We start from the raw sequence: 57,671 nt of genomic DNA, 5'->3' as shown, positions 1-57,671 counted from the left end.
CCCTCCGCGCTCGGCTTCTACCGCGCGCAGGGATTCACCGCCTATGCGCGCGCGGTGGAGACCTTTGCCGATCCCCGGCTGACCGGGCACCTACCCGAAAGCGCCGCTCCGCACGTGCCCCTGATCCGCTAGCTGCCAATAGGCGGCGACCGAGAGGAGCAGCAGCACGAGGTAGATGCCGGAGAAGACGGCCGCACAGATGAAGGCGGACAGGAAGAGTTCCAGCCCGTTCACGTTCATCAGCGCCGCGAACACGCCGACCACCGTGCTGACGGCGAGCAGGAAGATGGTGCCGCCGACCACCACAATCGCCGTCACCGCGAAGATTCGCCAGCCATTGCCGCGGGTGATCTCGAAGCTGCGCGCGAGCACGCGCAGCGGGTTGGTCAGGCGCTCGGCGACGAGCGCCGGTTCGACCACGAACAGGCGTCCGACCAGATACAGCCCCGGAATAACGAACAGCAGCAGACCGCCATATTGCGCGAGTCCGGCGAGCATGCCGGCAAGATAGAACCATAGGAACAGCTGCGCGGCACCGCCGAGCGCCTCGCGAACCGATGGCCGGCTGCGATCAAGGATAAGGATCAGGATCGCCAGCCGCCCGAACGATCCGCACACCGCCACCAGCAACAGCCAGAGCGAATTGTGTTCGGTCCACCGATTCCACCCGGCGACCGCCCCGGCGGACGATTCGGCGTCCAGCACCGGCCAGCGCAGCATCAGCAGGATGAGCATCGGCAGCAGCAGGAAGAAGCCGGCGACCGTCAGCAGGATTTCGCGCTGCCCCTTCAGCAGCGCCATCGCATCCGTCCAGGCCTGGCCGCCGTCGAGCCGTTTATCGTGTCGCTGCATCGGCGCGCTTATAGCGGCGGTTGCGCGCGAAGCGAGCGTCCGCGATAGGCGTCGCGATGATCGACGGCGTCGAATTGCAGGTCGCGCCCGGCCTCACCGATTATGAAGCGGCGGTCGCCGCTATGGAAGCGCGGGCGGCGGCGATCCGGGCGGGCGAGGGCGCCGAGCGTATCTGGCTGGTCGAGCACCCGCCGCTCTACACCGCCGGCACCAGCGCCGATCCGGCCGAATTGCTCGACCGGCGCTTTCCGGTTCATCACAGCGGGCGCGGCGGCCGCTATACCTATCACGGGCCCGGTCAGCGGGTCGGCTATGTCCAGCTCGACCTCGACAAACGGGGCCGCGACGTGCGCTGCTTCGTCCACGAGCTTGAGCAATGGCTGATCGCGGCGCTCGCCGAACTGGGCCTCGCCGCCCGGGCCATCGACGGCCGGATCGGCATCTGGGTGGACACGCCCAGAGGTGAAGCGAAGATCGGGGCGATCGGCGTCCGCGTACGGCGCTGGGTGACGCTGCATGGCTTTTCTTTGAACGTCGATCCTAACCTGGATCATTTCGGCGGAATAATTCCCTGCGGTATCAGCGAATTCCCGGTCGCCAGCCTCGCTTCGATCGGGAACAATGCGTCGTTCCAAGCGCTGGACCACGCGCTTTGCTTCACCGCGCCCGCGTTTTTGGCGCGGCTTAACAAGGGCTGAAAGAACAACTCTTGAGAGGTGAAGCTTTTGTGTCTAAACACGGGCCTGATTTGGCTAACGGAGGGCCACCGAGCCGGCCAAATCGACAATATAAGGGAGTTTCGAATGCGTGACCTTCTCGCGAAAGTTCTGACCGGCTCGATGATCGCCGGCGCCGCCCTCGTCGTTTCGGCGTGCGGCAGCAAGGAAGAGGCGAACACCACGGAGACCACCAACGTCACCGAGATGAACGCCACCGACATGAACACCACCGGCGACAACATGACCGCGGTCGATGCGGCCAACGGCACCGGCACCATGGCGAACGACATGAACGCCATGAACGGCACCGACGCCAATGCCATGGGTGGCAACACCACCGGCAACATGGCCGGCAACGCCACGGGCAACAGCTCGAACGGCATGTAATCGGTCCGATCAATCGGATTTGGAAGGGCCGTCCGGGCGACCGGGCGGCCCTTCTTCTTTGGCGACGGGCCGCGCCATCTTTACGATGACTTGAATCCTGCTAACGGTTTGTTCGACAGGGGAAAACGTCTAGTCTGTGGCTTCGGCCGGAGTTTCGTTTCGATGCCTTCACGACTTTATCGCCTGATTTCTGCCGGCACCGCGCTCCTTTCCTTCTCCGGTGCCGCATCCGCCGCATTGTTCTGGAAGGCACCCGATCTGCGCGGCATGCCGGTGACGGGGATCGAGCCGGGCGCGATCACTGGTCCGTTGACCGGCGCCACCCCGGCCGAACTGCGCGCCGCCCTGCTCTGGAACCTGCGCGCCGGGCTCAACGTGGCGGCGCTGCAATGTCAGTTCGAACCGACCCTGCTCACCCGCAACCAGTATAATGCGATGCTCGACAACCATCGTGCCGAGCTCGCCCAGGCTTATCAGACGCTCAGCGGCTATTTCACCCGCAGCGACAAGAAAAAGGGTCAGGCCAAGCTCGATCAGTACGGCACCCGCACCTATTCGAGTTTCTCGACCGTGCTGGGCCAGCTGACCTTCTGCGAAACGGCAGGCGCCATTGGCCGCGAGGCGATCTTCGCGCCCAAGGGCCAGCTCTACCAGGTGGCGGAACGCCGCATGGCGGAACTGCGCAAGAGCCTTGCCCTCGGCGGCGAACAGCAGTTCAACTTCTGGATCCCACCCTATACCCCGCTGCTGCCCCCGCTCGAGAACCAATGCTGGGACAAAAGGCGCAACACCCTGAACGGCCGCTGCGGCTGGACGCGGGGCTAGCCGCTCCGCGCCCGGATCAACGATCGCCGATCAAGTGGAACCGCGTCTGCCGGCCATCGAGGTAGTGCACGCTGCGGCCGTCGAAGAAGGCGTCTTCCTCCGTCCGGAACTGCACCACCTGCCCGCCCCATTCCGGCACCGCCTGGGTCTGTGACAGTTCGATCGACCAGGCGGTGTTCGGCCGCAGCTTGTGCGTGCCGCGCTCACTCGCATTCTGATCGTCCCAAAAGCCGATCGCCGCGCCCGCGCCGTGGCCATGATAGCCGATCGGGTGCGAATAGATGTTCGGGTTCAGGCCCTGCGCCAGCGCCTTTGCGCGCGCATCGGCGAGGATCTGGTTGCCGCTGAGCCCGGTCGAGAAGGACGAGGTGACGGCGTCCTGGACGCGATTGGCTGCCGCCAGACCGGCCTTCAGCCCGGCGGGCGCGTCCGTCTCTCCCGGCTTCAGCACATAGGCGAGATGCTGCGTGTCGGTCGCCAGCCCGAGGTGCATGATGCCGAAATCGACCCACAGCATGTCGCCCGCGCGGATCACCTCATCGCCGCCGAGTTCCTGCGCAACGCCCTGACGGAAGATGGCGACCGATGGGTGAAACCATGTCGCAAGCTTCAGCTCGGCGATGCGCTCGCGAAACCACCAGGCCAGGTCCTGCGCCGTCGTTGCGCCCGGCTTGACGACGCGGTTCGAGAAGCCCTCGCCGATGATCGCATGGGCGGTGCGCACGATCTCGGGATAACGGCTCATTTCCGCCGGCGTGCGGGTTTCCAGCCAGCCGACCGCCAGATCTTCGCCCGGCACGATCCGCGACCGCAGCTCGGGAGAGAGAGCAGCCGTGAACGCCTGATACTGGCTCTGTGTCAGGCCGTCGCCGAACGCCGTCGCGGCCGACACATTCACCGCGATCTTGCTCGGATTTCGTTCGGCGATGAGTTCGGCAAGGCGCCGCCACTGGTCGGGCTGCGTTTCCGGCACCCAGGCGGGTTGAAACAGGTTGCCGACGCCATAACGGCTGACAGTCAGCCGCTCGACCGGGCGTCCGCCGCCGGGATCGTGGAAGACGAGGATGGTGCGGCGCCGCGCCCGCAGGCTGCGCGCGTCGAGCATGGTCGCGAGCACCGGATCCTCGAGATATTCCCGCGCGATCAGCACCCACATGTCGATGCCCTGCTCGCGCATCAGCGCCGGCACAATCGTGTCGAGCCGCTCGGCCGTCCAACGATCCCGCACCGACGCCTGCTCGCGCAGCGACAGCATCGGCGGCAGCGTCGGCGCAAGCTGCTCGGGCTGCGCCAGCGCCGGCGCCGCCGCGAGCATGACGGACGCGAGCAGAATTCCTCGCATCGCCTAGCTCACCAGCGCCAGCTTCGGCAGCTCGGCCGCCTTCAGCGATACGGAGGCGATGCCCGGCAGCCGCTCGATCCGCGCCGCCAGCTCGGCGTCGAGGCGCAGGTCCCGGCTGAGGCGCACATCGGCACTCCCCGCATCCGTCTGGGCCTTCAACCGCAGTTCGCCGCGGCCGCCGCGCAGGTCGCGCACTAGGTCCGCGATCAGCTGGATCGCGGCCGGGTCCTCCACCGCGACATGCAGTTCCAGCCTCGTGCTCGCCGACAGGCTCTCGAACGGTCGTATGGACCGGATGGTCACGCGCGGCGTCTCCTCGCCGGGCCGCTTGTCGAGCTCGACCGACAACAGCCCGCAGCCGCCCACCCGCGCCGCTTCTTCCAGGTCCTTGCCCGCCGTCTCGTCGAAACAGCTGGCGACGAACTGGCCGGTCGCGTCCGAACAGGTCGCAAGCAGATACCGCCGACCCTTGGCCGAGGTGCGCCAGCGCACATCCTCGACCAGCCCCGCCATGGTCGATGCGACACGCTCCTCGCCGATATTCGCGGTGCAGAGCGCGCCATAGCTGCGCGCGCCATGCGCTTCGGCCAGATGGCGGTAGCGGTCGATCGGGTGGGCGGAGAAATAGAAGCCGAACGCCTCTTTCTCCTGCGCCATGCGCTCGGCTAGCGACCAGCTGGCATCCTTGGGCAGCTTGATTGCCGCCATGCTCGTGTCCGGGCCGCCGAAAAGCCCACCCTGCCCGCTGGTCCGACTCTGTTCGGCGCTTGCGGCCACCGCAAGGATCGTCTCCGCCGTCCCGAACACCGCCGCCCGCTCGGGTGCGATGGCGTCGAACGCTCCTGCCCCCGCCAGACTTTCCATCTGCCGGCGATTGAGCAGCTTCGCATCGACGCGGTTGGCGAAATCGTCGAGGTTCCGGAAGGCCCCGTTCGTTCGCCGCTCTTCGACCAGCTGCGCCATCGCCCGCTCGCCGACATTCTTGAGCGCGCCGAGCGCATAGCGTACGGCCAGTCCCTCGCGCTCCTCCACCACGAACTCCGCCTCCGACGCATTCACGTCCGGCGGCAGCACGGCGACGTCCAGGCGCCGCATATCGTCCACGAAGACGCAGAGCTTGTCCGTCTGCGCCATGTCGTAGCACATCGACGCGGCGTAGAATTCGTGCGGATGATGCGCCTTCAGCCACGCGGTCTGGTAGGCGAGCAGCGCGTAGGCCGCCGCGTGCGACTTGTTGAAGCCGTAGCCCGCGAACTTGTCGATCAAGTCGAACAGCTCATTGGCCTTGTCGGCCGGAATGCCATTCGTCTTCGCGCAGCCCTCGACGAAGATCGCCCGCTGCGCATCCATCTCGGCCTTGATCTTCTTGCCCATGGCACGGCGCAGCAGGTCGGCGCCGCCGAGACTATAGCCGGCGAGGATCTGCGCCGCCTGCATCACCTGTTCCTGATAGACGAAGATGCCATAGGTCTCCGCCAGGATCCCTTCGAGCAGCGGATGCGGATAGGCGACTTGGGCGCGGCCGTTCTTGCGGTCGCCGAACAGCGGGATATTGTCCATCGGTCCCGGCCGATAGAGCGAGACCAGCGCGATGATGTCGCCGAAGTTGGTCGGCTTCACCGCCGCCAGCGTCCGTCGCATGCCTTCCGATTCAAGCTGGAACACGCCGACCGTATCGCCGCGCTGGAGCAGCTTGTAGACCTGCTCGTCATCCCAGCTGAGCGCGTCCAGATCGACCGTCAGCCCACGCTTGGCGAGCATCTCGACGGCCTTCTGCAGCACCGATAGGGTCTTGAGCCCAAGAAAGTCGAACTTCACCAGCCCCGCGCCTTCGACATATTTCATGTCGAACTGGGTGACCGGCATATCGGACCGCGGATCGCGGTACATGGGGATCAACTCGGCCAGCGGCCGGTCGCCGATCACGACGCCCGCCGCGTGGGTCGAGCTGTGGCGTGGAAAGCCCTCCAGCTTCATCGCCAGGTCGAGCAGCCGCTTCACCTGCGCGTCGTTCTTATACTCGGCCGCAAGCTCCGACACGCCGTTCAGCGATCGCTCCAGCGTCCAGGGGTCGGTCGGGTGGTTGGGGATCAGCTTGGCGAGCCGGTCGACCTGGCCATAGCTCATCTGCAGCACGCGGCCGGTGTCCTTCAGCACCGCTCGCGCCTTCAGCCGCCCGAAGGTGATGATCTGCGCGACCTTGTCCGTGCCGTAGCGCTGCTGGACGTAGCGGATCACTTCTTCCCGCCGCGTTTCGCAAAAGTCGATGTCGAAGTCCGGCATCGAGACGCGCTCGGGATTGAGGAAGCGTTCGAACAGCAGGCCGAGCTTGATCGGATCGAGATCGGTGATGGTCAGCGCCCAGGCGACCACCGAACCCGCACCCGAACCGCGCCCCGGCCCCACCGAAATGCCGTTCGCCTTCGCCCATTTGATGAAGTCGGCGACGATCAGGAAATAGCCCGGAAACCCCATCTGGATGATGACATCCAGCTCGAATTCAAGCCGGTTGAAATAGTCGGGGTATGCCTCCTCCATGTTCCCCTGCGAAAGCAGGGGCTCAGAGTCGCCGGCTGCTGAACCCTGTAGCTCATGGACCCCCGCTTCCGCAGGGGAGCGATATCGTGCCAGCCGCGCACGCAGCCCCGCCCGCGCGTCCTCGCGCAGTTTCTCCGCCTCGGCGTCGCGGTCGCCGGCAAGGCTCGGCAGGATCGGCTTGCGCTTGGGCGCGGCCACCGCGCAGCGCTGCGCCACGACCAGCGTGTTCGCGAGCGCTTCCGGCAGGTCCTCGAACAGCCTCTGCATCTCGGGCAACGGCTTCATCCAGGCGTCGGGCGAGCTTTTCTGCCGGTCCTCGCTGTCAATGTACGAAGAGCTCGCAATGCACAGCATCGCATCGTGCGCGGCGTGGAAATGCTCGTCGCCGAAGCAGCAGGGATTGGTCGCGACCAGCGGCAGCTCATGCGCATAGGCCAAGTCGATCAGATGCTTCTCGGCACGCGCCTCGACTTCGTTCATCCGGCGCGACAGCTCGATGTACAAGCGGCCGGGGAAGAGCAGTTCCAGCCGGTCGACATAGTCGATCGCCGCCGCCGCCTGCTCCTCCGCGAACAGCCGCGCGAGCGCACCCTCGGCGCCCGCCGTGAGGCAGATCAGCCCGTCCGTCTTCCCCTTGAGCGCCGTCAGCGGCACGTGCGGGTCCTGCTCCAGCGGCCGGTCCAGATGGGCGGCGGAGACCAATTCGCACAGGTTGCGATAACCGGTCTCGTCCTGCGCATAGAGCGCGAGCCAGTCCAGCACCGGTGCACCGTCCTCGCGCGGCCGGGCGACGCCCAGCATCGTGCCGATGATCGGCTGCACCCCCGCCTTCATCGCCGCCTCGGAAAATGCCATGGCGGCATAGAGCCCGTTGCGGTCGGTCAGCGCAGCGGCGGGGAAACCGTGGCGCTTCGCATATTTGACGATGTCCTTTGGATCGAGCGCCCCTTCCAGCATCGTGAATGACGAGAAGATGCGTAAAGGGACGAACGGCGCGTGGGACATGCCGCTTCTATGGGGCCCGGTGCCGGATTCGGAAAGGGAAGCGGCGACTTATCCCCGCATTCCCCTCACGCTATCTCGGTCCGGCGCCGTTCCTTGTGCCGGGCGAGTGCATCCTCGAACTTGGGCAACAGCTGCCCGTGCCGAGAGCCGAGCGGCACATAGGTCGGCCGCTTCGCCCGCCAGCCCAGTTCCTCCGGACGTGCGGCGCGGACCAACCGCGGATCGAGATCCAGCGTCTCGGCGACGCGCCTGCCGAAATCGAACCAGCTGACCGGCTCCTGATTGGTCAGGTGCCAGACGCCCTGTTCCTCGTCGATCAGCAGGTCGAGGCTGGCATGGACCAGATCGGGCACGAAGGTCGGGGTGACCACGAAGCCCTCGGCCGCATGCACCGGCCGACCCTCGCGCAACTCCCGCTCCACCCAGATCGCGAAGTTATAGGCGTCGAAGGGCGAGAAGAATGCCGCGGTGCGGATCACCAGCGCTTCCGGCAGCGCCTTCAGCACCCGCTCCTCGGCTGCCGCCTTGGAGGCGCCATAGACATTGAGGGGCTTGGGTGCGTCGTCCTCCAGATAGGCGTCGTTCTTCGCGCCATCGAACACCAGGTCCGAGGAAAAGACCGTGTATTTGAGCCCGCGTTCTGCACAGGCCTGCGCCATCAGCGCGGCACCGTCGGCATTGGCACGGAAGCAGGCGTCGCGTTCGCCTTCGGCATCGTCCACCCGCACCCAGCCCGCCGCGTTGATGACCGCCCAGGGCTCATGGCTGTCGAGCGCCTGTGCGATCGAGCGCGGATCGTCGATGGCGCACGCCCGTCGATCGGTCAGCACATAGTCGAGCCCGCGCAGCTCGCAGGCGCGGGCGAGTGCCTGGCCGAGCGTACCGCTGGCGCCGGTGATCAGGATCGGCGGCCCTGCCCGTTCTTCCATCGGCGCAGTCTTCTTCTCGGTCCAAACATAGGGGGCGTGCTCCAGCCTGATGTCGCGCCGCCACCAGCCCGGCCGGCCCATCGCCGGATGCTTGTCGAGCCAAGCGCCTGCCTCGGCATCACCGCCGAATGCCTTCAGCACCCGCGTCAGGGCGGTCGCGCGCGGCGAACCGGCCCGCACGTCGAACGGGCCACCCTCATAGTGATTGGCCTCGACGGTCAGCAGGCTGCACCAGTCATAATTGCCGAGCAGGGCCCAGGCCGTCAGGGCGCGGATGTCGACGCCTTCGTTCTTAAGCTTCAGGCACGTATTCCAGCCCTCGGCCAGCCAGCGCATCTGCTCTTCGCGCGTGCAGCCGAGATGGCTCTCAGTCACGGCGAGCGGGATGCCGTAGCGTTCCCAGGCCTGGCGGAGAACCGATTCGAGGCCCGGCGGCGGTGGGTCCATCACTCGGGTTGCAGTAAAGTCGTGAAAGCCGATCTCAGGCTTCACGAGGTCGGGATAGCGGCTCAGCCGGTGATCGACGAAGCGATCGCTCGTCACATAATGGTTCACGCCGATGATGTCCGGCGGACACGGGTCGGCACAGATCGCCTTCACGCGGTCAGCCAGGTCGGCCTTTTCGATCCAACGCCAGTAATAGTGGTTTTCGTCCACCTGCCCGACCAGCAGGTCCCAACCCAGCCAGCGGCGTGCGTTATAATGATTGACCAGCCGCTTCATGCGCGGCGTGCCGTAATTGTCGCCTAGGTCATCGGTCTGGATCAGGCGCGCATGCGGATTGACGCTGCGCACCGCCTTCATCGCGGCAGCCGTCGCCTCGATCTCGGTGACGAGACAGGTGAGGAAGCTGGTTTCGTCCCGGCCGTGCGGGAACCAATGTCCATAGAGCCCGGCAAAGCGCGCGGTGGTCAGCGGCTCGTTGACGGGCGTCCAGTCCTCGACATGCGGATAGCGCTCGGCGACGGCACGGGCATAGTCGCCGAACAGGCGCGGCATGTCAGGATCGACAAGGCTGGTGAAAGACGGCCCGCTGCCATGGTGGAGCAGGCCTAGAATCGGCCTGATGCCCAGCCGCTGCAGCTCGGCGAGGCGGGCGTCGCTCCAGCTAAAGTCGTATTCGCCTGGGCGATCGGGCCCGACGCGCTCCCACAGCACTGGATAGCGAAGCGCCTTCACGCCCAGCGACGCGAAGCGCTCCAGATCATCGACGCGGCCTTCGTGTCCGGTCAGCCGGTTCTGGTCGCAGAAGCGGTCTTCGACCCGGTTGACCGTGCATTCATGCCCGCCCCAGAGTTCCACGCGTGCACCTCAAGTCCGTCAATCCCGCGCTCATAACGCGGCGGAACCGGAATCGACGCACCACAAAAGCACCGGCTAACCTAGAGTAATGATTCAATATCCTTTTCTATATCCTCGGGCTTGGTCGTCGGGGCGTAGCGGCGGACCACGTTGCCGTTTCGATCAACGAGGAACTTGGTGAAGTTCCACTTGACCGAGGTCAGACCCATCAGGCCGGGCGCGTCCTTCTTCAACTGCTCCCAGAGCGGATCGGCCCTGGGTCCATTCACCTCGATCTTGGCGAACACCGGGAAGGTGACGTCGTAGGTCAGCGAGCAGAAGTTCGCGATCTCCTGCGCGTCGCCCGGCTCCTGCGCGCCGAACTGGTTACACGGAAAGCCGAGCACTTCGAACCCGCGCTCCTTGTATTTGCGATAGAGCGCCTCCAGCCCGGCATATTGCGGCGTGAAGCCGCATTTGCTGGCGACGTTGACGATGAGCAGCACCTTGCCGGCATGCTCGCGGAGCGGCTCCGTGCCGCCCGTCGCCGCTTTCACTTCATGGTTCAGGATCGTCGCCATCTTACCCCCAAGGTTACGGCGTTGGCTCTAGCACGAAAATTTCGCCGTCGAAGTCGACGATGTACAGGTTGCTTCGACGGTCGGTCCCGAAGCTCACGATGTTGGTGTAGGTGCCGGCATTGGGCGCAAAGCTCTGCAGCCGGTCGACAAAGCTCGTGCTCGGCAGCGTCTGGCCGGCGACGAGCATGCTCCGGGGCACCGACCATAGGCGCGGGTTGATGAAGTCGGCGAAGATATAGCTGCCTTGCAGGCTGGCGATCGGACCCCGGTAGACGACGCCGCCCGTGACCGTGTTGCCGTTGAGCGGCCCCGATCCGTGCGTGTATTCGGTCACCGGCGGCGTCAGCCCCGCGGCGCTGCCGGCTCGAAAGGCGCGCGTGCCCTCCAGGATGGGCCAGCCGAAGTTCGTCGCGGCACCGGCGTCAACCGGCAGGATGTCCACTTCTTCGACCGCGTTCTGGCCGACATCCCCGATCAACAGCGCCCCGTTGTCGAAGCTCGCTCGGAATGGATTGCGCAAGCCATAGGCGAACACCTCGCGCGCGCCGCCGCCGCCGGCAAACGGATTGGCGGCGGGGATGGCATAGTCGCGGTTCGGATCGGCGGGGAAGTCGTCGCCGCGCGGATCGATACGCAGGATCTTGCCGAGCAGGCTGTTGCGGTTCTGCGCATTGTCGTTCGGGTCGCCGCCGCCCCCGCCATCCCCGGTCGCAATGTAGAGCAGGCCGTCCGGACCCAGCCCGATCCAGCCGCCATAATGATTGGAAAAGCCCGGATGCGGGATGGTGAGGATGACGTCGGCGGTGGATGCGTCCGCGAGATCGGGATTGCCGGCGCTGCGGCGATAGCGCCGGACTTCGATACTGCCCTGCTGGTTGGTCAGAAAGACGTAGAATGTGCCGCTCGCCGGATAGTCGTCGGCGGTGGCCAGTCCAAGCAGCCCGCGTTCGCCGTCAGTCGAAATCTGCGCCGACACGTCAAGGAAAGGCGTTGCGGCGGTCGTGCCGGTGGCGGGATCGAGGATGCGGATCACTCCGCCCCGCTCCACCACAAACACCCGGTCGCTGTTCGGAACCTGCGTCAGGAACACGGGCTGGTTGAACCCGGTCGCCACCCGCCGCACACGAAAGCCGCTCGCGGTCGGCACGACGGTCAGCGCAAGGTCGAGCGTCGCGGCCGCTTGCCCGTCCGACACCCGCAGCTGCACCAGATAGACATTGTTGCGGTCCTGGTCCGTCGGCGTTCCGACATCGGGCGGCGTGCGGAAGGACAGCGCGCCGGCGCCACTGACCTGGAAGAGCGCCTGATCGGCGCCGCCCGAAATGGAATAGGTCAGCGGATCATTGTTCGGATCGCTCGCCTGCGCCATGTAGATGGTGCCGCTGGCGCCGGTGGTGACGTTGGCCGTGGCCGCGGAGGTAAAGGTCGGCGGCGCATTGGTGGGCGTCGGCGTCGGTGACGGCGCGGGCCCGCCGCCATCTCCTCCGCAGGAACCCAGCAACGATGCTAGCACCAGCATCGAACACGCACGGCGGACCATAAGCCACTCTCCCGCTCCCTGCCGCGTCCATGGAACGCTGCTCCGTGCGGCGCGTCAAGTCACTCGGACATGATCCGGTCGATCTCGTCCATGCGATCCTCATAAGCGCGCGCGACGCAGCCCGGTCCGCCGCACCGCTCCCGCCGGGCGAGGAAGCGATCGCGCGTCTCACGCAGGATCGCGCGGGTCTCCGGATCGGCGGCCGCGACCGCGCTGTAATATTGCGACGCCATTTCCCGGTCGCGCGCGGCCAAGCGTTCGTCGCCGCACACCATCTGCTCGGTCCGGGTCCGCGCATTGCGGCAGTTAAAGCTCGGGCGCGCGAGCGCCGGACGGGGCCGCTCCTCCTCGACGATCTCGCGTTGCGGCGGTCGTTGCTCCGGCGTCGCACGGGCGGACGGCCGAGGCGCCGGTGCCGGTGGCGGCGCGATCACGGGCGGCGAAGGCGGCCGGGCCTCGGCGACCTGCGTTTCGGGTGTTCCCGAAGGAGTCGGCATCGGCGCGCCACCCTTCATGTCGATCGCGGCGAGCCGGTAGATGATCGGCTCCGCGCCATCGAGCTGATAGACCATGCCGCTGCCATCAGCCGCGGTCTGCGCCGCGAACTCGACATCGGCGACCAGCCGTCGCTCGCCGTTGAACGCGTCTTCGGCGCCGGGCGGCAGATCGATGATCATCCGGCCCCGGCACACCGTGACGTTCAGCGCGTCGTCGCGGCTTTTGACGACCGGGTCTTCCATGCGCACCACCGTCGCCGCGCGGAGCTTGTCGAGCATTGCGGTGCGGCCGGCGCGCACTTCCTCCGCCTTTTCGAAGGCCAGCGCCTTCAGTCGCTCATAGCTCGATTGGGAAGCGCAGGCCTCCCGGACCCGCCGTTCGTCGGCCGCCTTGCTCTCGGCCTTTGCGTCCTTGACGGTGTTGGTTTCGAGCTTCTTGCAGCCGCCCGTGGCAAGCGCGGCGACGAGGATCAGGGAAAGGGCACGCATGGCGCGGCAACGCGCGCGCGCGCGGAACTTTCCCTAGGCGAGCCGGCCCTCGTGCAGCCGCAGCACCCGGTCCATGCGCAAGGCGAGCCGCTCGTTGTGAGTGGCCACCAGCGCCGCCGAGCCTTCTTCGCGCACCAGCCGCAGGAATTGATCGAACACCACGTCCGCCGTCGCCTCGTCGAGATTGCCGGTCGGCTCGTCCGCCAGCACCAGCGCGGGCCGGTTGGCAAGCGCACGCGCCACCGCCACGCGCTGCTGCTCGCCGCCCGAAAGCTGGCTTGGCCGATGCGTCAGCCGATGTCCCAGGCCCAGCGCGCCGAGCAGCAGTTCGGCCCGCGACCTTGCCTGTTCGGGCGACGCGTCGCGGATCAGCTGGGGCAGGATAACGTTTTCCGCGGCGCTGAAGTCGGGCAGCAGATGATGGAATTGGTAGACGAAGCCGATCCGGTCGCGCCGCACCTGCGTGCGCCCGTCCCCGTCGAGCTGCGAGACTTCTTCACCCGCAATCCGGATCGAACCGCCAAAGCCGCCTTCGAGCAGCCCCACCGCCTGCAGCAAGGTCGACTTGCCCGACCCGCTCGGCCCGAGCAGCGCCACGATCTCCCCCGGCGCAACGCCAAGATCGACCCCGCGCAGCACATGGATCGTCTCGCCGCCCTGCTGAAAATCGCGGGTGAGGCCGGTGGTGGAGAGAACGGGCTGGGTCAACGCTCCACTCCGTCATCCCGAACTTGTTTCGGGACAAGGCTTCCGGCTCGGGCGGTCCGAGGGTTCGCCGAGCATCCGTCGCTACGAACCTTGTCCTGAAACAAGTTCAGGATGACGATCTCGCCATCACTCATAACGCAGCACCTGCACCGGATCGGTGCTGGCCGCCTTGAACGCCGGGTAGAGCGTCGCGAGGAAGCTCAGGCCCAGCGCCATCAGCACGATCGCGGTAACCTCGACCGGATCGGTCTTGGCCGGCAGCTCGGTCAGGAAGCGGATCGACGGGTCCCAGAGATTCTGTCCCGTCACCAGCTGGACGAAGTTCACGACCGACTGGCGGTAGAAGAGGAACACCGCGCCCAGGATCAGTCCGGCGACGATGCCGACCGCCCCGATCAGCGTGCCGATCGTAACGAAGATCTTGATCAGCCCGCCGCGCGTCGCCCCCATCGTCCGCAGGATCGCGATATCGCGCGTCTTCGCCCGCACCAGCATGATCAGCGACGACAGGATGTTGAACACGGCGACGAGCACGATGATCGACAGCACGACGAACATCGCGACCCGCTCGACCTGCAGCGCCTCGAAGATCGTCGCGTTCATCTGCCGCCAGTCGGTCAGCAGGCCCTTGTTCGCGACCACCGGCAGCAGCGGCCGCAAAATCTCGCCGACATGATCGGCATCGGTCGTCTGCAGGGTGATCATTGCCACGTCGTCGCCCAGCATCAGCAAAGTCTGCGCATCTTCGAGCGGCATGATCACGAACGCCTTGTCGTAATCATAGACGCCGACCTCGAAGATCGCCGCGACGCGGTAGCTGACGATGCGCGGCACCGTGCCGAACACGGTCGTTTGCCCCTGCGGGCTGATCAGGCTGATCGAGCTGCCGACCCGCGCGCCGAGCATATCGGCCAGCCGCGCGCCGATCGCGACATTGCCGCTGCCGGGCGTCAGCGCCTTCAGCTCGCCGTCGAGCACCTTGCCGCGCAGCACCGCGTTGGCGCGGATGTCTTCCACCCGCATCCCCCGGGCGAGCACGCCTTCGACCCTGCCTTCATAGCTCGCCATCAGCGGCTGCTCGATGAGCGGCAGCGCTTCCGTGACGCCGTGCGTCTTCTGCGCCTGAGCGAGGATCTCGCGCCAATTGGGCAGGCGCCCGCCATAGCCCTGCACCACGGCATGGCCGTTCAGGCCCACCACCTTGTCGAACAGCTCGGCGCGAAAGCCGTTCATCACGCTCATCACGATGACGAGCGCGGCGACGCCGAGCATCACCGCGACGAGGCTGATCGAGGCGACGAGGGCGATGAACGCCTCGCCCTTGCCCGGCCACAGATAGCGCCGGGCGATCATCCGCTCATATCGGGACAGGATCATTTTTTTGGGAACCGGAGTGGATAGGCGGGGTCCGTCTAAGGGGCGGCCGAAGGTGGCGCAAGCCATGCTGTTGCGCGGTTGCCACAGGTTCGCGCAATTAACATGAACGCCGGATAAACGCAGATGACTCTTCCGGAATGCTACCGTAGTTTTCCGGTCGTTCGAAGCTCAGGCTAGTAAACGGCCGTGGTTCGGGGAGAGCAGTCGCTCCATCGGGTCTCTTGAAGGGGAGCTGACCCAGATGTCGAGCGACAGCTTTCAAGGGGGCTGACGATTGATCGTCACGCGGGTGCCCGGGTCGGAAACGACTCGGGCATTCGGCTTTCAGGAGAAGATGCACCGCATGATCATCGTCCATGGCCACGCCCGTCTCGCCGCCGGCGAGTTGCAGCGCCTCGCAACCGAACTGCGCGCGCAGGTCGAAGCCACGCGCGCCGAAACCGGCTGCCTTCATTACAGCTTCGCCATCGATGCACTCGATCCCGACGTGATGCGGATCAGCGAGATCTGGGCCGACTGGCCGGCGCTCGAAGCACATTTCCAGGCGCCCCATATGGCGACGTTCAACGCTGCTCTTCGGGCCGCTCAGGTGCTGGAGATCAAGGTGGACGCCTATGACGCCGAGCACCGCCGCACGCTGATCGGCGGCTAAAGCTTGCGTTTAGGAAGCGGCCGCCATAAGGCCGCGCGCCTGGGCTCGTGGACCTCTCCGGTCGATGAGGCTCTCTGGTCGGGGCGTAGCGCAGCCTGGTAGCGCATCACACTGGGGGTGTGGGGGTCGCAGGTTCGAATCCTGTCGCCCCGACCAAATTCCTCTCCGCACAAGCCCGGCCCGAAGCTAAGCTGAAGGTTAACATCGATACCGTAAGGATTCGTAATCCGGGACGGCAAAAAGCTTACAGGGCAGCAACCGACCGCTCGATAATTACCCGCTCCTATTGTCAGGAGAGGCTGATGTTCGTCAACAAACTCAAATCGTTCTTCAGCGGCGAGTTGGCTGCCAATGACGAGGGGACCGTTCCCGAACTCTCGACTCCGGAGGTGTTGGACAAGCGCGCAACGCCGCGCAGCCGCGTCTTGCTGAAAGCGACAGCCTTCGTGGTCGAAGGACGCGCCGACGCCACCGTCCGCAACGTCTCACGGTCCGGTATCATGGTGGAGACCGAAGCGAAGCTGGTGCCGTCCCAGCTGGTCGGCCTGAGCATGGACGGCAAATCCGCTGGAATTGGCTGAAAATAGCCAAAGTTCGCACTTCATTTTAAGCATTTTGAGCGCCATACCGCGCCGAGTGGGGCGATGATCAGCCCCCCTTCCCTGCACCCTTCAAGATGGAAATGAAGTGTAGCGCCTTGAATCTCGGCCGAACGAGCGACCTCACGAATGTCAGGAGTTGGCCGATACCAGAAGGTCCGATTGGACTGATCGGAGTGACAGCAGACGTTCATCTGGCCTGGGTGGGCATGACGGGTTCCGCGTCGTGACTGAGAACGGGGCTTTGGAGACGTCACATCAGTGCTCTGGCACGAGCGAGTTGGCTGCACCCGGACCGGGACCCGCTGAACTCATGGCCTATTTGATCCTTGCTCATTCTGGGGCGAACTCACCGCGTTCCCCGTAGCTGATCGTAATCCCATAGCCGGCACCCTATGGGCTTGGCATAGACGCTATCAGCGCTCATCTGCAGCGCATGGCTGAACCAACGCCGAGCTCGCCATTATCAATCCCCGTCTTCCGCGCCGTTTGGATAGCCAGCATCGCCTCCAATTTCGGCGGCTTGATCCAGTCCGTCGGCGCCTCGTGGCTAGTCTAATGACGCCGCTCACTCCCTCGCCGCAGATGGTTGCGCTTGTCCAGGCCTCCACCGCGCTCCCCATCCTCCTCTTGTCGCTCTGGTCAGGGGCGGTCGCCGACGATCGCGACCGCAGGCGCGTGATGCTCGCCGCACAGGGCTTCATGCTTCTGGTGTCGATTAGCCTAGCGCGGGACTACAACGACCGCAGTATTGCACGGCTACGCTGCTGCAGGGGCCGTCCACGCCATCACGTCAATCGCATTCAGAACGCCTCGGACGGTGCTCGTTCGGTTAATTTAAGCGTCCAGAAATCCTCCAGCGCGAACCGAGTTGCGAAGGCGCGGCGCTAGAGCGCGCTGCCGCCTAGTCAAAGAAAAAGGAGCGATGGCCTCCCACCGCTCCTCCTGTAGTTTCGCTTAGCCGTTAGAACCTGCCGCGCACCGTGACGCCGTAGGTGCGGGGCTCTGCGAGGAAGCTTGAGAACAGCTGATTGGCGACGGTGCCGAACGCCTGCGTCTGGGCGATGCTGCCCGCACCCTGGAACGGCGTGTTGAACGCCACCTGCTGATAGTTCACGTCGAAGATGTTCTGGCCCCACAGCTCGACGGCCCAGCGCTGATCCGGCCCACGAATGCCGACACGGGCATTGACGAGCGTGAATGCCTCTTGGCTCTTTTCAGGGAACAGGTCAGATCCGGTGTTGAAGTCGGATGTGTTGCGGCCGTCAATGTAGAGCAGCCCGCTAAGCCCGCTCGCGCCCAAGTCCGGCGTGTAGGTGAAGGACGCAGTCACGACGCTCTTGGGCGCGTTCGACAACTGACTACCGGGCAACAGGAACAGTGCGGGGCTCAGCGCCTCGCCCTGTGAGCTGCCAACCAGGTTCTTGCGATAGCTGGTGTCCGTATAGGTGTATCCGGCCGTGAATGCCACGTTGCGCGCCGGGTAGACGGCCGCCTCGATCTCGACGCCTTGCGAACGCACACCCGGCTTCGTCTTGCCGGTGCAGGCACCCGTCGCAAGGCTGGCATCCCGGTCGGCCCCACCGAGATCATCGCTGCACGAGGCGATGTTCTGGACGATGAAGATCGATCCGTTGAAGGTGTTCAGCTGGAACGTCTTGAAGTCCTGCCGAAACGCCGCGACGTTCAAGTTGAACTGACGCGTGCTGTACTTCAGGCCGATCTCATAGGCATCGACCTTTTCCGGCTCGAATTGCAGGCCGGCCGCATCCGCATTGCTGCGTGGACCGAACACGCCGTTGGGCCCGCCCAGATCGGAACGATCCAGGTTGAAGCCGCCGGCCTTATAGCCCTTCGAATAGCTGGCATAGGTGAGCAGGCGCGGGCTCGGCTTCCACGACAGCACCGCGGTGCCGGTCACTTCGTCTTCCTCGCGGCTGCTGGTCGGGTTCAGCGTATTGAGCTGCGAGCTCGAGTTGCCGGTGCAGGTCAGCGTCACGATGCCGCCGACTAGTGCGCCGAGCGCCGGGTTAGCAAGCAACGGACCAAGGGCGGCCTGCTGAACCGGGCAGATGGTGTTGTTGTTATTGAAGGACGCGCTGAAATCCTTTTTCTCGTGCGTGTAGCGCGCGCCGAGCGTCAGACTGAGCGTATCGGTGATATTGAAGATGTTGTGCGTGAAGGCAGCGAAGTTCTCACTGTCCTGCCGGTAGATCGCCAGCTGGTCGCCTACATTGTTGACCGTGCTGAGGCGATCGATGCCGGCCACGACCAGCGGGGTCGCGGCGCCGAAAGCGGGGGTTCCGCCCGGCAGCTGGCCCAGCAGTGTCGCGCGGCCGCCCGCACTCAAACAGCCCGGATTGGCTGCGTTCTGCAACGCGGCATTCGGGTTGATCGTTGCGACGATCCGGCAGGCGGCAAAGGCGCCATATTGCGAGCCGAACTTGATGTTGTCGTGAACGCGCAGCTTTTCGTTCGTGTAGAAGCCGCCGATCAGCCAGTCGAGCTTGTCCTCGAACAGCGAACCCTGCAGCCGCAGCTCCTGGGTGAAAGTCTTGAACTGACGAAACGAATTGCCGTCGTCGGCGCGATAGGTAAGGTCCACCGCCGAATAATCGACGTCGCCTGCGCCGCCGGCCTTGTATTGGCGATAGGCCGTGATCGAGGTCAGGGTCGCGCCGCCAAAGTCCCAATTGACCTCCGCCGAGCCGCCATAATCTTCGGTTTCGTTGCGGAACGTCCGGCCCGGCGAAATCTCGACCTGCCGACGATACGGGTTCTGCGGCGGATAGGTAACCTGTCCTCCGGCGCGGCGAAGGATATCGACGATGCGATTGGTGGGGCTGAGCGTGACGTTGCCGTCGGGATTCGTGTTCGCCGCTTCCCCCGTGCGGGTCGCGTCGAACGTTTCCTTGGTCGCGACATATACGGCGCCGCAGCAGCTTTCATCCCGCTTGGTATAATCCCCGATCAGGCGGACGCTGAGATCGTCGTTGGGCTCGAACAGGAGCTGGCCGCGCAGGAAGTAGCGGTCGCGGTCGTTGACCCTCGCTTCGCTACCGCCTGCCTGGGTGACATTGCGGTAAAAGCCGTCGCGCTTCACATAAACGCCGTCCAGGCGGAAGGCGAGCGCTTCGGTGATCGGGCCGGTGACGCCGAAGGCACCGCGGATAAAATCATAGTTGCCGTAGGTCAGCTCTCCGGTCGCGCCGAAGTCGAACGACGGCTTCTTCGTGACGATATTGATCAGGCCGGCAGAGGCGTTGCGGCCGAACAGGGTGCCCTGCGGACCGCGCAACACTTCGACGCGCTCGACTTCGCCGAGCTCGTTGAGGCCGACGCCCGTCCGGCTGCGATAGACACCGTCGATGAATACGGCGACCGAGCTTTCGAGGCCCGGATTGTCGCCGACGGTGCCGATGCCGCGGATACGGGCAGAGCCGTTGGCTTCGCTACCGGTGGACGAGACCAGCAACGACGGCGCAAGCTGGTTCAGCGAGCGGATGTCGGTGCCGCCGGAGTTCTGCAGCGTTTCGGCAGTGACAGCGCTGACCGCGATCGGCACGTCGGAGAGCGGGCTCGCCCGGCGGGTCGCGGTGACCACGATGTCGCCAGCATTCATGGCGCTATCGGCAGCAGCGGCCGCGGTATCGGTCGCAGCGATGCTCGTCGCTTCCTGGGCGAAAGCAGGCGAGGTGATCGCGCAAAGGGCTACCGACAGCAGCCAGGCTGACTGTTTCATTATCATCTTCTCCCAAAACTTCTCTGTTGCTTGGCCTTTAGAGTCAGCGTCGCTCAACATCTACAGTGTGCGTTTAAATCCGCGGCATTTTCCCTTGGGAATGTCGTGTTTTTGCAACAGTATCTGTACGCTTTGACATTGACGCTACGGCAGCGGGGAGATGAAAAATGGGTGTCGAAGCAATTGGTGGGCTGTTATTCCCGGCGAAGGACCCTGATGCGCTCTCCGCGTGATATAAGAAGAAGCTCGGGATCGGCGCCGGCTGCGACCCGACGGGCCCGGGAGCCCAATGAATGGATTTGGAAAACGGTGGGCGGGGCGATGGTGTTCGGACAATTCCCTCAGTTGCCCGAGCATTTCGCAGCCAATTTGAGCGAAGCATGATCCTGCCCCGCCTTTGGAACGCGAGTCGAGCTCATCAGACCGAGTCCGCCTTTTGGCGACTGACACGAGGTTACTGCGCGCCGAAGCAGGTTTGGGCATCGTATTCCCGAACCTGCCGACGCTGATCGACCGCCCCCGGAGAGTGAAGCCTAGCAGCAGCAGATCAAATGCACGCAACTGTTCCTCGAGGCTTTGCCAGCTCCCCCGGGCAAAAGCGGGTCACTAACAAGTCGGCGGCGCTATGGTGAGGCTCGCGCCTGCGGACCGGAATTCTTGCTGAACAGCGACCAGATCTTCCCGTCGTCTGGGCGACCGCATATAGCAATGAGATTGCACAATCCGGTAGCGATGGACGCCCTGTTGTCCTCAAGCCTTATCCGGTGGAATGACTTGCGAGGGCACTTAGAGCGGGATGACGCTTTAGTGAATCGAAAGTGGATTCCCTTGGGCGCGGAAGTCTGATTCATATGTGGACGCCCCCTTTGGCAAGGGCTTTTGTCGGGGTGTGTTGATCGGTTGCTTTCATATGTCCGGCCTGTTGGTGCGGTCGGGTGATTGACCGCTGGCCCTGATGGAAATCCGCTGGCGAGGTCCCTGGACAGGCTGACGCGCTGGTGAGGCGCATTGAATCAGACGGGTTTGCCGCGCCATTGGCTCGATCGTTACACATCATCGACTGCCGCTACCAATTCGAATAGGGGGCTTTCCTTCAGGCGACGGCCGCTTGTGGGCGATAGACTTCACCACGGGTCAGCACGACCCAAGCGATCCTTGCCAGCTTGTTGGCGAGCGCGACCGAGGCAAGCCGGAACGGCTTCTTCTCGAGCAGCTTCCTAATCCAGTTGGCCATCGGCGTCGTCTTGTCCTTGTTGTGGCGCATGACGGCGGTCGCGCCGACGACGAGCAGCCTGCGCAGGTAGCGATCCCCCTGTTTTGAGATGCCGCCGAGCCGTGTCCTGCCGCCGGTCGAATGCTGTCGCGGGGTGAGCCCGAGCCAGGCGGCGAACTGCCGGCCTGATGTGAACTGCTCGGGATCGGTCACCGTGGCGGCAACGGCGGTCGCGGTGACGATGCCGACGCCGGGGATGGCCGCGAGCCGGCGGCTGGCCTCGCTCGCCATGTGCCATTCCATGAGCTGCCGATCGAGGGCGCCGATCTCTTCGGTCAACGCCATGATCTGGCGCACCATGATCGACAGCGCAGCGCGGGCATAGGGCGGCAGCGCCGTCTCGTCGGCCAGCGCCTGCTCGGCAAGCTTGGCAAGGTTGGCGACGCCGGGGTTCGCGACCAGCCCGAGCTCGGCCAAATGCGCCCGCAGCGCGTTTGCGCCATCAGAATGCCTTGCTGCTCGACGGTCTTGACGGGCACGAAGCGCATCGTCGGCCGGCCGACGGCCTCGCAGATCGCCTCGGCATCGAGCGCGTCGCTCTTGCCGCGCTTGACATAGCCCTTCACGTAGGACGGCGGCATCAGCCGGACCTCATGGCCCATCGCGGCGAGCGTGCGAGCCCAGTGATGCGCCGTCGCACACGCCTCCACCCCGATCAGGCAAGGCGACAGCTTCGAGAAGAACGGCAGCATCTGCTTGCGGTGCAGGCGCTTCGTCAAAACCGTCGCGCCCGTCTCGTCGGCGCCATGCGCCTGAAACACGCTTTTCGCCAGATCGAGCCCTATCGTCGTGATCCTCATCGTAAACTCCTCTCCTGCGGGTGACCGAACCACAATACAGCCGCGGCTCAGTGCGGGGGCGTCCACATCATCAAGCTGCGGGCTGGGTTGGAAGCCGGCAGCGATGACCCGACCTTATTCGATGGATTTGCGTGAGCGGGCCGTGGTGCGGGTGTTTGCCGGCGAGAGCGTGCGTTCGGTGGCGGCGAGGTTGAGCATCAGCGCGGCGAGCGTGGTGCGCTGGTCGCAGCGGCATCGCCGGACGGGCAGCGCCGCGCCTGGCAAGATCGGCGGGCACCGGCCATCGGTTCTTGCGGGTGGGCACCGCGACTGGCTGCTCGAGCGAGCGCGGAGCGACTTCACTTTGCGCGGTCTGGTCGCCGAGCTCGCGACACGCGGGGTTAAGGTCGACTATGTGCAGGTCTGGCGCTTCGTCCACCCCGAGGGGCTGAGCTTCAAAAAAAAGCGTTCTACCCGCCGAGCAGCTTCGTCCAAAGGTCGCCGGGCGACGCGCGCAGTGGCGAAAATATCAGGGCCGGCTTGATCCCGCGCGCCTCGTCTTCGTCGACGAGACTTGGGCTAAGACCAACATGGCGCCGTTGCGCGGCTGGGCGCCGCGGGGCCAGCGGCTGCGGGCGAAGGTCCCTTATGGCCATTGGCGCACGATGACCTTCCTCGCCGCCCTGCGCCACGATCGCATCGACGCGCCGTGCGTGCTCGACCAGCCGATCAACGGCACGAGCTTCTTGACATGGGTCGAGCAGTTCCTCGCGCCCACCCTCGCGCCAGGCGACATCGTCATCCTCGACAATCTCTCCAGCCACAAACGCCCTGCCGTCCGCCAGGCGATCCGCGCGGCCGGCGCAAGGCTGCTCTTCCTCCCGCCCTACTCGCCCGACCTCAATCCGATCGAGCAGGTCTTCGCCAAGCTCAAGCACCTGCTGCGCGCCGCCGCCGAACGAACCAAGGACGCCACCTGGCAGCGCATCGGCAGCCTCCTCGACCGCTTCCCGCCTGCCGAGTGCGCCAACTACCTGACCAACTCAGGCTACGGTGCAGCCTGATGTCATCCCGCTCTAGTAACGACGTGTGTCAACGCGTTCACGTTCATGCATGCTATTTATGCGGCGCCTTGCAAGACTGACGGTGTTGCCGGCCGGTGGCCGTTTACAACTGTCTCGCGCGAGCATTGTTCTGGAGCAGACGACCGTGTCCCGAACCGGCGTTCAGGAGCCTCTGGAAAAGCCTGAGTAGGCCAGATTCCTGATAACCGGGTTCTCAAATGCCGGAACCTTGCCCGTCTCCGCCATGCGAGTCATCATCGCTCTCGCCGTTTCATAGACTTCCCCTCTCGTAGCCGCCATCGCACTGAGCAGCACGATCTCCGCAAAACGGAACAGATATTCTGCGTCCTCTACCCTGCTAGTGGCCCAGTCCATGATCAGGCCATATTCCATGTTTGCCATGTTTCGCGTCAGATGTTCAACGTCGACCCAGTTTTGAAGCTGCCCCACGTCGCGGAGATCTTCCAGCCACTCCCTGGTGTTGCCAACAGCCATTTCCTGCAAGATCTGGCGCAAGTCCGCACCGGTTCCCGGGGCAAAGTAGATCGTCGCCACCGCCTTGGCATAATTGCGGGCTTTGAGATTGCCCCGGTTCAGCATCATGGCGCGATCGAGCAGGCCCGGCAGCGTTCTGTCGGACGTCTTGAACTTCACGTTCTGACGAACCGCATCGTACACTTCGCGAATAGCCACGCCGATCAAACGGTCGCGGTCGCCATAGGCGTTATAGAGCGTCTTCGGAGCTACATTTGCCCGCCTGCTCAGCTCGCGTATGCTGAACCCTTCCAGCCCCTCTTCATTGATGAGCTTGCGGGTTTCGTGAAGGATCCGCCGGCGACGCTCGGCCATCCCGGGACTGTCGTAAGTCTTCTGGATTTTCAACGGATCACCCTATCCGAGCCGGCACGTTCGCACCGGCGACCACGCGGTTCTGGCCGCATAATGATCAACGTGCCGTTTACGCTCTCTCGAGGATGGCGACCGCAGACAGGCCAGGTGCGCCATACACTTGGGAATAGGCCAGCCTGGCCCCTTCCACCTGCCGATTGTCCGCCTTCCCCCGGAGCTGGAGGACATTTTCATAGACTTGCCGCAAGCCGGAGGCACCGATGGGCTCGCCACACGCGATGCACCCGCCATCGGTGTTGATCGGCAACTGCCCGCCAATCGCGGTGTATCCGTCGGCAATCCACTGTTCCTGCTCCCCATCGCGGCAAAAGCCGTTCTCGGCCATGTGCATGATCTCCGCGCCGCTTTCGGTATCCTGTATCTGAGCGACGTCGATATCTTCAGGGTCGACGCCGGCATTCTCGTATGCAGCCCGGGCCGCCAGCACGGTGGACGTTTCGCCGCGTTCGACCGAGAGCGAGGGGGAAAATACCTCGAAACTATTTTCCGGCCGGGTCCTGATTGCGGCCGCCCGGAGCTTGACATGCGTGCGCCCCAGCTCGCGCGCCTTCTTCTCCGACGCCAGGATCAGCGCTACGCCCCCTTCCGAAGGGCTGCAGAACATATATTGCGTCAGCGGATCGCTGATCATGCGCGAATTCAGCACGGCATCGGCATCCATAGGGGTGCGACGCCATGCATGGGGGGTGCGCGCGCCGTTCTCGAACGCCTTAGCCGCGACCCGCGCCAGCGTCCGGGCGGAAATGCCGTGATCGTGCATGTAGCGCTGGATCTTCATGGCGAAGAACTGGGTGGTTAGCATCATACCGATTTGGCCATACCATTGCGGCAGACCGTACCTGTCAGGATCGGGATTGAACGATCCGCGCGGATGCTTGTCAAACCCGACCGCCAGGGCCGTGTCGAATTCCCCGGCCTTGATCGCCCAGTACGCAGACAGGACGGACGATCCGCCGGTGGCACAACCATTAGAGACATTGATGAACTGAATTCCGGTCAGGCCCATGCGGGGCAGCACCGCATCTGCATTGCCGGACGCCGACGAGCCGCCAAAGGCAGCCTGAACGTCGTTCCATTCGATCCCCCCGTCCTCGAGCGCCAGTCTGGTAGCATCGACCCCGAGATCGAGGCCCGTCTTGCCATCGTGCCGGCCGAAGGGATGTGCGCCGACACCGATCACATAGACATCATTCATGACTTGCTGCTCCCGTTGGCCGGTACGAAGGCGTAAATCGTCATTTCCGCCCCATCCTTGGTGGGGAACGACATCGGCACACAGTCCATCGACATTCCGATCTGGAGAGCTTCAGCATGGCCCGCGATCCGGCCCTCTATCATAATCTCGTCCCCGAGGCGGACATAGCCGACCGCGAAAGGCTGATACCCCTCCGGGCTGTTTATGCCCTCGAAAGGCGGATCCTTCGGCGGGATGCGCTGGATTGTATAGGTCCACAAGGTTCCGCTCGACGGCAGCTCGACCGGTTCGTGGTCCGCCGCTCCCGCTCCTTGAGGCATGGGAAAGACAATCTTGCCGGTGTCACGGTTCCTGAACGCGACGATGTGGACCTTGCCGCCCTGATCGCCAACGAAAATCTGGTTGCGCATCTGCATGCCGCCCTCCTGTGCCGGTCCTCAAGTGATCCGCGCGATCAGCGCACCGACCTCATATTCGGTATCCGGTTCGCCGATGATCTCAACCTGCCCGTCCGCCGGCGCTTCAACCTCGGTCGTCGTTTTGTCGGTCTCCACCGAATACAGCGGCGCGCCCTTGGTGACCTGATCGCCGTTCTTGACGTGCCATTCGGAGACCGTGGCGGTTTCCATGCTCATCCCGAGCTTGGGGATGCGAACTTCTACGCTCATCGATCTGCTTTCTTTTCGGTGGTGTCGCGCGCCGCCTGGACGATGTCCGCGACGCTGTAAAGGAAGGCGGTCTCCAGCGATTTCGCAAACGGAACGGGAGAAGCGTAGGAAGCAACCCGCCGGACGGGGCCCGCCAGATCGCCAAAAAGTTCTTCGTGGATGCGCGCAGAGATCTCAGCCCCCGCACCGAACGGGCGGACCGCTTCGTGAACGATCACCGCGCGCCTGGTTCTGGCGACTGAGGAAAGGACGGCCTCCTGATCCCACGGGGATACGGTGCGAAGATCGATCACTTCGGCGTCGATGCCGTCCTCTGCAAGTTGGCCGGCAGCCTTGAGGCAATCGCCGACGCCGCGGCCATAAGTGACGAGCGTGATGTCATCGCCCCGCCGCACGATCGCCGCCTTGCCCAAGGGTACGCGGTACCCCGGCTCGGCGGGGGGTCCGGTCATCCCGTAATGCGTGATGTTCTCGATTAGGATAGTCGGATCTTCGTCCTCGATCGCCGATCGCAGCAGGCCGTAGGCATCGGCCGGATTCGACGCGGTGGCAATCTTGATCCCGGGAACATGGGCGAACCAGGCTTCCAGCATATCCGAATGCTGGCCCCCAAACCCCACGCCCGCGCCGGTCGTCGTGCGCACCACTAGTGGCACGCTGGTCTGGCCGCCGGACATGAAACGCAGTTTGGCAGCGTGGTTGACCAGTTGATCCATGGCGACCGTAATGAAGTTCATCAGCATGATTTCGGCCACTGGGCGCATGCCGGTGATCGCCGCGCCGACCGCCGCGCCAATGATGGCCTGTTCCGAGATGGGAGTGGAGCGCACGCGGCTAGTCCCGTATTTCCGCGACAACCCCTTGCTGACCTTGAATACACCGCCGCCCTGCTCGTCGGCAACATCCTCGCCGAGCATGATTACGTTCTCGTCATCCGCCATGGCGTGATCGAGCGCTGAGTTCAGCGCTTGGGCGAAACTGGTCTTCTCGCTCATGCAGCCTGCTCCGTCGCGTAGATATCGAACCGGATATCGTCCGGGTCGGGCGGCTCGCTATCGAGCGCGAAGGCCACGGCGTCGTTGATTTCGGCATCTACCTCTTTCTCGATCCGCTCGAGATCGGATTCGCGTACCTGCCTTTCAATCATCCACTGCCGCAGCTTGGCCATACTGGCTCGTTCTTCTGCCGCGTGGAGATCCTGCCTTGACACGTAGCTGTAGTCTGCCCCGAATATATGCCCCAGGAGACGGAAGGCGCCTGCTTCAAGCAGGGTCGGCCCGCCGCCGGCGCGCGCACGACCGACAGCCTCATTCATCGCTTCGTAAACGCTGGCAGGGTCAAGCCCGTCACAGAAAATCCCCGGCATGCCATACGCCACCGCCCTATCGGAAATTCTGGAGACCGACGTGCCGGCAGCCAACGCGGTGTGCTCAGCGTACTGGTTATTCTGGCACAGAAAAATCACCGGCAGCTTCCACACCGAGGCCATGTTTAGCGCTTCGTGAAAGGCGCCGATGTTGCTCGCCCCATCGCCAAAGCTTGCCACGGCCACGCGGCTTTCGCCGCGGATTTGCGACGCCATCGCGAGACCATTGGCAATCGGGAGGCCCGAACCGACGATACCCGTGGTCACCATGACGCCGGTTTCGGGATGGGTGATGTGCATCGGCCCCCCCTTGCCCTTGCAGGTACCCGTGCGCTTGCCGGCGAACTCGGCCCACAACAAGCGCGAGGGGATACCCTTAGCCAGCGCATCGTGGAGACCGCGATAGGTTGTCACGAGGTAGTCGTCCTGCCGCAGCGCGGCCATCGCGGCCGCGGCGATAACCTCTTGCCCACGGACCGGATAGTAGGCGACCGCCAGCTCTCCATTCGTTAGCATCGCCCGAAACCGCTCGTCCGTTCGGTTAATGAGGTATGCCTTTCGATAAATCGTCCGCGCCAAATCTGGCCCGAGGGAAGGCGGAGACACCGGCATGCTCATGAACTCTCCTCGCATTCTGCTGTTCGGCGGTGGGTCGAATCTCGCGGGTTCAGAAGCCCAGCCATTCGTCGAGACTGGCATGAAAATGGCGTATCTTCGTTTCCTGATACTCCGCCAGGGTGATCCGGCCTTCTGGAACACTACGTAAGCCTTGCTGCACCGCGCGCAGGTTGAGCTGGTCTTGGTTGAATACCTTGGCCAAGCTACCGAGCTCCGGGGCTTCCAAGTAATCCTCGTCGATATCCAACCAGTGAATCTGTGCGGGAGGTGGACGATCCTGGCCCGCGGGCACCGGCAGCATGAACATCACTTCGTGAATGCACTGTTCCGGGTTGTCGCCATCGGGGCGGAAGCGGTAAAAGATCGGATTGAAGCAGCCCCACGGACTTATGTTGGGAAAGATGCTGTAATAGATGGAGTCCACAAGTTCCGCGTCGCACACATTATCGATCTCATCGCCCATCAGCGGGCGCAGTTGCTCACGCCGTGCCGCGGCCCGTCTCGCCCTTGCATCGGCGACTGGCAACGCACCGTAGAGATGCTTGGCGGCTTGCATGTCCGGCGTCAGCCTACCGCCGAACCAGTTGCAAATGTGCAGATCGGCGTTTGGCAGTTCGCCCTCGAGGGGTTCCGCCCTTGAATTGAAGATGCCGCTCCGCCCGTCCTTTCTGGTCAGACGGATGCGGTCTTCTTCCAGCCGCTCATAATAGTCGCCTGTGATCGGGTGACGAAAAGCGGTAAATGGGGTGGTGTCGCTATGTGGTTCACCGGCGAGTTCAGCCCCGACATGCGGGCTGGCTATTCCCTGAGGGGAAATCGCCCGCGACAAGGTGCCGAAGCTGTCATACTGCGAATTGGCATCACCCATCTCCATAAGAAGCGTCGGGTGGGTCGCAACCACGTGATAGGACTCCATGAAGGCTTCCTGCGCGATCTTCCAATTGCATGGCAGCTTCTTGGCGACATGAACCGCTTTGTAGCGCCGTTCGAAGGGAAGCGTGGTCCAGTGCTCGTCGATATCTCCGAGGAACGCTTCAAGCGGCTCTGCGTCGGGATCAGGGTTTATGAACACGAACCCACCCCAACGCCCGGTACTCACCTTGGGCAAGGAGTGAGATGCTTCGCTGACGCCCGGGAAGTCCCAGTGGCAGGGGACTTCCCTCAGCTTGCCATCCAGGTGCCACGACCAGCCATGGAACGGGCAGCGGAGCACCCCAAGCCCCTTCTTGCACCCTTCAATCAGCCGTCGGCCGCGATGGCGGCAGGCATTTGGATAGGCCGAAAATTCGTCCGCGCCCGTCCTGACAATTATGTAGGAACGCGACGCGATATCGTAGCTCAGCGCATCGCCCACCCTCGGGATATCGTCTTCGTGACAGGCAAGCTGCCAGACGCGGCTCCAGAGTTTCTCGACCTCGAGATCGTGGAACTCACGGGCAAAATAGCGGTCCACGCCGACCGAGATCGGAGCATGATCGAGCAGGGATTCCTTCTTGAGCGAAGCTGGCACAACTTTGGAATCCGACTCTAAAAGCTCCTGGTAAGACAGGCCCCGGGATCGCTTCGTACCTGTTAGCGTCTCAACCATCGTTCCACTCCATCGACATCATGGACCGTATTCCCCGTCAGTATTTGAACGCCAGTTCAACGAAGACCTGCCGTCCCCTGTTTTGCGTCAGAGCGAGGTCGTCGCCGATGAGCGCCTGTCGGAATGGCCGACCGGAAGCCTGGTTCACGTAAATCTTGTCGGTCAGATTGTTGCCGATCAGCGACAAGCGCCACCGATCGTCCGGAGCTCCGATCGAAATGTTTGCATCCAATGTCACATAATCGTTCTGAACATAGTCATTCAATGTCGTTGCATCAGCAAAGTAGGATCCGGAGTAGTTAGCCAGCCCGAACAGGCTAAGCTTCAGATTGTCCCCCACCGGGAGGTTCCAATCAAACGAAACGTTGCCAGACCATTTCGGTGCACGCGGTGCTGCCCTGCCGTTCAGATCTACCCCCGCATTGGAGATGTAGGTGTCGGTGAACTCGGCATCGGTGTATGCCACTGCAGCAGACAAGGTTAATCCATCGACCGGCGCACGCCAACTCAGGTCAATGTCTCCCCCCCGAGAGCGCAATTCGCCCGCGTTACTAGTGGAATACTGGATCGCGACTGGATCGAAGCTCTGTATTTGCAGATCGGAGAAGACGTAGTTAAACAGCGACACATTGAGGCGAAGCCGATTCTGTGCCAGCGTGCTTTTCAGGCCGATCTCGAACCCCTCAGCAGTCTCCGAATCGAACATCAACCGCGAATAATCGCCCGATGCGACGATGGCGCTCAAGCCGCTTGAAGGGAGAGCACTGTTGTCGATACCACCGGACTTGAAGCCCTTCTTGTATACCGCATAAACCTGCGCGTTGTTGGATACCTCGTACTTGACAGAAATTTCGGGAGAGAAGTTCTCGTCGTCGAAACGAATTTGTGGCGATTGAAAACCGCTTCGAAGGAAGTTGAACGGGGGCCGTGACAGCACCGCGTGAACGTAGGGCACTTCAATCCGGTTGACTTTCTCCTCCTTGGTGTATCGCACGCCAGCCGAAAGCTCGATGCGGTCGGTAGGCTCGACCAGGAGATTACCGAATAACGAGAAGGCATCGGTCTTGGTGAAGTGAAGTCGCCGCCAGTCGAATGTAGACCCTGTAACCGGGTCTGGAGCCAAGAACGAGATGTTGACGGCGTTTTGGGCGGCTTCGAACAAAATGGAACGTCGCTCGTAAAAGCCGCCTAACAGCCAGTTCAGCGGCCCATCGTTGTCGCTGGAAAATCGGACCTCCTGCGTGAACTGTTCAGTGCGATTGTGGTTGAGGTCGGTACCAACGCCGAATACGCCGCCGTAACCGTAGAAATCCTGACCTCGCGACTCGAAGTCGAAGTAGCCCGTCACCAGCGCGAGCGACAGGCTGTCGCTCAATCCGATGTCCGCGCGGGCGCGCAACAAGTAAATATCCGTTTCGTTGAACGGCACTCCTCCGTTGTTGTCCATCCCCGGAGGCCCCTTCCGGCTCAATTGAGGGGCGGAATCGGGGAGCCAGAACGTGTTGTCAAAGGCATTGCAGTCATAGCCCGCGGGGACGACCACCGCTCCGCCCAGCAGTACCAGCGGATCGGCAACACCGTTTGGACCGCAGAAAATCTGGGTATGGCGCACCTCCCCGTCATTTCTATGGCCGACGTAATTCGCCTTGATATTGAATTTGAAGCTGTCGCTGGGCTCAAATTCCAGCGTCCCGCGAATGTTGAGGTTTTCCTCTCCGCGATAAGGATTGGCGACATTGGGCGCAGCGTTGAAATAGAGTTCGTCGACCTTGTTGTAGCGAACCGCGATCCGATAGCCGAGCGAATCGCTGATGGGGCCGGAAACATAGCCTTCGGCAGTGTAACCCTTCTCTTCGAACTCGTAAGACCCGCGCAGTCCCGCCTCGAATGAGGAGGTCGGATCTGCGGATCGGATGGAAACGACGCCCGCAGTCGCGCTCTTCCCGAAATAAAGGGACTGCGGGCCTTTGAGTACGTCGATCTGGGCGACATCGAAGAAGCCGGCTTGAACCAAGCGCATGGAACTCACCACAATCCCGTCGAAGTCCAGCGCTACGGCGCTGTCGAACGCAGCAGATACGTTGGAGGATCCAATACCGCGCAAGCTGAGTTGCCCGCCCGAACCCGATCCACCGACTGCGATGTTCAGTGTCGGAACGCGGGCCGCCAATGCTTCCGGTTTTGAGATCTGGGACTTCTCGAGCGACTCGCCGCCAATGGACGTGATCGAGATCGGCACATCCTGTAATGCTTCGTCGCGCCGGCGCGCCGTGACAATGATGGCGCCATCATCCTCGTCCATTGCCCGTTCGGACGCCACTTTGACTGGATCCTGCGCGCTGGCTTGCGAAGGCATTACGCTAGATGCAAAAAGCCCGACCGCGCAGCTGGAAAGGAACAGGTGTTTTTTTGGCATTTTAAGCTCTCCCTGATATCATTAATCTTTCCCGAGTTTTTCGCCGCAAGATGTTCTTCTGAATTTTTCCGGATGCGGTGCGGGGGAAATGGTCGACTATGTGTATGCTTTCCGGGCTCTTTTGGGGGGAGAGACCCTGTTCATGGAGAAACCGCCTCAGTTCTTCGGCTCCCAGCCGCTGGCGGTGGTCATGGAGTATCAGCCATGCGCATACCCCTTCCCCCAGCCTTGGGTGGGGCATGGCGACAACCGCAGCTTCCTGAATGGCAGGATGGCGATGGAGCACGTCCTCAATTTCCTTCGCACTGAGGTTCTCGCCACCGCGAATGATAAGGTCCTTCAGCCTGCCGGTCACCACGATGCTGCATTGGGGACCCGCACGGACTAGGTCTCCCGAGTGGAAGTAGCCGTCCTGATCGACAGCTTTCTCGGTCTCTTCCCAGTCAGTATAGCCCAGGAACATGGATGGACCCCGCGCGAGGATCTCACCTTCGTTACCCGGAGCCACATCGCAGCCTTCAGAATCGACGATGCGCACATCATAGTTATAGATGCGGCCATCCGTTTCAGCGGCCAGCCTCGCGTCTTCCTTCTTCTGAAAGCCCTGGGTCACCAACGGCACTTCAGTGCTGCCATACACGCGGAAGCACCGGCAATTCTCCAGGACATCGTGTGCACGCGCGATCAGCTGCGGCGGCACCTCGGCTCCGCCGCAAGCAAACTGGCGCAGGCTCGACAGACCAGTGCCGCGTGCCTGCGCTTCATCCACCAGCTCCTTAAGGAAGGGCGTCGCCCCGACCGTGAGAGTCGCGCCGGTCCGCTCGATGAAATCGACCGCCGTAACCTTGTCCCACCGAGACATCAGCGCTGTCTTGATCGGCGAACTGAACGCCTGTTCCAGAGAGGAGTATCCGGTCACATGCGTGACCGGCGAAGCCATGAGTGTGATATCGCCCTCGCCCACCCCGCGTGCTTCAGCGGAATTGGCCGCAGAACGCCTCAGCGTGTTATGGCTGTGCAGAACGCCTTTCGGGACGCCGGTCGTTCCAGACGTGTACATCAGCAGCTTGATATGGTTGGGGTCAACTTGGTCTGCCTGGAAGCGGTCCGGATCGCCTTGCTCAACCATGGCGGAGTAGCTCGAATTCAGGGTTTCCCCGTCACCAGGACGCACGGTTACTAGCCATTCCAGCGATGGTGTCTGGCGGGCGAGCCGCCGGGCCATTTCCGGATAGTTGAAATTGCTCACAACGCCCGGCGTGAACAGCACACGCGATCCGGCGTCCTTTAGGATAAACCCCACCTCATGATCGCGATAGATGGGAATAATCGGATTGATCACCAGGCCGAGGGCACAGCAAGCGAGGTTGATGATCGCCATTTCCCGCCAGTTCGGCAGGTTGGCGCTGACCACATCGCCTTTGCGCAGGCCCAGTTCAGCCAGCGAAACGGCCAACCGGCGCGCCTCATCTACGGCTTCGCCAAACTTCAGGTCAGATCCATCATCGAACCAGATCGCGACGCCGCCGGGGTCCGCTTCCGACTTCGCAACCGCATCCTGCCAAGTCGTGCGGTTTTCCCACACGTCTTGTCGGACGAGATCATCCATCTCGTACTGGTTTCGCCAGACTCGCCAGCCACTAGGATCCCGTGTGCCGCGCATCAAAGGGTCGAGCCCCCGTCGATGACGAGTTCAAGGCCCGTCACCCATTCTGACAGATCGGACGCCAGGTACAGAACCCCGTTCGCGATATCGATGGGCCGGCCAACCCGGCCTAGCGGGTTCGCCGCATTCATCCGAGCAAGGGCGGCGTCGGCGTCGCCGGTGAGGGCGGCGAAATCGTCGAGCATCCGAGTGTGAATGCCCCCCTGGATGAACCGAGTTGCAGCGAATCCGATCGCTGGCCGCGTGCAGCGCCACCGATTTGGTGAGGGCCCGCACGGCGGCCTTGGACGCCGAATAGGCGGCCAGCGCTGCCGCCGGCCGCAGGCCCTGTACGGAACTGAGATTGATGATCGAGCCACCATCCCCTGAGGCCCGCATCAACGGTAGAGCGGTCCGGCATCCGAGAAATACGCTCTCCACATTGATGGACTGCACTCGACGCCACAGGTCTAGATCGGTCTGCTCGATGTTGGCTGCGGGGCTGATGCCGGCGTTGTTGACCAAGACATCAAGGCGGCCGTGTTCCTCACGCAGCGCTTCGATCACCTCGTTCCATTGATCGGGGCTGGTCACGTCAAGATCGCGGTAGACGGCCCCTTTCATCGCGGCTGCGGCTGTTCCGCCGAGTTTGGGCTCGACATCGGTTACGACGACGCGCGCGCCATGCTGGGCCATCCGATCGGCAATTTCGCGCCCGATTCCCCGCGCCGCTCCCGTCACGAGCGCCACTTTGCCTTCAAGCGATAGATCGCCGGCCATCATGCTGGTTCCCTGTTTGCCGTAGCCCCGGCCTCCCGCGCCGCCTGCTCGCCCGCCACGCGGCCAAAGACGATCGCATTGGCGATGGAGTTGCCGCCTCCGATGTAGCGGTCGCCCAGCACTCCGCCCGACACTTCGCCGGCTGAAAATAGGCCGCTAATGGGTCGGTCGGCGCTGTCGAGAACGCGCATGTCCTCATCCACGCGCAGGCCGGTGGACGTGAGGCAGACAATCGCCGGGCGGATTTCCGCAGCATAGAAAGGCGGCTGCGCGACCGGCTTCATCAGGCTGGCATCCTTGCGGAACTTGCTGTCCTGGCCCTTCGCGTAATCCGAATTGTAGCGGGCGATCGTTGTCTGGAGCGCGTTGCCCTCGATGCCCACCCGATCGGCGAGTTCAGCCAGCGTATCGGCCTTGATCACCTTGCCCTTGGCGATCTGTTCGTCGATCTTGTCGATCACCCAATTGAGGGTGATGAGGCCGGCATTATGCGCTGCAGCGTAGCGCGGCTCGGGTTCGGCGTTGGCGCGCGCGTTCTCGTCGAAGATCGCAAACACCGAACCGCCGAGCTGATCCTTCACCACCCCGGACATCACCGCATATTCAGTTGTCTCGTCGATGAACCGGCGCCCTTCCCGGTTAACGTAGACCAGCCAGCCAGGGACGAAGACTTCGAGGTCGCGGTAGAAGCCGGGCGTGGTCAGGAGCAGGCCGCGATCGTGGCCCGCAATATCGCCGCCCACGGCCTGTCCCATCAGCAGGCCATCGCCTGTGCAGGTCTTGGCGGTGATCGCCCAGGTCCAGTCGCCGTGCCGGGCAGCTTCGGGATAATGGCGGTTCAGCAGCAGCTTGTTATGGCCAAAGCCGCCGGTGGCGATGATCACATTGCGCGCGCTTACGGTGGCGCCATCCAGCACCACGCCGCGCACGGCGCCGTTTTCGTCGGCATGCAGGGCGGTCACCCGGCAGCCGCGCGACACGTCGATGTCGCGGCGGCTGACCTCGCGGTCCAGAACCTCCGCGATGGCAGCGCCGTTGCCGGTTGCCTTGTGGCCGCGCGCGACACTTTCCACGCCCGAGGCATAGAGGTCGGCGGGAGCGAAGGTCACGCCGAGTTGGATCAGCCACTCGATCGCCGGCCCAGACATTTCGCACAGCCGCCGCACAATCGCCGGCTCTACCTTGTGCTGGTTGAGCGTCATGTAATATTCGTACATCGCGCAGACGCTGTCGCCTTCGACACCGGCTGCGCGCTGGACACTCGTCGGCGCACCGTAGACCACGCCTCCTGAAAGCGCCGTCGATCCACCCAACTGATCCGCCGCTTCCAGGAGCGCCACGCGCGCGCCGCAATCATGGGCGGTGATGGCGGCCGCCATGCCGGCCCCACCGCCACCGACAATTATGACATCGTAATCAAACGCCATGCTGCCTCCCCTCCTTCCTCAACGCTTCGAAAACTCGATCTCGAATTCATTGAGGCCGCGTAGGATCACGCTCGGCGTGTGCGAGAGCTTATCCGGATCAACCAGACGAATGTCCTTCAGCCGGGCCGTCATTTCTCGGACCGCGATCGCGATCTCGCGCCGCGCCAGCTGCGCACCGATGCAGTGGTGGATGCCGGCCCCGAAGGCGAGATGCGACGAGGAATTCTTGCGGTCGACGTCGAAATCAGCCGGGCACTCGAACCTTCGCTCATCGCGGTTCGCCGAGCCGTAGCGCAAGTTGACCAAGCTGCCTTTCGGAATGGTCGTTCCACCGATCTGGACATCCTCCATCGTCATCCGGAAAAGGCCTTGGACAGGAGATTCGTGACGCAGGATCTCTTCTGCGAAATTGTCGCATTTGCCCGGCTCTCTAACGAGCCGCTCGACCAGTTCGGGTTCCTGGGCGAGCCGGATGACCGAGGCGCCGATGGCGCTGGTGGTCGTCTCGTTGCCGGCGACGAGCAACTGATTGAGGATCGAGAGCAGTTCAGGCGTGTCCAGCGGCGCTCCGTCAACGTCCTTCGTTACGAGGTCGGAAATGATGTCGTCGCGAGGGCTTTTCCGGCGATCGGCGAATACTTCGACAAAATAGTGCTGCATCTCGACGGCGAGCTTTGCGCATTCGATTTTGCGCTCGGTGGAAATCAATAGGCCGAGCGGGGCGACGGCCGCGTCCGACCACTCCTTGAACTTGTCGCGATGGCTGCGCGGGACGCCAAGCTGGTCGGCTATGACGAACATGGGTACGGGAATGGCGAAGTCGTGCATCACCTTCAGGCGCCCGTCCTCGATGAAGTTGTCGATCAGTTCCCTGACGACTTCGACCATATACTCTTCCATCTGGCGGACCCGGCCGGCGGTGAAGGTACGATCGACTAGCTTTCGATAACGAGTGTGCGAGGGGGGGTCGTTGCTGACCAGCGTATCTGGCAAGTCGCCGAATCCTTCCTCGGTGTAGATTCGCATCACTTCATCGGGGACGGCGCCCGGCCGGAACCCCATCTTGCTTGAAAAAACCTTGGGGTTCCGGATTGCTGCCAGACAATCGTCGTACCGCGAGATGATCCAGAAACCCGCACCCTCCACAAAGTGAGCCGGAGCATGCCCGCGCAACTGCTCGTAGAGCGGATAAGGGCATTCCATGACTTGCGGATCGGTGAAGTCAAACTTGAACGGTTCCGCGCTTGCAATAGCTGAATTCATTGCAATCCTCTTTCGATCGGCTCAAACACTCGCCACCGAGGCTAAAACTTGCATCAGCGGGTTCAGCAGAACCCTGCGCCTCCGGTCTGGCTGTGGCAGCTTTTCGTCGTGTAGCTCGCCCTCCCGACCTATGTAAGGATTGACAGTGCATCCCATCCGGCGCTCCGGGCCCAGAAGCATTCCGACGCAGCCTTGGTTGCAGGCGATGCAAGGACGGATTTCCGCCTGCCTGCCTTCACGCGTCTTGCGCACTATCGCGGCGTCGGCGATGTGCGCGCGGGTCATGCCGACAAGATCGGCTGTCCCCTCCGAAATGACCTGACTGACCTCTTCCAGCGTGCGAAACCTTCCAGTCACGATGCGGGGAACTTTGACTGCCGCTGTCACGGGAGCACTGGTTGGCAATTCGTAGCCGGCAGGCTCGAACATCCCTCCGATCATGTTGGGAAAAGCGAAATAGCCTCCCATCGAAACATCAAGAAAATCGATGAGGCCCCGCTCCTCGAGATACCTAGCCGCTTGCGCCGTTTCTTCGGGGGTCATCCCGCCTTCGACGATTTCGGGGCTCAACCGCACCCCCACCGGATAATCGGAACCGACCTCCTCGCGGATCGCAGAAAGCACTTCGACGGTGAAGCGCATCCGGTTCTCGAAGCTGCCGCCATATTCGTCCTCGCGGCGGTTGAGCATCCGCGACATGAACTGTTGCGGCAGATAGCCGTGCGAGGCGTGCAATTCGACGCCGTCGATCCCGCCCTCCTTGCAACGCCTGGCCGCAGCCGCGAAAGCCGCCACCACCTCGTCGATCTGAGCCTTGCTCATGGCGATCGGCACCACGCCGAGAACCGGACTGGGCAAATCGCAAGAGGACCAGGGCGTTCCGCCGCCGAGCGGTACGCCATTGTGCCCGGCGTGCCACAACTGCTGGAACATGCGCATGCCGTGGGGGCGCACGGCCGCCATCAGCTGGGCATAGCCATCGATAATGGAATCATCGAAATTGCAGATAGACGAGGGGCAAGTCGGGTGTACGCCGGCGATTTCGAGAATAGTTAGGCCCACGCCGCCGCGGGCGCGTTCAACGTGGTAGTCGATCAGGCTTGCGTCGATTCCGCCGGCCCCGAAGTGTGTCGAGTGCGCGGTACGCACTACCCTGTTTGGAACCACGACCCCAGCGATCGAGATCGGCTCTAGCGCTTTCATCCCGTCCTCCCGCCGCTGGACCGATCTTCGCCGGCCCCCCGCAAACTGCAGTCAAATCTTAGCGTGAACTATGCATCCCTCCAAGCTAAAACTATGCATCGTTATATATTTTTTGCGCTCGAAGGTTCGGCGCCTCTGGAATGCCTGATGTGTGCCCAACCCCTGCACCTGTCCAGGAAATCTCGACCCCATTCAGCAGGGGAATCTGCGAGCCTTGCCAATCCCTCCAATTGGCGTCATCCAAACCTACTCATCATTGTCTTTTTGGAAGCGCTATGAACTTTGATCTGAGCAATGAGCAGGCTCTGTATCGCGATACCATAAGCAACTTCCTCGCGGACCGATGCTCGGTTCAGAAGCGCACACTCTATCTGGGCCAGCAGTGCGGCTACGATCTGTCGAACTGGACTGGGTTGGCAGAATTGGGCGTACTGGCATTGCCGTTCTCCACCGATCTGGGTGGACTGGGAGGCACGGCGAAAGAAGTTGCGATTATTCAGGAGGAAATCGGCTATCACTTGGCGTTAGAGCCATTTGCACAGAATGTTGCCATACCCGCAGTCGCACTAAACTGGTTTGACGACCGCAATCTCGCGCGGTCCCTGGCGGGAGGCATGATTTCTGGTAGGAGGACGGTCGCCGTCGCCATCACCGGCGACGGCGAGAACCAATACTGCGACACCGCGCGGTTCCGAGCCAGTTCCAACGAAGAGGGGCTCATTCTTGTCGGGACCAAGTCCTTCGTCACCTACCCATCGGCCGACCTGTTTCTCGTGAGCGCGGCGCCAGAGGATGAAGGCGGACAGCTGCCCGCCGTCCTGCTGCTGGTTCCGGCCGACGCACCGGGCGTCGGCATCAATAATCACCGGCTCATCGACGGAACGCCAGCAGCCGACATCGAGTTCGATAATGTCCAATTGGCTGCTGGCTCGATCGTGGTCAGCCAAAATGCAAGTGATGCCATTGCAGGAATTTATCGCACCGGCGCGCATGCGGCGGTGGCCGAATGCCTCGGGATCCTCCGCCGCATGGTCGACCTGACAGTCGAACACACGAACAACCGCATCCAGTTCGGCAAGCCCCTCGCCGCCAATCAGGTCGTGCGCCATCGCCTCGCGGAAATGGTGATGCATTACGAACTGGCGCAGAGCGTCGTCGCAGGGCTTGGTCTTTACGCGGTAGAGACCAAGCAGGCCATCAGCCAGCTTTCCGCTGCGAAGGTCACGATGGCAGATGCCTTCGGTTTCATCGGCAAGCAGTCCATCCAGCTACACGGCGCGATCGGACTCACCGATGAATACGAGCTTTCCCATTGCTACAAGCGCGCCCTTGTCCTGCTGGAAAGCTATGGAAACAAAAGATCGCATGCGCTGAAGCTGGCCCAACTCGAAGCTACCTGAAACGACCCTGTCTCAATTTGGCGGGACTGCCGCCGCGCCAGACCCCCGCTGCCCGCGACCGGTGCGCGGTTGGTCAAGTCAGTTCCTTGGCGATGATCTCGCGTTGGATTTCCGACGCTCCGCCAAATATCGTCGCGGCAAGTCCATTTAGATGTCGCCCAGCGACGGCCCACCCGTGTTCGGGCACGGGTGCCTCGGGTGCCACGAGAAAATCCGGTCCCTGGAGCTTTAACGCCGGAAGGCCACGGGATCCCATTGCGTCCAGAGACGCCTTCTCGATCGCCTGAAGCAATTCCGATCCCAATGTCTTTACGATCGAAGCAGTCGTGCCCGGTCTGGCACCGGCCTGCCGTCGGGAGACCTGCCGCATGTCAAGGGTTTCGAGAGCAATCACCTGGGCTTCCAACTGGCCGAGGCGAAGCTGAATGTCCTTTTCGTGGATCAACTGCCTGCCTGGTATGTCGCCTGGTTCGTTGCGCAGGATCGTCTTGTATCCTTCAAGCGCCACCCGACAGCGGGTCGATGGCGCTCCACCTCCGCGCTCGAACTCGAGCAGATATTTCGCGTAAGCCCATCCCTTCCCTTCGTCTCCGACGAGATTCCGGACCGGCACGCGTACGTCGTCCAGAAAGACTTGGTTTACCTCATGGTCGCCCGCGATCGTGATGATCGGTTTCACCGTGACGCCGCGCGAACTCATGTCGATTAAGAGAAAGCTGATTCCGTTCTGCTGCTTTTCCTCCTGCGAGGTGCGAACCAAGGCGAACATCATGTTAGCAAAATGGGCGTGAGTGGTCCAAATCTTGTCGCCCGAGACAACGTAATCGTCACCATCGCGCACCGCCCGCGTCTTGAGACTAGAGAGGTCGGAACCCGCACCCGGTTCTGAGAATCCTTGGCACCAATAATCCTCGCCTGACCGGATGCGTGGTAGGTAAAATTCCTTCTGCCAGTCGGACCCGAATTCGCAGATCACCGGACCCACCAGATTGACTCCCATCGGCGAGACTGCCGGCGCCCGGCTGCGAGCCGCCTCGCTTTCGTAGATGTAGCGCTGCACCGAGGACCAGCCGCACCCGCCATATTCTTTCGGCCAGGCATAGGTGATCCAGCCCTTTTCGTAGAGCGCTCGATGCCATTCGCTCGCCCACGGTGGATCGACGAATACGCCTGTAGAAAGCCGACTCGCCCGCCGCACCGCATTGGTCAGGTGCCGTTCAAGAAAATCAAGAACATCTTGGCGGAACGCGTACTCTTCCGAAGTTAGCTCTATATGCAAATGAGGTACACCCTTCTTGGCCTAGGCAAAGTGCCAGTCAATCCTCGGCAACGCAAAGTGGCTGTGGCTCCCAAAGAAACCAATCGTGCATTGCCATGCTCAAAATAGGGTTATTGTGCAGCAAAACGCACCATCCTCTCGTCGAGCTGGTTTTTGCGGACGAGCCGGCGTACATCACCTCCGTCAGAGCCCAATCGGGTCGCAGGGAGTGGCCACGTCTCGGGGGCCGAAGATTATATCTCCGTTCACGTTTAAGCATGCCCTCCGGCGGCCCGAAAGCGCCAATCTTGGCGTAAGATCCTACGCATGGCATTTTTTGTCAAGTCGCCGCACATCTCTGATCCAGCCGCAGATGGAGCAGCCTCTTTTTTACCGAGTGTTGACTTTTTGAGGTAGTGCCATGCTAAAGAGCCGACTCCTGAGGACAGGCACCTGAAGGAAGTACCACCCCATGTTCGCCGCGTTTTCCTATGCCGAGGTTCCCGCGGCGGATGAAAGCCTCCGCGCGCTGGCGGCCAAAATTGCTGCTGCGGCAGTGGCTGGGACACCGCTCGAAATCAGAGCTCGCTCATGGACGGGTTTCGATGCTCAATTTAGCCGGAAGCTGGGAAACGCCGGACTTATCGGCCTGATGTTGCCTGTTGAATATGGGGGCGCAGGTCGTGGCCCTTTCGCACGTTACGTCGTAGTCGAAGAGCTTCTCTCGGCGGGCGCACCAGTGGCGGCTCACTGGATCGCCGAGCGTCAGAGCGCTCCGCTCTTGATCAAGTTCGGTACTCCAGAGCAACGCCGGCGTTATATTCCCGGGATTTGTCGTGGTGAGACATTCTTTTGCATCGGCATGAGTGAACCGGATGCGGGCTCGGACCTCGCGGCGGTCCGCACCACAGCCGAGGCGGCCGGGAAGGGATGGCGCCTAAATGGCCAGAAAATCTGGACCAGCAACGCAGCTCGATCGCACTACATGATTGCCCTCGTTCGGACGTCCGGCCAGTCAGAAGATCGGCACAGGGGCTTGTCGCAAGTGATAGTAGACCTGAGGCTCCCGGGTGTCGACATCCGACCCATTCGCGATCTCGCCGGGGACGACCATTTCGCAGAAGTCTTCTTCGACAATGTCGAACTCGGCCCCGACGCGCTAATTGGCGAGGAAGGAATGGGCTGGCAGCAGGTCGTAGCCGAACTCGCTTACGAGAGAAGCGGTCCCGAACGAATTTATTCCTCCATGGTTCTACTCGACGGCTGGCGTCGACATCTGCATAAGGCGGGCCGGACAGACGATACGACCGCGCAAATACTAGGATGTCTGCTCGCCCGGATGGCTAGCCTCCGCGCCATGTCGCTAGCTTGCACCGCGCAGCTGGCGGCGGGCGAAAGCCCGGAGGTCGAAGCGTGCATGGTAAAGGACCTCGGCACGGCTTTCGAACAGGACATCCCTCGCATAGTCGGCGACGATCTAGCTTCCCACCCGGAGGAGCACGTGGAGCCGGAGCTCTACCGGGCGCTGGCCTATTTGGAGATGATTTGCCCGAGCTTCTCGCTGAGAGGCGGCACGCGCGAAATCTTGCGCGGGATCATTGCGCGCGGGATGCATTTGCGGTGATGCACGACGCCAGTCTTCCTGACATGTTCGACCGAATGATTTCTAACCTGTTCGACGGCCCGGCAATCAGGAGCATCGAGGAAGGTTCCGCAAAATCCGGTATTTGGGAAACGCTCGAAGTCTCAGGGTTTCTTGATGCTTTGGTGCCGGAAGCCGAAGGTGGGGCCGGTCTCTCCTTTGCCGAGACCATGCCGCTGTTCCTAGCCATGGGACGACGGGCGGTGCCACTCCCGATCGGCGAGACGATGATCGCACGCGCCGTTCTGGCGAAATCAGGACGAACTTGTCCATCCGGTCCGATCGTACTCGGCCTCCCTTCACTGGTGCTGCCGGGCGCACAGCACGCTGAATATATTCTGACAGAGAAAAGGGGCGAGCTGGAACTGAGTTGCATCAAGGACGCGAACTATGCCGACGCGAACAACTATGCGGGCCCGCATGAAATTATCACGGGCAAAGAACGGTCGGGTGTGGAAGAAGCGGCGGAGCCTCTAAGCACCGCGGGGGCAGTGCTCTTCGCTGCTCTGATTGTGGGTGCGAGCGATACGGTCTTGCAGATGAGCGTCGATTACGCTCTGCACCGAGTGCAGTTCGGCAAATCCATCGCGCAGCAGCAGGCGCTGCAGCAGAATCTGGCCGTCGCAGCGGAGCATGTTGTGGCGGCACGCATGGCCTGTGAGACGGCCTCAAGCCAAGATCATTGGCCAAGCCAGATCGCCGCCGCTTGGTCCAAGATCGTGGCTTCGCGAACCGCGTCTGTGCTTGTCAGGACGGCGCACGCTGTGCACGGGGCTATCGGCATCAGCAGCGAACATGAACTTAACATCTATACGAAACGCATTCAGACATGGCGCCTCGCCGGCGGAACAGAGACTTACTGGGCTGTCATTATGGGTAGAGACATGATCGCTGATCCCCGACCGACACTCCCCTTGATGCTCCAAGAAATGTTTTCCTGATGTCGAGCAAGTTACGGATCGCACTTGAATCCGACACAACTGTCTCTTGGAGGAACCATGCTCAGGCGCGGAGTTATCTGAGTCATATATGTCGCTCATTGCGGATGGTGGCATCAAGCGTTGCCTCGGTTCAGTTCGTTTGGACTCCAGCCGAGCTTCCGTGCTGTATCGCTGGGTTTCGTGATCGCTCGGCTAGTCGCTGGTCCCACTATAGCTAACCCGCTTGCTGATTCTAAAAGCAGGAGCGTTGGTGGCGTTGCTGCTGACGCAGGCCGAGACGGAGATCGCCGAGTTGCGGCGGACCACCGATCAGTCGCGCAACCTGCTGACGGTGCTGACCGGCGGTCCGATTGCCGGCGACCTTCCCGAAGGTCTCCCGCTTGCCGATGCCCGGTCAGTTCGCGGCGATCGACGCGGACCTGCCCTCGCACCTGCTGACGAACCGCCCCGACATCATCGCTGCCGAATACCAATTGCGCGCCGCCAATGCCGATATCGGCGCGGCGCGCGCGGCATTCTTTCCCAATATCTCGCTGACCGGCAGCCTGGGCTTCGCATCGCCGGTGCTGGGCGATCTGGTGCAGGGCGACAGCCAGAGCGGTCGTTCGGCGGTGCGCTCAACCTGCCGATCTTCGACTGGGGGCGGCGCGAGGCGCAGGTCCAAATCAGCCGCGCGGTCGCCGACGAACTGACCGCAGCCTACCAACGCACTGTCCAGGAGGCCTTCCGCGAAGTGTCCGACGCGCTGGTAGGGCGGCAGCGTTGCTGGCGCTACGTGCGGCCGAGTTCGTCGCGCTGGGCGGTGGGCTGCAGGAAGTATCACCCGCCCCGCCGGGTGGCTGAAGCCACCCTCAGCGCAATGAACCAGGCGCAACGAACCTATGGACCCGATCTCCATACTCTGGTGATAGCTCTGGCCTGCGCGGGCAGTGTCGATTGTGGCGCGCCGGTACCGACTGTCACAGTCCACCGTCCGTGCGCTCATCGATCAAGCCGAAGCACTTGCAGGCTGCACGCTAGTTAAACGACGCCGCGCGGCACGGTAGCAGCAGCACACTGCCGGTCGCTAATCGTGACTTGGCTTCAGCCCGAAAGCGTATGAATCGCCTGCACTTCAAGAACCGCTATCAATTGCTTCTGCTAAATGGGCGCTTGTTGATGTTAAGCACCTTATCCGCTGTGCTTGAACGTTCATCCGCGGAACCTTCAACAGGGACGTTTAACCGGGTTGAGACGCCAAACAGCGAGCAAGGCCCGCAGAGCGGCGACGAACGCCAGCGGCTGATCGAGCATCAAATGATGGCGAGCCTCGGGCACGGCGATCAAAGGAATATCGGCGCCGCCAAGCTCGCGAATGTAGTCACCCGAGTCCTTCGTAAAGAGAAGGCTTTGCTCGCCGTGTATTACGGCTTTGCGGCCCGGCGCAGTGACGAGCCGGTGTCCCATCTCGCGCCACTCGCCGTGCGCTTCTTCGGGCCCGAACACCGAGGGCGAAAACTTCCAGGTCCATGCATCGCCTTCGCGGCGGAGCGAGTGGTAGGCCATGTAATCCATCAGGAACGCTTCGGTAACGGGCTGCGGCGGCGACAGGACATATCGTTCGCGCGCGCTTGCGTAATCGGGATAACGGCGATGGGGCCGGTCGGGATCGCCGGATCCCGGACCGGCGCGGCCTGTCCCCCAGAACGCATCGAGCTGCGACGGGCGCAGCACCATCAGATCGCAAATCACCGCGCCGGAGAACGCGTCGGGTGCGAGCGAAAGCGCCTCGAGAGCCACTGCGGAGCCGAAGCTGTGCGCGACAATGATCGGCTTGCAGCGATGGGCAAAAAGATCCAGCGCTTCCGCGACCCCGATCATCTCGCATCCGCGGGCGGCCATGTCGCACTTCTCGCGCGGTTCGCTGTCGCCCATACCTGATAGGTCGTAGGCGACAATGTGGTAATCCTCGGCGAAGAACGGCGCCACGAATGCGAAGCAGCGCGCATGCGACAGGAAGCCGTGGGTCATCAGTATCGGTGGTGCCGTTGGATTCCCCCAACGAAAATAGTGCATGCGCACGCCGTCAACTTCCACGAAACCTTCTTCGCGCGGAACGGACAGTGCGCTGACGAACCAGCCAGGCAATCGAGAGGGATCGGGGGCCCAAGTCGATACGATATCCGGAGTGATCTCAGTCATCTCTCGCAGTGGACCAGATCAGCACCATATTTCTTCACCAGTTTGCCGTTGAGAGCATATGTCACGGCTGCCGCGATGCCATGTCAACAGCAGGGCTCCATCCGAGTCCAAGCGATTTCTGAACTGCGATATAGGCGCCTGTGAGTGATGCGAGCGCGCTGCGCAGGTTCGCCTCTGCAAGCACCCTTTGGCGCTCCGCCTCGAGCAGGTCGCCACGGGAAATCACGCCGCTCCCGAACCGCTGCCGCATGAGAACAGCCGATTGATCGGCGGACCGCTTGATTTCGGCCAGCGCGGCCGCCGTGCGGCGTTGCTGCGCAAATCGGGATAGCGCGTTTTCAGCGTCTTGCAGCGCGCCAAGCACCACCTGCCTATATTGTGCTTCGGCCTCATCTCGACCGGCGCGCGTCTGCGCGATTGCAGCAGCACTTCGACCAAAATCGAGCAGGCCCCATTGAAGTTGAGGCAGGGCGATTTTCGAGACATTCCCCAGATCGACCAGATCACCAAGCGACGTTCCGCCGATGCCGAGAATACCCATGAAGCTGATCTTCGGAAATCGCACCGCCTCGGCCACCCCGATCCTCGCGGTCGTGGCGGCGAGGTTGCGCTCTGCGGCTCTGACGTCTGGCCGGCGCCGCAGAAGTGAGACTGGATCACCGATTTCGACGCTGTGAGGCGGCAGCGGAACATCGCGCACGGGCGCTAGCAACGTATCAAGAGATCCTGGCGCTTCGCCGACGAGCACGGCCAGCGCATTGAGGTAAGTCTCAATCTCCGCTTCGGTGGAAGCCAGATCGCTGATGTTCACCTGAACAGCACGATCCGCCTGCCCCACTGCGAAAGCAGCAACGGTGCCCTGCTGAAAACGTCGCCGGGCGAAATCCGACTGCTGCTGCTGAAGAGCAAGTCCGCTACGTAGGGCAGCGGCGCGTTGCTGACGATCCCGCAGGTTCGTGTATGTCTGCGCTACCTCGGCTGCGAGCTGAACCTGTGCGTCGGCGGCGTTGTAGGCCGCCGCCGCGGCCAAGGCGTTCGCAGCTTCGATTTTCCTTATCTGCCCACCCGCGAGATCGATCTCCCAGTTCGCATTGAGGCCGAGGTTGAAGAACCTCAGCGATGTGTCGGGGTCTGGTGAGGCTGAAGGAGCCATCGGGGGGGCGGGGCTGCCGCTTCCCTGGGACGACTGCAGATCTATGCCGGGCAGATCAGCGAAGATCGCGGTCCCTTGAGCGCCTGCGGTGGGAAAGCGGTTGGCGCGTTCCTGGCGAACGGACGCACGGGCCTGGCGGAGCCTGGCCTGTGCAATCTCAAGAGAGGGACTGGAGACAAGCGCACGCCGCTCAAGCTCGTCGAGCACCGGGTCCTGAAGGCGAGTCCACCATTCAGCGGGAGCAGGGTCATTGACGGTCTCAGCCGCTGTCGAACGCACGAAGCTGGATCTTGGGGCGGCGCGGCCAAGTTCCGGCGGTCCGGCATAATCGGGGCCGACGACGCACCCGCCGAGGACGAGCGGGACGATGAAGATGCCTTTAAGTTTTGCCATTCTTACCTCAGTGCATCGTCATCGGCTGCCCTTTGGGCAGCGGGCGGAGAAAGAAGACAAGCGGAAGGGTTGCCAGAGTCGCAGCCGCCATCGTCCAGAAGATGTCATTATATGTCATCACGAATGCCTGCTGCTGGATGGTGCCTGCAAGCGACTGCAGCCCAGCTTCCGTGCTGCCGAGCGCGCCTGACATCGCGTCGATATACTCACGCAGCCTGGGATCGTTTGCCCAGAGTGTCTCCTCCATCCGCCGGCTGTGGAGTGACATTCTTTGGTCTTGAAACGAAGCGAGGCCCGCCAAAGCAAAAGATCCGCCAAGATTGCGCGCCGCATTGAAGATTCCAGACGCATCGCCGGCATCTTCCTTGGAAACCGATGCAATGGTCGCCTGATTAAGGAACAGCATCGTGAGGATCATGCCAACACCGCGCAGGAGCTGTCCGGTGGTAAATGCCCCGCCGGCTGACTCCGCGGTCAGGCTCGTGCTCGCGAAACAGCTCACCGCCATAACGGCAAGGCCGGTGCCGACGGCGAGCCGGATATCCACGACACGGATCAGGAACGGCACGAAAGGCATCAACACGAAGGCGGGCACGCCCATAAGGAAGATGACCTGGCCCGTTTGCAGGGCGTTGTAGTCGGCAATGAGTGCCAGAAACTGTGGTATGACGAAGTTGGAGCCATACATCACCATGCCAAGCGCCAGCGCCATGACGACGACGCTGCCGAACTGCCGGTTCATGACGATCCCAAGCTTCAGGACTGGCTTTGATGCCCAGAGCTGTCCGATCGCCAACATCGCAAACCCGGCGATGGTCATGATCGTCAGTTGAATAATGAAGGTGGACTCGAACCATTCCTCGCGATGCCCCTCTTCCAGAACGACCGTCAGGCCGCCGAGCCCCAGGATCATTCCGATAATCCCGAACCAGTCCGCTTCGCGGAGATAGATCCAGTTCGTCCGCTCGTGCGGAAGGCCGAGCAGGAGCAGCAGCAGGAGCACGCCGCAGACCGGCACGTTCACGAAGAACGCATAGTGCCAGCTCAGATTCTCCGTCAGCCAGCCGCCTAGAAGCGGACCCATCACCGGGCCAAGGATCACGGTCATTCCGAAAAGTGCCATGCCGATTGGCTGCTGCGATGGTGGCAGGCGCTTCGCCACGATCGTCATGGCCGTCGGAATCAAAATACCCCCCATAAAGCCCTGACCGGTTCGTCCGATGATCATGGTGGTGAGATCCGTGGCGACACCACACAAAATCGAGAACGCCGTGAATCCAGTGACCGCGATCAGGAGCAGCGTTCTCAGTCCCAACAGCCGTTCCAGCCACGCGCTCAAAGGTATCACTACGATCTCAGCGACAAGAAACGAGGTCGCGATCCAGGTTCCTTCAGTTCCTGTGGCTCCTATTTCGCCTTGAATTGTGGGCAGTGCAGAGTTGACAATCGATATGTCCAGGGTGGCGAGCAGTGCACCAAGGGCGCCGGCGGCTACGGCGATCCACGCGGTAGCATCGGCCCGTTGCGCTTGAGAACCACCCTGAGGTGCTGCCACTGTAGCCATCGTCAGCGCCCCCGGCTGGCCTGACGGATGCGGTCGAGTTCACCTTTGGCCGATCGAGTATCGACCGTCACCTCGACCGACATTCCGGGGATGAGCAGCCGCCGAACCTGCGGAAGGGCCTCGACGGAGATGCGCACGGGGACACGCTGGACGACTTTGGTGAAGTTGCCTGTCGCATTCTGTGGCGGAAGAACGGAGAACTGAGCACCCGTGCCCGGGGCAAAGCTGGCAACGCGCCCTTTCAGCTCAACACCCGGCAGCGCATCGACCTCGATGACGACCGGCTGGCCGATCCGCATCAGACCGAGCTGCGTTTCCTTGAAGTTTGCCTCGATGAAGAGACGGTCTGCGGGCACCAACGTCATCATGCGCGTGCCGGGCTGAACAAACTGACCCACGCGCACAGCCAGATCACCCACCCGGCCATCGATCGCCGCTGTGAGCACGGTCGATTCCACGTTCACGCGCGCCGCCGCCAACTGAGCCCGCGCGGCCTGGGCTTGGGACTGAGCCTGCCGAACCTGAGCGTCGAGCGTGTTCACGCGCCGCTGCGCTGCGAGCAGTCCTGCTTCCGCGGCACTGACCCGCTCTCGGGCTTGGCGTGCTTGCGTTTGAAGCTGGGCGACCCGCTCGCGTGGCTCCGCGCCGGACGCCGCGAGTGGCTGATAGCGGCTGACTTGCTGCGTCGCGAACGCAGCTTCAGCGCGGGCAGCTTCGAGCTGCGCTTCCGCCTGAGCGATCGCGGCTCGCTGCTCCTCGATCTGAGCTCGCGTCGTGTCTCCCGAGGCCTCCGCCGTTCCTATCTGGCTGTTGATCTGTTCGGTCTGCGCGCGATACTCACGCGGATCGAGCCGAGCCAAGGACTGCCCCTGGCGAACCGACTGATTTTCAGCGACAAAGACGCGCTCCACGTACCCGGCGATTTTGGGCGCGATCACGACCGAGTCGGCGGCGACATAGGCGTTGTCAGTGCCCTGCATGTATTTGCCGCGGTTTTGGTGATCCAGATACCACACGAGACCCGCTACCGCGATCACGATGGCGCCGACGAGAAGTGCGAGCCTGACACGTGGCGACTTCAGCGGTGAGTTTCGAGGCGCTTCCTCATTTTCGGCCGCCGCAGACGCGGTTGCCTGATAATCGACCATGCCAATCCTAATCCGATGCCATTCTCCCGCTGCGCTTGCCACGCCGGTGAAGACACGGCAATACCATATGGTATGGAACCTCACGATCGACGGCTCCGTGCCGTTGCGACGACCTTTGGATGGACCTGGTACAGGATGCGTCGTCTCATCGACGCGCATCTCGCCGGTCACGGTGCTTCAATGGCCCAGCTTAAGCTGCTGGCTTTCCTAGCTGAGAAGCCGCGCCGCTCGACCGACATTGCGGGCTTTTTCGATCAGGCCCCGCGTACGGTCACCCAGGCGATCGATGCGCTGGAGCAGAATGGATTGGTGTCGCGCTCACCAGTGGCCGACGATCGCCGGTCGAAGCTGGTGCAAATCACTGACGTCGGCAGGGCTACGCTGGATCAGGCCATGCCGCTTTACGACGCGATTGTAGCCCGCACCTTCGGGAGCCTGACAGCCGAGCAGCTGGAAGGTCTAGACGGGGCTATCGGGCACCTGAACCGGCTTTTTGATGGGCTGGAGAAGACTAGCGACCGTGAGACGAAAACGCCGCCTGCGAGTGCCCGGCAGCGTGACTGACCCGACTTCGAACGGTCCCATGGAAGCGGCAGCTCTGAAGGAACGGGAGCGGTTCGCACAGATCCTGATGCTGTTCGGGCGCCACGGTCTCAAGGGCCTTGCCGCTCGGTTGGGTCTCGGGATGGGAGGTGACGAGCCGCTTGAAGATACCCGGCCGGAAGCGATCGTCGCTCTATTGCGGGATGTGGGCCCCGTAGCGGTCAAATTCGGACAGATCCTCGCCATGCGAAGCGACCTTCTGGAGCCGGCATGGGTCGATGCACTTTCAAAGCTGCAGGACCGCGTTCCCCCGCTTCCATTTGCGGCCGTGCAACCGCTGATCGAGGAGGCGATCGGGGGGCCAATCGACACGAGTTTCAAGCACTTTGACACCGAAGCGATCGCGGCTGGCTCGATCGCCCAGGCCCATGCGGCAACGCTCCTCGACGGGCGGGACGTTATCGTCAAGATTCGTCGCCCAGGCATCGAGCGCATCGTCGATGCCGATCTTCGGCTCTTGCGACGACTGGCCCGGGTCGCGGAGCGCCGTATCCCCGAGATCGCGAGACTGAAGCCGGACGAACTGCTGCGCCACTTCGCCGAGAGCCTCGACCGGGAAATGGACCTCAGCGCAGAAGCCCGCGCCAGTGACGCAATCGGTCACTATCTCAAGGACTACGGGGTTCGGACCGCGCGCTTCGATTGGGAGCTTTCGGGGAGGCGAGTGAACATCCAGGAGCGGCTTCGCGGGTTTCCCGCGAGCGATCTGGACGCGGCCCGCCGAAGCGATCTCGACCTGGCTGCGCTTGCCAGCACCTATGCGCAGGCGATCCTGCGCATGATCATCATCAACGGTCACTTCCACGCCGATCCGCATCCCGGCAACGTCTTCTTCCTTGAAGACGGCACGCTTGGCCTGATCGATTTCGGTGCCGTGGGCACCCTCCTGCCGAGACGCCGGGAGGAACTCGTTCGGCTTGGCCTTGCGATCGCTTCGGAGGACACCGGCGGTGTCGTTGATATCCTTATGCTCTGGGCCGGTGATCCGGACGTAGACCGGGTCCGGCTCGAAGAGGCAATGGCCGAACTGATCGACCGCTTCAGCAACGTCCTGCTCGATCAGATTGACCTCACCGACATCTTTCAGATGGTGTTCGCGATCCTGCGCGACTTTCATCTCGCGCTTCCGCCTGACCTCGCCCTGGTGCTCCGGACCTTGCTGACCGCCGAGGGGTTCGTCCGGCGCATCGATCCGGCATTCGACATCGCTCGCGAGCTTGCTCCGATAGCAAAGGAAATGATGCGGGAGCGGGCAAGCCCTGCCCGGCTGCGCGGCGAGGCGGGCAAGCTGCTCGCGGCGCTCGGACGAGCGGTTCTGGCAACGCCGAACCTCGTCGGACAGATCGAGAAGGTTGCGCGAACTGGCTCGATCACCGTCAGTATCGCGCCCAAGGACCTTGAGCGTTTACGCGGAAGAGAGCGTGCCGGCAGGGGTACTCCGCAGCTCTATCCCGCCACCCTGGCGATCTGCGCGGCGATAGTGCTTTTCTCGCAGCCTCTCTTGGCCGGCCTTTTGGCTCTCGGCGCTGTTGCACTGGCCGTTTTCGAAGGTGTGAGAAGGCGATGAGAGCGGCGCATGCAGAGTCGATCGCGAAGCATCGCTCCTGGCGCGACGGGCCTCGGGATTCCTAGCTCCCGATGGAAACGCGTTCAAACTGGTTGAAGGTGAGCCTGATCGTGGGCGTGCTCTTGGTCACCGCGATCGGATTCGCATTCTGGCTTCTCCAGGCGAGCGATACCAAGGGGCCGACGTACGAGATACGATTTGAACAATCTGTCGATGGCCTGCAAGCGGGGTCGGCCGTGAACCTTCTCGGTGTTCCCATCGGCCGCGTAACTGAAATCCAGCTTCATCCCAAAAACCCAGATTTCGTGACCGTGAGGTTCGTACTGACCAGTGACACCATTCTTCATCGCGGTGTGACAGCGTCGATCGAGCGATCGTTATTTGATGGATCGGCAAAACTGAGCCTGAGTGGCAACAACATTCACAATCCAGTGATCGCGGCACGAGAGGGGCAGCCGTTCCCGATTATACCAGCAAAAGGCGGCGGACTGTTGGGCGGCGGCGGTCCAGCAGACCTCATCGCAAAGGTATCGTCGACCGCGGAGAGCGTATCTAAGACGCTTGATCCGGCCGGTCTACGCTCGATCGAGGAGCGTTTGGAAGAACTTTCCCGTAGCTCGGAGGCCTGGAACGGTAAGGTCGATCGGGTAGCAGGACGGTTGCCCCAGACTGAGAGGATCGGTGCTTTAGCAAAGCAGATTGCGAATACAGGCGCCGGCGCGGCGAGGCTGCGCCGGCGCCTTGAGGGCTCCCGCGGCGAGATTGGTGAAAGACTTTCTCGGTCCCTGAATGCGGCTGACAAGTCAGCGATGTCCTTCGGGCAGTCGGTTTCGAGGGCGCGACCTCAGATCAGGAGACTGGAAGCGGATGCCCGCCACGTCACTGAGACCGTCCGATCGCTCCGGGGACCGGTCAGTCGAGCCGGAGATGTCGCCAAGAGGATCGAGCAGGGGGGCTTGGGATCGACCAAACTGCCCGATTTCAAACCATCCACCGATGGCGGTTCAAGCGAGAACGGGACCCCGGCGAACAAGATCGGATCGAAGCAATGAAGGGGCTAGGCCCTCGCATCGCCCAGCGTGCTGCGAGGAAGTTTGTAGTCGAGTTGAGCCGAAAAAAGCATCGTGTGACTCCACCGCGCTCCGGCAATCTTCGGTGATCCGCAGAAGGCATTATGGCCAGCGGCGATCACAAGGCCGCATGAAAGGCCGGACACATGGCCGCAACGACCGGCAACTGTAGCGTCAACTAACCATTGTCTACGGAGAGCCGTCCACACAGGGCGCTAAGCCGACCGTGCTTAGACTAGAACGAAATGACGTCTGTTGAGCTCTTTCAAGAATAAACCTCATCCAGGCTTCTCTGTCGCTTCGTCAGTTCGGGCGCAGATGCGCATCGCTGCACAATTCTAAAAAAGGTTAGAAACGCTTGGGAACAGCAGTCTAAAAAGCTCCAGCCGTCTTTGTAGAAGGCCAGCCATCCTGCCGAACGCAGCCAGTTTCACGCTGCGTTTTCGGTCTGGATGCTTCCTGTATGCCTCCAAAGGTAAACAGCTCAGCGGCGGATGAGGCCCGCAGGGCCCCTTTCCAGCTGTAGATCAACTAGGCGGTAGACTCATATACCCGCAGCCACAGCCGCAATGCGGCGAGCTGGACCATGGCGAGATATTCCCGGCGAGCTTGTCGTAGCGGGTAGCGATGCGGCGGAAGTGGTTGAGCTTATTGAAGAAGCGCCCGATCAGCTTGCGGTCGCGGTAGAGCCGTGTGGAAAAGCACGGCCTCCATGTGCGGTTTGATTTAGCGGGAATGTTGGGCGTGGCGCCCTGCTCCTCGATCCGCGCGAACGCGATCAGCGTCGTCAGCCTTGTCGGCCGTGGTCACAAGCTGATGGAAGGATCGGTTGCCGACCCGCTGACCGCGCCCGAAGCCGCCCGCATGGCGGAGCCGATCCGTGCCGTTTTGAACGCCAACGCGAAGGCTCACTGCATGCTGCCGACGACGGGCACCCCCTTCTCGGTCAAGCGCGGGGTAGCCGGCGACAGCAAGCCCGGCGCGATCCTGTTCGTGTCCGCGCGCTACGTCGACATGTCGGTCGCGTCGCGGCTGCTGTCCCAGAGCTACAGCAGCAATAATCTTCGCACCGCTGATGAGTGTCCGAACGACGTAATACCGCAGGTTCTTGCGACCGCGCTAAGTTGCGGCCGAAAACAGGCGGTGGACCGTCGCGAAAGTCGTCGAAAAATCTCTGTCGCGCAAATCCGGCGGGTGCTATCTTTTCCGACATGCTGATTGGCTACGCACGAGTCTCAACGGATGACCAGACCGCCGCTTTGCAGTTCGATGCGCTGACCCAAGCAGGTTGCGAGCGTACCTTTTCGGAGCATGCGTCGCGAGCCTCGGCAGAGCGGCCCATCTTGGCGGAGGCTCTGAGCCATACACGCGCCGGCGATACCCTCGTCGTTTGGCGGCTCGATCGACTCGGTCGGTCGCTGCCGCACCTCATTCAAATCGTGCAGAGGCTCGAGGCCGAAGGGGTTGGGCTGCGTAGTCTGACCGAGGGTATAGACACCACAACGGCTGGCGGGCGGCTGGTATTTCATCTCTTCGGCGCTTTGGCGGAGTTCGAGCGCGAGCTGATCCGGGAGCGAACGCTCGCCGGTTTGGCCGCAGCCAGGGCGCAGGGGCGAATAGGTGGACGCCCTCGCAAGCTCAGTGCAGAGAAGCTGAAAGCGGCGCAGCAACTTCTTCAGGATCCCAAGTCGACAGTTTCCGGAGTCGCGCGAACTCTAGGGGTCCACCGGTCAACGGTGCATAGGGTCTTGCAGAAGTTAGACGCCAAGAAGATCGACGCGGAAGTAGAACGTGGACTTGTTCAGGCCGGATAACGCAGCGCCCGGACAACCAGCTCGAAGGTGCAGGCAAAGCCGGCCGGATCGGTAAAGAACAAGAAGCAGATGGCGCGTAGTGATCTCTTAATGGCCTTGGTGCAGGCGGGCGCGACCGGCGACCGCCACCTCGCATTTTGGAGATGGCCGTGACAAAGCTGCCTCCTAAGGGCGTGCGTTCGCACTTGCAGCATAGCGGCGTATTGAGCAGGGTTTCATCTCCGCTGGACTCGGGGCTTAACTGAGTGGCTCGGCCCGGCGCCTACCCCCGGGATAATCTTCCAGCACATCGGCCGACCGCCGGTCCGTCGTCACATTGCGATTTTGCGTCGAGCTTGTCGTGACCCGTGCTCTCGGCATCTTCCAAGATACTTCATACGAGACATGTCGTTCCGGCGCCGTCGTGCGAGTAGAATGCATCCAGCGTCAACGCCGTTGCTTTCTTTAGCGCAGGCGCTTTCCACTCCAGACGACGCGGCCGATGACTGCTATGTCCTTTAGTGCCGTTCCGGGCCAGGCCGGATAAGCGCTGTTGTCGCTGATGATGGTGACAAGGCGACGATCAATTTCTCTAGCGATTCGCTTGACGAGAAGGCCGTCGCCCATACGGATCACATAAATTCCGTCTCGCAGGCGCGATGCTGCGTCGAGCCGATTGACCATTATGTCGTCGCCATCGTTCAAGGTAGGGGCCATCGAGTCCCCGACCACCTTGATCATCGAAAGTCCGGCGAGGTCTCCTCCAGCTAGTTCCCGAAGGAGGCGCTCGCTAAATCCCATGCTGTCGGATGAGCTTTCAGGAACAGAGAACGCGCCATGGCCGGCAGATGCTCGAACTTCGAGCGTGGGTATTTTGCGAAGTGGCACCTTCGCGTCTTCCCTCGCGCCGAGCGTTGCTTCTGGAACACCAAAATAACGTGCAAGCGTCCGCCGATCCTCCTCATCGAGCCGCTTTGGGCTGCCCCGCTTGATGAACTGCTGAATGTAAGAGGGATTGCGGCCGATCAGCCTCGAGAGGGACGCATAGTCCTCTCGCCGCTCTCGTATCAGCTCGTCTAAATACTGGCGAGGATCAGTGATGCTTCGAACGTCCACGGACCACCTTCAAGCCGAACAACTAGAACATAGACAGAACGAAGCCGCTTGCCAAGCAATCCTCGTGGATGAGATTCCACGTGTGAGAAGTGCCCTACCCTGAGATCCAACGCGGCCGCTTGCCAACGAGTTCACCCCAAAAGCAGCACAAGCTCGGGCCTATTCCGACCCCTGCTCATCGATCCTCTGGGCGTTCCCTCTTCAACACCACACCGAACGACGTGCAGCAGTCGCAGATTGCCAGCTGTGGGCACCCCCGGGCGCGCTGCCATACATCGGCCAGCGGCGTGCGCGCCTCACCTGTTCACGAGGTCGGGCGCTTGCTTATCCCCGTGCTCAGCCCCGTCTTGTGCATCTTTCGCGCGATCGGCGAATGCCTTCTCGTACTCAGCGCGAATCATCGCCGACTAGAACATTGTGGTGCAGCGTCCCTGCTGTCCCACTTCGCAACTCCGCCTGGGGTCCAAGACACTCAATTGCCGCCAAGAATGCAGCCCACGTCACTCCTACGATGCGCCACCATCACTTCTCTCAACCGTCCTCCACGCGGCCAGGTTTACTCAAGCGTCTTGGCGCTGACTAACGCCATAGCGAACGCCAATGGCGTATCACGCGGTTCACATAGTCCGGCGTCTCACCATTGCGGGGAATGCCTCGTGCCCTGATCACTGCACCGGGCCCGGCATTATAGGCAGCGAGTGCCATTGCGATCGATCCGAACTGATCGATCATGGAGCGTAGGTATCGCGCGCCGCCGTCGAGATTTGCCCGGATGTCGAACCGATCGAACACGCCGAGAGACCGCGCCGTTGCCGGCATGAGTTGTGCGAGTCCCGCGGCTCCAGCCCTGCTGACTGCGTCTGACCTATAGCTCGATTCGGCGGCAACCAACGCGTCCAGCAGGCCCGCCGGCAGACCATGCCTTCTCTCCGCTGCGGTGATTTGGATGATCACCCGATCACGTGCCGGGGACGAACCTGGTCTGCGGTAATTCGGAACCGTGCTTGGTACGGTCGAGCTAGGCGGCCACAATCGCAACGACGTCTTTGTCCGCACCTCGTCGAACTCGCGTTCATAAGCCTTGTGCTCGACCAACATGAACTCGCTTTTCGCTCCGCTGTGCAGATCGGCCGAGGGTGTTGCGAGCCACGGCGGATCTACCGCGACACCTTGGGCCCCGGCAGCGCCCGGGTTCGCCAGAACCGCGAGAGTAGAAGTTAATATGACCGGGAAAGCGCGGCCAAACGGGATCGTCCGCATATGCGGTCCTCATGCTGTTTGCGCCTTCCACAGCAGAACATATATAGAACGGAACCTCTGCGAAAGGCCTGCTTATGGATGAGGAGAGGTCGGCGGAGCGGAGCGCGGGTCTGGGATGAGGAGGTGAACAGCGTGCAGAAAATGTCCTCGAACGCGCCTTCTTTAGACGCCGAAGGGCGAGCTATCGTCGAGGAGCTCGGCGGCCAGTGGCGAACAAATGGAGGGATGTGCCGATGCCCCGCGCATTCTGACCGCACGCCCTCGCTCAGCGTTCGCCCAGGTCACCGCCGGCTCCTGTTTCACTGCTTCGCAGGCTGCGAAGCTG

General features: G+C 62.4%; 47 protein-coding genes, 1 tRNA gene, 5 pseudogenes and 1 other annotated feature (2 of these 54 cut by a window edge). Of the genes and pseudogenes, 20 read left to right on the top strand and 33 right to left on the bottom strand.

Features of this window, described 5'->3' with window-relative positions; translation table 11 throughout:
* Nucleotides 1-132, top strand: partial view of a GNAT family N-acetyltransferase gene (locus tag HJG53_RS14420; RefSeq protein WP_171131759.1) — the end only. The gene continues 453 nt to the left of window position 1, outside the view; the window shows 132 of its 585 coding nt (coding positions 454-585); its start codon lies beyond the left edge, outside the window; its stop codon occupies nt 130-132.
* Here HJG53_RS14420 and HJG53_RS14415 read toward each other — a convergent pair.
* The gene (locus HJG53_RS14415) at nt 91-852 is read right to left on the bottom strand and encodes a hypothetical protein (RefSeq protein WP_171131757.1); all 762 of its coding nucleotides are present in this window, start codon (nt 850-852) and stop codon (nt 91-93) included. The two genes, HJG53_RS14420 and HJG53_RS14415, sit on opposite strands and share 42 nt — an antisense overlap.
* 56 nt (nt 853-908) lie before the next feature.
* On the opposite strand from HJG53_RS14415, the gene lipB reads away from it, so the two are divergent.
* From lipB to HJG53_RS14400, 3 genes are all read left to right on the top strand, one after another.
* A complete protein-coding gene (gene lipB / locus HJG53_RS14410) occupies nt 909-1,550 on the top strand; it encodes a lipoyl(octanoyl) transferase LipB (protein ID WP_171131755.1) in 642 nt (213 codons plus the stop codon).
* A gap of 105 nt (nt 1,551-1,655) precedes the next feature.
* Nucleotides 1,656-1,958 (top strand): hypothetical protein, encoded by a 303-nt coding sequence (locus HJG53_RS14405; RefSeq protein ID WP_254447798.1) that lies wholly within the window; start codon nt 1,656-1,658, stop codon nt 1,956-1,958.
* 162 nt (nt 1,959-2,120) lie between these two features.
* Nucleotides 2,121-2,783, top strand: coding sequence for a hypothetical protein (locus HJG53_RS14400; protein WP_254447797.1), 663 nt, complete (start codon nt 2,121-2,123; stop codon nt 2,781-2,783).
* Between the two features lie 16 nt (nt 2,784-2,799).
* Here HJG53_RS14400 and HJG53_RS14395 read toward each other — a convergent pair whose 3' ends face one another.
* From HJG53_RS14395 to HJG53_RS14360, 8 genes are all read right to left on the bottom strand, one after another.
* Complete coding sequence (locus tag HJG53_RS14395) at nt 2,800-4,125, bottom strand: M24 family metallopeptidase (RefSeq protein WP_171131753.1); 1,326 nt, start codon at nt 4,123-4,125, stop codon at nt 2,800-2,802.
* Nucleotides 4,126-4,128: 3 nt separating this feature from the next.
* Nucleotides 4,129-7,668: a DNA polymerase III subunit alpha gene (gene dnaE, locus HJG53_RS14390; protein WP_171131751.1), complete on the bottom strand. Its 3,540-nt coding sequence runs from the start codon at nt 7,666-7,668 to the stop codon at nt 4,129-4,131.
* Nucleotides 7,669-7,733: 65 nt separating this feature from the next.
* Nucleotides 7,734-9,899: a family 1 glycosylhydrolase gene (locus HJG53_RS14385; RefSeq protein WP_171131749.1), complete on the bottom strand. Its 2,166-nt coding sequence runs from the start codon at nt 9,897-9,899 to the stop codon at nt 7,734-7,736.
* 80 nt (nt 9,900-9,979) lie between these two features.
* Nucleotides 9,980-10,459 carry a glutathione peroxidase gene (locus HJG53_RS14380; RefSeq protein WP_171131747.1) on the bottom strand — a complete coding sequence of 160 codons (480 nt, stop codon included), beginning with the start codon at nt 10,457-10,459 and terminating at the stop codon, nt 9,980-9,982.
* A gap of 13 nt (nt 10,460-10,472) precedes the next feature.
* Nucleotides 10,473-11,999: a sorbosone dehydrogenase family protein gene (locus HJG53_RS14375; protein WP_171131745.1), complete on the bottom strand. Its 1,527-nt coding sequence runs from the start codon at nt 11,997-11,999 to the stop codon at nt 10,473-10,475.
* 59 nt (nt 12,000-12,058) lie between these two features.
* The gene (locus HJG53_RS14370) at nt 12,059-12,985 is read right to left on the bottom strand and encodes a lysozyme inhibitor LprI family protein (RefSeq protein WP_171131743.1); all 927 of its coding nucleotides are present in this window, start codon (nt 12,983-12,985) and stop codon (nt 12,059-12,061) included.
* Between the two features lie 33 nt (nt 12,986-13,018).
* A complete protein-coding gene (locus HJG53_RS14365; RefSeq protein WP_171131741.1) occupies nt 13,019-13,693 on the bottom strand; it encodes an ABC transporter ATP-binding protein in 675 nt (224 codons plus the stop codon).
* 126 nt (nt 13,694-13,819) lie between these two features.
* On the bottom strand, nt 13,820-15,070 hold the full coding sequence (locus HJG53_RS14360; RefSeq protein WP_171131739.1) for a lipoprotein-releasing ABC transporter permease subunit: 1,251 nt from the start codon (nt 15,068-15,070) through the stop codon (nt 13,820-13,822).
* Between the two features lie 274 nt (nt 15,071-15,344).
* Between HJG53_RS14360 and HJG53_RS14355 the strand changes: the two genes are divergently transcribed.
* The 4 genes and pseudogenes from HJG53_RS14355 to HJG53_RS18840 all read left to right on the top strand — a co-directional run.
* Entirely contained in the window at nt 15,345-15,722 is a 378-nt protein-coding gene (locus HJG53_RS14355; protein WP_171131737.1) for a putative quinol monooxygenase, read from the top strand.
* A gap of 79 nt (nt 15,723-15,801) precedes the next feature.
* Nucleotides 15,802-15,878 (top strand) — tRNA-Pro (locus tag HJG53_RS14350).
* Between the two features lie 146 nt (nt 15,879-16,024).
* Complete coding sequence (locus HJG53_RS14345) at nt 16,025-16,303, top strand: PilZ domain-containing protein (protein WP_171131735.1); 279 nt, start codon at nt 16,025-16,027, stop codon at nt 16,301-16,303.
* 454 nt (nt 16,304-16,757) lie between these two features.
* Nucleotides 16,758-17,050: pseudogene (locus HJG53_RS18840) on the top strand (MFS transporter); the annotation flags it as partial.
* 235 nt (nt 17,051-17,285) lie between these two features.
* Here HJG53_RS18840 and HJG53_RS14330 read toward each other — a convergent pair.
* A complete protein-coding gene (locus tag HJG53_RS14330; protein WP_171131729.1) occupies nt 17,286-20,063 on the bottom strand; it encodes a TonB-dependent receptor in 2,778 nt (925 codons plus the stop codon).
* A 1,093-nt stretch (nt 20,064-21,156) separates the two neighbouring features.
* Nucleotides 21,157-22,136 (bottom strand): annotated as a pseudogene (locus HJG53_RS14325) (IS110 family transposase).
* Nucleotides 22,137-22,239: 103 nt separating this feature from the next.
* Between HJG53_RS14325 and HJG53_RS14320 the strand changes: the two are divergent.
* A protein-coding gene (locus HJG53_RS14320; protein WP_171131727.1) for an IS630 family transposase occupies nt 22,240-23,179 on the top strand; the annotation gives its coding sequence in 2 pieces (ribosomal slippage) (nt 22,240-22,572 and nt 22,574-23,179; 939 coding nt in all).
* Between the two features lie 162 nt (nt 23,180-23,341).
* Here HJG53_RS14320 and HJG53_RS14315 read toward each other — a convergent pair.
* The 14 genes and pseudogenes from HJG53_RS14315 to HJG53_RS14255 form a co-directional block, all read right to left on the bottom strand.
* A complete protein-coding gene (locus tag HJG53_RS14315) occupies nt 23,342-24,061 on the bottom strand; it encodes a TetR/AcrR family transcriptional regulator (RefSeq protein WP_171131725.1) in 720 nt (239 codons plus the stop codon).
* Between the two features lie 76 nt (nt 24,062-24,137).
* Complete coding sequence (locus HJG53_RS14310) at nt 24,138-25,283, bottom strand: thiolase family protein (protein ID WP_171131723.1); 1,146 nt, start codon at nt 25,281-25,283, stop codon at nt 24,138-24,140.
* Nucleotides 25,280-25,699 carry a Zn-ribbon domain-containing OB-fold protein gene (locus HJG53_RS14305; RefSeq protein WP_171131721.1) on the bottom strand — a complete coding sequence of 140 codons (420 nt, stop codon included), beginning with the start codon at nt 25,697-25,699 and terminating at the stop codon, nt 25,280-25,282. The genes HJG53_RS14310 and HJG53_RS14305 overlap by 4 nt, the downstream gene beginning before the upstream one ends.
* 21 nt (nt 25,700-25,720) lie before the next feature.
* The gene (locus tag HJG53_RS14300; protein ID WP_171131719.1) at nt 25,721-25,951 is read right to left on the bottom strand and encodes a biotin/lipoyl-containing protein; all 231 of its coding nucleotides are present in this window, start codon (nt 25,949-25,951) and stop codon (nt 25,721-25,723) included.
* On the bottom strand, nt 25,948-26,946 hold the full coding sequence (locus tag HJG53_RS14295; RefSeq protein ID WP_171131717.1) for an alpha-ketoacid dehydrogenase subunit beta: 999 nt from the start codon (nt 26,944-26,946) through the stop codon (nt 25,948-25,950). The genes HJG53_RS14300 and HJG53_RS14295 overlap by 4 nt, the downstream gene beginning before the upstream one ends.
* On the bottom strand, nt 26,943-27,935 hold the full coding sequence (locus HJG53_RS14290; RefSeq protein WP_254447796.1) for a thiamine pyrophosphate-dependent dehydrogenase E1 component subunit alpha: 993 nt from the start codon (nt 27,933-27,935) through the stop codon (nt 26,943-26,945). Before HJG53_RS14290 ends, HJG53_RS14295 begins: the two co-directional genes overlap by 4 nt.
* A 49-nt stretch (nt 27,936-27,984) precedes the next feature.
* A complete protein-coding gene (locus HJG53_RS14285; RefSeq protein ID WP_171131713.1) occupies nt 27,985-29,523 on the bottom strand; it encodes an SRPBCC family protein in 1,539 nt (512 codons plus the stop codon).
* 37 nt (nt 29,524-29,560) lie between these two features.
* Nucleotides 29,561-31,939, bottom strand: coding sequence for a TonB-dependent receptor (locus tag HJG53_RS14280; protein ID WP_171131711.1), 2,379 nt, complete (start codon nt 31,937-31,939; stop codon nt 29,561-29,563).
* Nucleotide 31,940: 1 nt separating this feature from the next.
* A complete protein-coding gene (locus HJG53_RS14275) occupies nt 31,941-33,548 on the bottom strand; it encodes an AMP-binding protein (RefSeq protein WP_217352867.1) in 1,608 nt (535 codons plus the stop codon).
* Nucleotides 33,549-33,601: 53 nt separating this feature from the next.
* A complete protein-coding gene (locus HJG53_RS18835; protein WP_254447795.1) occupies nt 33,602-33,790 on the bottom strand; it encodes an SDR family oxidoreductase in 189 nt (62 codons plus the stop codon).
* 49 nt (nt 33,791-33,839) lie between these two features.
* Nucleotides 33,840-34,280, bottom strand: a pseudogene (locus HJG53_RS18830) (SDR family NAD(P)-dependent oxidoreductase); the annotation flags it as partial.
* Between the two features lie 83 nt (nt 34,281-34,363).
* Entirely contained in the window at nt 34,364-35,791 is a 1,428-nt protein-coding gene (locus HJG53_RS14265) for an FAD-dependent oxidoreductase (protein WP_171131709.1), read from the bottom strand.
* A gap of 18 nt (nt 35,792-35,809) precedes the next feature.
* On the bottom strand, nt 35,810-37,054 hold the full coding sequence (locus HJG53_RS14260; RefSeq protein ID WP_171131707.1) for a cytochrome P450: 1,245 nt from the start codon (nt 37,052-37,054) through the stop codon (nt 35,810-35,812).
* 21 nt (nt 37,055-37,075) lie between these two features.
* The gene (locus HJG53_RS14255; protein ID WP_171131705.1) at nt 37,076-38,257 is read right to left on the bottom strand and encodes a hypothetical protein; all 1,182 of its coding nucleotides are present in this window, start codon (nt 38,255-38,257) and stop codon (nt 37,076-37,078) included.
* A gap of 275 nt (nt 38,258-38,532) precedes the next feature.
* Here HJG53_RS14255 and HJG53_RS14250 point away from each other — a divergent pair, with 275 nt between their 5' ends.
* A complete protein-coding gene (locus tag HJG53_RS14250; protein WP_171131703.1) occupies nt 38,533-39,657 on the top strand; it encodes an acyl-CoA dehydrogenase family protein in 1,125 nt (374 codons plus the stop codon).
* A 73-nt stretch (nt 39,658-39,730) separates the two neighbouring features.
* Here HJG53_RS14250 and HJG53_RS14245 read toward each other — a convergent pair whose 3' ends face one another.
* Nucleotides 39,731-40,936, bottom strand: a complete 1,206-nt coding sequence (locus tag HJG53_RS14245; protein ID WP_171131702.1) for an acyl-CoA dehydrogenase family protein — start codon at nt 40,934-40,936, stop codon at nt 39,731-39,733.
* A 451-nt stretch (nt 40,937-41,387) separates the two neighbouring features.
* Here HJG53_RS14245 and HJG53_RS14240 point away from each other — a divergent pair, with 451 nt between their 5' ends.
* The 4 genes from HJG53_RS14240 to HJG53_RS18820 all read left to right on the top strand — a co-directional run bounded on the left by HJG53_RS14240 (nt 41,388) and on the right by HJG53_RS18820 (nt 44,522).
* The gene (locus HJG53_RS14240; protein WP_171131700.1) at nt 41,388-42,539 is read left to right on the top strand and encodes an acyl-CoA dehydrogenase family protein; all 1,152 of its coding nucleotides are present in this window, start codon (nt 41,388-41,390) and stop codon (nt 42,537-42,539) included.
* Nucleotides 42,539-43,498, top strand: coding sequence for an acyl-CoA dehydrogenase family protein (locus HJG53_RS14235; RefSeq protein WP_171131698.1), 960 nt, complete (start codon nt 42,539-42,541; stop codon nt 43,496-43,498). Before HJG53_RS14240 ends, HJG53_RS14235 begins: the two co-directional genes overlap by 1 nt.
* Nucleotides 43,499-43,884: 386 nt before the next feature.
* Nucleotides 43,885-44,190, top strand: a complete 306-nt coding sequence (locus HJG53_RS18825) for a TolC family protein (protein ID WP_254447794.1) — start codon at nt 43,885-43,887, stop codon at nt 44,188-44,190.
* Nucleotides 44,121-44,522: a hypothetical protein gene (locus tag HJG53_RS18820; protein ID WP_254447810.1), complete on the top strand. Its 402-nt coding sequence runs from the start codon at nt 44,121-44,123 to the stop codon at nt 44,520-44,522. The genes HJG53_RS18825 and HJG53_RS18820 overlap by 70 nt, the downstream gene beginning before the upstream one ends.
* A gap of 182 nt (nt 44,523-44,704) precedes the next feature.
* On the opposite strand, the gene HJG53_RS14225 is transcribed toward HJG53_RS18820, so the two are convergent.
* The 4 genes from HJG53_RS14225 to HJG53_RS14210 all read right to left on the bottom strand — a co-directional run bounded on the left by HJG53_RS14225 (nt 44,705) and on the right by HJG53_RS14210 (nt 49,937).
* Complete coding sequence (locus HJG53_RS14225; protein WP_254447793.1) at nt 44,705-45,625, bottom strand: alpha/beta fold hydrolase; 921 nt, start codon at nt 45,623-45,625, stop codon at nt 44,705-44,707.
* Nucleotides 45,626-45,740: 115 nt separating this feature from the next.
* Nucleotides 45,741-47,225: an efflux transporter outer membrane subunit gene (locus tag HJG53_RS14220; RefSeq protein ID WP_171131694.1), complete on the bottom strand. Its 1,485-nt coding sequence runs from the start codon at nt 47,223-47,225 to the stop codon at nt 45,741-45,743.
* A 7-nt stretch (nt 47,226-47,232) separates the two neighbouring features.
* Nucleotides 47,233-48,780 carry an MDR family MFS transporter gene (locus tag HJG53_RS14215; protein WP_368039591.1) on the bottom strand — a complete coding sequence of 516 codons (1,548 nt, stop codon included), beginning with the start codon at nt 48,778-48,780 and terminating at the stop codon, nt 47,233-47,235.
* 11 nt (nt 48,781-48,791) lie between these two features.
* Nucleotides 48,792-49,937 carry an HlyD family secretion protein gene (locus HJG53_RS14210; protein ID WP_171131691.1) on the bottom strand — a complete coding sequence of 382 codons (1,146 nt, stop codon included), beginning with the start codon at nt 49,935-49,937 and terminating at the stop codon, nt 48,792-48,794.
* A gap of 135 nt (nt 49,938-50,072) precedes the next feature.
* Between HJG53_RS14210 and HJG53_RS14205 the strand changes: the two genes are divergently transcribed.
* The 3 genes from HJG53_RS14205 to HJG53_RS14195 all read left to right on the top strand — a co-directional run bounded on the left by HJG53_RS14205 (nt 50,073) and on the right by HJG53_RS14195 (nt 53,159).
* Nucleotides 50,073-50,501 (top strand): MarR family winged helix-turn-helix transcriptional regulator, encoded by a 429-nt coding sequence (locus HJG53_RS14205; RefSeq protein WP_171131689.1) that lies wholly within the window; start codon nt 50,073-50,075, stop codon nt 50,499-50,501.
* 67 nt (nt 50,502-50,568) lie between these two features.
* Nucleotides 50,569-52,107, top strand: a complete 1,539-nt coding sequence (locus tag HJG53_RS14200) for an AarF/ABC1/UbiB kinase family protein (RefSeq protein WP_254447792.1) — start codon at nt 50,569-50,571, stop codon at nt 52,105-52,107.
* Between the two features lie 98 nt (nt 52,108-52,205).
* The gene (locus HJG53_RS14195) at nt 52,206-53,159 is read left to right on the top strand and encodes an MlaD family protein (protein ID WP_217352866.1); all 954 of its coding nucleotides are present in this window, start codon (nt 52,206-52,208) and stop codon (nt 53,157-53,159) included.
* 549 nt (nt 53,160-53,708) lie between these two features.
* On the opposite strand, the pseudogene HJG53_RS14190 reads toward HJG53_RS14195, so the two are convergent.
* A pseudogene (locus HJG53_RS14190) lies at nt 53,709-53,978 on the bottom strand (transposase); the annotation flags it as partial.
* A gap of 15 nt (nt 53,979-53,993) precedes the next feature.
* Here HJG53_RS14190 and HJG53_RS19190 point away from each other — a divergent pair.
* Together HJG53_RS19190 and HJG53_RS14180 are read left to right on the top strand one after the other, a co-directional pair.
* The gene (locus tag HJG53_RS19190) at nt 53,994-54,395 is read left to right on the top strand and encodes a type IV secretion system DNA-binding domain-containing protein (protein WP_368039590.1); all 402 of its coding nucleotides are present in this window, start codon (nt 53,994-53,996) and stop codon (nt 54,393-54,395) included.
* The gene (locus HJG53_RS14180; RefSeq protein WP_171131682.1) at nt 54,389-54,991 is read left to right on the top strand and encodes a recombinase family protein; all 603 of its coding nucleotides are present in this window, start codon (nt 54,389-54,391) and stop codon (nt 54,989-54,991) included. The genes HJG53_RS19190 and HJG53_RS14180 overlap by 7 nt, the downstream gene beginning before the upstream one ends.
* A 223-nt stretch (nt 54,992-55,214) precedes the next feature.
* Nucleotides 55,215-55,270, top strand: a sequence feature (sul1 is cis-regulatory element that is thought to sense ions involved in sulfur or methionine metabolism; They are found in Alphaproteobacteria).
* A 165-nt stretch (nt 55,271-55,435) separates the two neighbouring features.
* On the opposite strand, the gene HJG53_RS14175 is transcribed toward HJG53_RS14180, so the two are convergent.
* Complete coding sequence (locus HJG53_RS14175; RefSeq protein ID WP_171131898.1) at nt 55,436-56,071, bottom strand: helix-turn-helix transcriptional regulator; 636 nt, start codon at nt 56,069-56,071, stop codon at nt 55,436-55,438.
* A gap of 594 nt (nt 56,072-56,665) precedes the next feature.
* Nucleotides 56,666-57,028 (bottom strand): annotated as a pseudogene (locus tag HJG53_RS14170) (lytic transglycosylase domain-containing protein); the annotation flags it as partial.
* Nucleotides 57,029-57,469: 441 nt separating this feature from the next.
* Between HJG53_RS14170 and HJG53_RS14165 the strand changes: the two are divergent.
* A protein-coding gene (locus tag HJG53_RS14165) for a toprim domain-containing protein (RefSeq protein WP_368039589.1) crosses the window boundary here: on the top strand, nt 57,470-57,671 show its 5' end (the start). Its footprint extends 740 nt past the window's final position; only the first 202 of its 942 coding nucleotides appear in the window; it begins with the start codon at nt 57,470-57,472; its stop codon lies off the right edge, out of view.

The sequence above is a fragment of the Sphingomonas sp. ID1715 genome (genome assembly GCF_013044515.1).
Taxonomy (GTDB): Bacteria; Pseudomonadota; Alphaproteobacteria; order Sphingomonadales; family Sphingomonadaceae; genus Sphingomonas_B.
The sequence above is the reverse complement of the archived record's forward strand: the minus strand, read 5'-3'. Positions and strand labels throughout refer to the sequence as shown.

Bases quoted from the DNA above. Each gene is read 5' to 3' on its own strand.
- HJG53_RS14415 (WP_171131757.1), bottom strand. From the start codon at position 852: ATGCAGCGACACGATAAACGGCTCGACGGCGGCCAGGCCTGGACGGAT.
- lipB (WP_171131755.1), top strand. From the start codon at position 909: ATGATCGACGGCGTCGAATTGCAGGTCGCGCCCGGCCTCACCGATTAT.
- HJG53_RS14405 (WP_254447798.1), top strand. From the start codon at position 1,656: ATGCGTGACCTTCTCGCGAAAGTTCTGACCGGCTCGATGATCGCCGGC.
- HJG53_RS14400 (WP_254447797.1), top strand. From the start codon at position 2,121: ATGCCTTCACGACTTTATCGCCTGATTTCTGCCGGCACCGCGCTCCTT.
- HJG53_RS14395 (WP_171131753.1), bottom strand. From the start codon at position 4,125: ATGCGAGGAATTCTGCTCGCGTCCGTCATGCTCGCGGCGGCGCCGGCG.
- dnaE (WP_171131751.1), bottom strand. From the start codon at position 7,668: ATGTCCCACGCGCCGTTCGTCCCTTTACGCATCTTCTCGTCATTCACG.
- HJG53_RS14380 (WP_171131747.1), bottom strand. From the start codon at position 10,459: ATGGCGACGATCCTGAACCATGAAGTGAAAGCGGCGACGGGCGGCACG.
- HJG53_RS14375 (WP_171131745.1), bottom strand. From the start codon at position 11,999: ATGGTCCGCCGTGCGTGTTCGATGCTGGTGCTAGCATCGTTGCTGGGT.
- HJG53_RS14370 (WP_171131743.1), bottom strand. From the start codon at position 12,985: ATGCGTGCCCTTTCCCTGATCCTCGTCGCCGCGCTTGCCACGGGCGGC.
- HJG53_RS14360 (WP_171131739.1), bottom strand. From the start codon at position 15,070: ATGATCCTGTCCCGATATGAGCGGATGATCGCCCGGCGCTATCTGTGG.
- HJG53_RS14345 (WP_171131735.1), top strand. From the start codon at position 16,025: ATGTTCGTCAACAAACTCAAATCGTTCTTCAGCGGCGAGTTGGCTGCC.
- HJG53_RS14330 (WP_171131729.1), bottom strand. From the start codon at position 20,063: ATGAAACAGTCAGCCTGGCTGCTGTCGGTAGCCCTTTGCGCGATCACC.
- HJG53_RS14310 (WP_171131723.1), bottom strand. From the start codon at position 25,283: ATGAATGATGTCTATGTGATCGGTGTCGGCGCACATCCCTTCGGCCGG.
- HJG53_RS14305 (WP_171131721.1), bottom strand. From the start codon at position 25,699: ATGCAGATGCGCAACCAGATTTTCGTTGGCGATCAGGGCGGCAAGGTC.
- HJG53_RS14300 (WP_171131719.1), bottom strand. From the start codon at position 25,951: ATGAGCGTAGAAGTTCGCATCCCCAAGCTCGGGATGAGCATGGAAACC.
- HJG53_RS14295 (WP_171131717.1), bottom strand. From the start codon at position 26,946: ATGAGCGAGAAGACCAGTTTCGCCCAAGCGCTGAACTCAGCGCTCGAT.
- HJG53_RS14290 (WP_254447796.1), bottom strand. From the start codon at position 27,935: ATGAGCATGCCGGTGTCTCCGCCTTCCCTCGGGCCAGATTTGGCGCGG.
- HJG53_RS14285 (WP_171131713.1), bottom strand. From the start codon at position 29,523: ATGGTTGAGACGCTAACAGGTACGAAGCGATCCCGGGGCCTGTCTTAC.
- HJG53_RS14280 (WP_171131711.1), bottom strand. From the start codon at position 31,939: ATGCCAAAAAAACACCTGTTCCTTTCCAGCTGCGCGGTCGGGCTTTTT.
- HJG53_RS14275 (WP_217352867.1), bottom strand. From the start codon at position 33,548: ATGGATGATCTCGTCCGACAAGACGTGTGGGAAAACCGCACGACTTGG.
- HJG53_RS18835 (WP_254447795.1), bottom strand. From the start codon at position 33,790: ATGCTCGACGATTTCGCCGCCCTCACCGGCGACGCCGACGCCGCCCTT.
- HJG53_RS14265 (WP_171131709.1), bottom strand. From the start codon at position 35,791: ATGGCGTTTGATTACGATGTCATAATTGTCGGTGGCGGTGGGGCCGGC.
- HJG53_RS14260 (WP_171131707.1), bottom strand. From the start codon at position 37,054: ATGAATTCAGCTATTGCAAGCGCGGAACCGTTCAAGTTTGACTTCACC.
- HJG53_RS14255 (WP_171131705.1), bottom strand. From the start codon at position 38,257: ATGAAAGCGCTAGAGCCGATCTCGATCGCTGGGGTCGTGGTTCCAAAC.
- HJG53_RS14250 (WP_171131703.1), top strand. From the start codon at position 38,533: ATGAACTTTGATCTGAGCAATGAGCAGGCTCTGTATCGCGATACCATA.
- HJG53_RS14240 (WP_171131700.1), top strand. From the start codon at position 41,388: ATGTTCGCCGCGTTTTCCTATGCCGAGGTTCCCGCGGCGGATGAAAGC.
- HJG53_RS14235 (WP_171131698.1), top strand. From the start codon at position 42,539: ATGCACGACGCCAGTCTTCCTGACATGTTCGACCGAATGATTTCTAAC.
- HJG53_RS18825 (WP_254447794.1), top strand. From the start codon at position 43,885: ATGCCCGGTCAGTTCGCGGCGATCGACGCGGACCTGCCCTCGCACCTG.
- HJG53_RS14220 (WP_171131694.1), bottom strand. From the start codon at position 47,225: ATGGCAAAACTTAAAGGCATCTTCATCGTCCCGCTCGTCCTCGGCGGG.
- HJG53_RS14210 (WP_171131691.1), bottom strand. From the start codon at position 49,937: ATGGTCGATTATCAGGCAACCGCGTCTGCGGCGGCCGAAAATGAGGAA.
- HJG53_RS14205 (WP_171131689.1), top strand. From the start codon at position 50,073: ATGCGTCGTCTCATCGACGCGCATCTCGCCGGTCACGGTGCTTCAATG.
- HJG53_RS14200 (WP_254447792.1), top strand. From the start codon at position 50,569: ATGCTGTTCGGGCGCCACGGTCTCAAGGGCCTTGCCGCTCGGTTGGGT.
- HJG53_RS19190 (WP_368039590.1), top strand. From the start codon at position 53,994: ATGGAAGGATCGGTTGCCGACCCGCTGACCGCGCCCGAAGCCGCCCGC.
- HJG53_RS14180 (WP_171131682.1), top strand. From the start codon at position 54,389: ATGCTGATTGGCTACGCACGAGTCTCAACGGATGACCAGACCGCCGCT.